Annotated in this window: 53 protein-coding genes, 5 tRNA genes and 1 pseudogene (2 of these 59 only partly in view); 38 read left to right on the top strand and 21 right to left on the bottom strand. The window is 74.6% G+C overall.

Annotated features, from left to right (window positions below; translation table 11 throughout):
* A protein-coding gene (locus ACIQUR_RS20375) for an NUDIX domain-containing protein (RefSeq protein WP_403665955.1) crosses the window boundary here: on the top strand, positions 1-329 show its 3' portion. It extends 202 nt beyond the left edge of the window; 329 of the gene's 531 nt are visible here — the last part of the coding sequence; its start codon lies off the left edge, out of view; the stop codon is at positions 327-329.
* A 90-nt stretch (positions 330-419) separates the two neighbouring features.
* On the opposite strand, the gene ACIQUR_RS20370 is transcribed toward ACIQUR_RS20375, so the two are convergent.
* Complete coding sequence (locus tag ACIQUR_RS20370; protein WP_399947703.1) at positions 420-1,313, bottom strand: 3-hydroxybutyryl-CoA dehydrogenase; 894 nt, start codon at positions 1,311-1,313, stop codon at positions 420-422.
* A gap of 151 nt (positions 1,314-1,464) precedes the next feature.
* Here ACIQUR_RS20370 and ACIQUR_RS20365 point away from each other — a divergent pair, with 151 nt between their 5' ends.
* A complete protein-coding gene (locus ACIQUR_RS20365; RefSeq protein ID WP_403665953.1) occupies positions 1,465-2,730 on the top strand; it encodes a glycoside hydrolase family 10 protein in 1,266 nt (421 codons plus the stop codon).
* 23 nt (positions 2,731-2,753) lie between these two features.
* Here ACIQUR_RS20365 and ACIQUR_RS20360 read toward each other — a convergent pair whose 3' ends face one another.
* Complete coding sequence (locus tag ACIQUR_RS20360) at positions 2,754-2,951, bottom strand: DUF1918 domain-containing protein (protein ID WP_399947700.1); 198 nt, start codon at positions 2,949-2,951, stop codon at positions 2,754-2,756.
* Between the two features lie 223 nt (positions 2,952-3,174).
* On the bottom strand, positions 3,175-4,125 hold the full coding sequence (locus ACIQUR_RS20355; RefSeq protein WP_403665951.1) for a DMT family transporter: 951 nt from the start codon (positions 4,123-4,125) through the stop codon (positions 3,175-3,177).
* On the opposite strand from ACIQUR_RS20355, the gene ACIQUR_RS20350 reads away from it, so the two are divergent.
* The 3 genes from ACIQUR_RS20350 to ACIQUR_RS20340 all read left to right on the top strand — a co-directional run bounded on the left by ACIQUR_RS20350 (position 4,124) and on the right by ACIQUR_RS20340 (position 7,169).
* Positions 4,124-5,545, top strand: coding sequence for a PLP-dependent aminotransferase family protein (locus ACIQUR_RS20350; RefSeq protein ID WP_403665949.1), 1,422 nt, complete (start codon positions 4,124-4,126; stop codon positions 5,543-5,545). The two genes, ACIQUR_RS20355 and ACIQUR_RS20350, sit on opposite strands and share 2 nt — an antisense overlap.
* Before the next feature lie 177 nt (positions 5,546-5,722).
* The gene (locus tag ACIQUR_RS20345) at positions 5,723-6,298 is read left to right on the top strand and encodes a histidine phosphatase family protein (protein ID WP_403665947.1); all 576 of its coding nucleotides are present in this window, start codon (positions 5,723-5,725) and stop codon (positions 6,296-6,298) included.
* Positions 6,299-6,377: 79 nt separating this feature from the next.
* A complete protein-coding gene (locus ACIQUR_RS20340; RefSeq protein ID WP_403665945.1) occupies positions 6,378-7,169 on the top strand; it encodes an N-acetyltransferase in 792 nt (263 codons plus the stop codon).
* Positions 7,170-7,208: 39 nt separating this feature from the next.
* Here the strand turns inward: ACIQUR_RS20340 and ACIQUR_RS20335 are convergent, their stop codons facing one another.
* Positions 7,209-7,754, bottom strand: a complete 546-nt coding sequence (locus tag ACIQUR_RS20335; RefSeq protein ID WP_403665943.1) for a GNAT family N-acetyltransferase — start codon at positions 7,752-7,754, stop codon at positions 7,209-7,211.
* 97 nt (positions 7,755-7,851) lie between these two features.
* Here ACIQUR_RS20335 and ACIQUR_RS20330 point away from each other — a divergent pair, with 97 nt between their 5' ends.
* The 4 genes from ACIQUR_RS20330 to ACIQUR_RS20315 all read left to right on the top strand — a co-directional run bounded on the left by ACIQUR_RS20330 (position 7,852) and on the right by ACIQUR_RS20315 (position 10,302).
* Positions 7,852-8,454 (top strand): TetR/AcrR family transcriptional regulator, encoded by a 603-nt coding sequence (locus ACIQUR_RS20330; RefSeq protein ID WP_403665941.1) that lies wholly within the window; start codon positions 7,852-7,854, stop codon positions 8,452-8,454.
* A gap of 37 nt (positions 8,455-8,491) precedes the next feature.
* A complete protein-coding gene (locus ACIQUR_RS20325; protein ID WP_403665939.1) occupies positions 8,492-8,995 on the top strand; it encodes a DinB family protein in 504 nt (167 codons plus the stop codon).
* A 176-nt stretch (positions 8,996-9,171) separates the two neighbouring features.
* A complete protein-coding gene (locus tag ACIQUR_RS20320; protein ID WP_403665937.1) occupies positions 9,172-9,555 on the top strand; it encodes a hypothetical protein in 384 nt (127 codons plus the stop codon).
* 24 nt (positions 9,556-9,579) lie between these two features.
* Positions 9,580-10,302 carry a DUF72 domain-containing protein gene (locus tag ACIQUR_RS20315; protein WP_403665935.1) on the top strand — a complete coding sequence of 241 codons (723 nt, stop codon included), beginning with the start codon at positions 9,580-9,582 and terminating at the stop codon, positions 10,300-10,302.
* A gap of 12 nt (positions 10,303-10,314) precedes the next feature.
* On the opposite strand, the gene ACIQUR_RS20310 is transcribed toward ACIQUR_RS20315, so the two are convergent.
* Positions 10,315-10,800 carry a hypothetical protein gene (locus tag ACIQUR_RS20310; protein WP_403665933.1) on the bottom strand — a complete coding sequence of 162 codons (486 nt, stop codon included), beginning with the start codon at positions 10,798-10,800 and terminating at the stop codon, positions 10,315-10,317.
* Positions 10,801-10,941: 141 nt separating this feature from the next.
* On the opposite strand from ACIQUR_RS20310, the gene argC reads away from it, so the two are divergent.
* The 5 genes from argC to ACIQUR_RS20285 all read left to right on the top strand — a co-directional run bounded on the left by argC (position 10,942) and on the right by ACIQUR_RS20285 (position 15,945).
* Complete coding sequence (argC, locus tag ACIQUR_RS20305; protein WP_403665931.1) at positions 10,942-11,982, top strand: N-acetyl-gamma-glutamyl-phosphate reductase; 1,041 nt, start codon at positions 10,942-10,944, stop codon at positions 11,980-11,982.
* Between the two features lie 115 nt (positions 11,983-12,097).
* Positions 12,098-13,273 carry a bifunctional glutamate N-acetyltransferase/amino-acid acetyltransferase ArgJ gene (gene argJ / locus ACIQUR_RS20300; protein WP_403665929.1) on the top strand — a complete coding sequence of 392 codons (1,176 nt, stop codon included), beginning with the start codon at positions 12,098-12,100 and terminating at the stop codon, positions 13,271-13,273.
* On the top strand, positions 13,270-14,208 hold the full coding sequence (gene argB / locus ACIQUR_RS20295; RefSeq protein ID WP_403665927.1) for an acetylglutamate kinase: 939 nt from the start codon (positions 13,270-13,272) through the stop codon (positions 14,206-14,208). The genes argJ and argB overlap by 4 nt, the downstream gene beginning before the upstream one ends.
* On the top strand, positions 14,205-15,401 hold the full coding sequence (locus ACIQUR_RS20290) for an acetylornithine transaminase (protein ID WP_403665925.1): 1,197 nt from the start codon (positions 14,205-14,207) through the stop codon (positions 15,399-15,401). Before argB ends, ACIQUR_RS20290 begins: the two co-directional genes overlap by 4 nt.
* Positions 15,402-15,408: 7 nt before the next feature.
* Positions 15,409-15,945, top strand: a complete 537-nt coding sequence (locus tag ACIQUR_RS20285) for an arginine repressor (protein ID WP_403665923.1) — start codon at positions 15,409-15,411, stop codon at positions 15,943-15,945.
* Between the two features lie 67 nt (positions 15,946-16,012).
* Here the strand turns inward: ACIQUR_RS20285 and ACIQUR_RS20280 are convergent, their stop codons facing one another.
* The 3 genes from ACIQUR_RS20280 to ACIQUR_RS20270 are packed head-to-tail and all read right to left on the bottom strand — an operon-like array spanning position 16,013 to position 20,469.
* Positions 16,013-16,726, bottom strand: coding sequence for a L,D-transpeptidase (locus ACIQUR_RS20280; RefSeq protein ID WP_403665921.1), 714 nt, complete (start codon positions 16,724-16,726; stop codon positions 16,013-16,015).
* 41 nt (positions 16,727-16,767) lie between these two features.
* The gene (locus ACIQUR_RS20275) at positions 16,768-17,349 is read right to left on the bottom strand and encodes a pyridoxamine 5'-phosphate oxidase family protein (RefSeq protein WP_403665919.1); all 582 of its coding nucleotides are present in this window, start codon (positions 17,347-17,349) and stop codon (positions 16,768-16,770) included.
* A gap of 51 nt (positions 17,350-17,400) precedes the next feature.
* Positions 17,401-20,469: a hypothetical protein gene (locus ACIQUR_RS20270; protein WP_403665917.1), complete on the bottom strand. Its 3,069-nt coding sequence runs from the start codon at positions 20,467-20,469 to the stop codon at positions 17,401-17,403.
* A gap of 174 nt (positions 20,470-20,643) precedes the next feature.
* Between ACIQUR_RS20270 and argH the strand changes: the two genes are divergently transcribed.
* Positions 20,644-22,074 (top strand): argininosuccinate lyase, encoded by a 1,431-nt coding sequence (gene argH, locus ACIQUR_RS20265; RefSeq protein WP_403665915.1) that lies wholly within the window; start codon positions 20,644-20,646, stop codon positions 22,072-22,074.
* A 159-nt stretch (positions 22,075-22,233) separates the two neighbouring features.
* Positions 22,234-23,160, top strand: coding sequence for a class A beta-lactamase (gene bla / locus ACIQUR_RS20260; protein ID WP_403666269.1), 927 nt, complete (start codon positions 22,234-22,236; stop codon positions 23,158-23,160).
* A 119-nt stretch (positions 23,161-23,279) separates the two neighbouring features.
* Here bla and ACIQUR_RS20255 read toward each other — a convergent pair whose 3' ends face one another.
* Positions 23,280-23,630, bottom strand: coding sequence for a DoxX family protein (locus ACIQUR_RS20255; protein WP_403665913.1), 351 nt, complete (start codon positions 23,628-23,630; stop codon positions 23,280-23,282).
* Positions 23,631-23,726: 96 nt separating this feature from the next.
* Here ACIQUR_RS20255 and ACIQUR_RS20250 point away from each other — a divergent pair, with 96 nt between their 5' ends.
* Positions 23,727-24,161, top strand: a complete 435-nt coding sequence (locus ACIQUR_RS20250) for a winged helix-turn-helix transcriptional regulator (RefSeq protein WP_403665911.1) — start codon at positions 23,727-23,729, stop codon at positions 24,159-24,161.
* Here ACIQUR_RS20250 and ACIQUR_RS20245 read toward each other — a convergent pair whose 3' ends face one another.
* The gene (locus tag ACIQUR_RS20245) at positions 24,162-24,692 is read right to left on the bottom strand and encodes a hypothetical protein (RefSeq protein ID WP_403665909.1); all 531 of its coding nucleotides are present in this window, start codon (positions 24,690-24,692) and stop codon (positions 24,162-24,164) included.
* 82 nt (positions 24,693-24,774) lie between these two features.
* Between ACIQUR_RS20245 and ACIQUR_RS20240 the strand changes: the two genes are divergently transcribed.
* The 3 genes from ACIQUR_RS20240 to ACIQUR_RS20230 all read left to right on the top strand — a co-directional run bounded on the left by ACIQUR_RS20240 (position 24,775) and on the right by ACIQUR_RS20230 (position 28,485).
* Entirely contained in the window at positions 24,775-25,323 is a 549-nt protein-coding gene (locus ACIQUR_RS20240) for a TetR/AcrR family transcriptional regulator (RefSeq protein ID WP_403665907.1), read from the top strand.
* Positions 25,320-26,864, top strand: coding sequence for an MFS transporter (locus tag ACIQUR_RS20235; protein WP_403665905.1), 1,545 nt, complete (start codon positions 25,320-25,322; stop codon positions 26,862-26,864). Before ACIQUR_RS20240 ends, ACIQUR_RS20235 begins: the two co-directional genes overlap by 4 nt.
* A gap of 136 nt (positions 26,865-27,000) precedes the next feature.
* On the top strand, positions 27,001-28,485 hold the full coding sequence (locus tag ACIQUR_RS20230; RefSeq protein WP_403665903.1) for a membrane-associated oxidoreductase: 1,485 nt from the start codon (positions 27,001-27,003) through the stop codon (positions 28,483-28,485).
* Positions 28,486-28,569: 84 nt separating this feature from the next.
* Here ACIQUR_RS20230 and ACIQUR_RS20225 read toward each other — a convergent pair whose 3' ends face one another.
* Positions 28,570-29,271 (bottom strand): lysophospholipid acyltransferase family protein, encoded by a 702-nt coding sequence (locus tag ACIQUR_RS20225; protein WP_403665901.1) that lies wholly within the window; start codon positions 29,269-29,271, stop codon positions 28,570-28,572.
* 222 nt (positions 29,272-29,493) lie between these two features.
* On the opposite strand from ACIQUR_RS20225, the gene ACIQUR_RS20220 reads away from it, so the two are divergent.
* The 3 genes from ACIQUR_RS20220 to ACIQUR_RS20210 all read left to right on the top strand — a co-directional run bounded on the left by ACIQUR_RS20220 (position 29,494) and on the right by ACIQUR_RS20210 (position 32,046).
* Entirely contained in the window at positions 29,494-30,648 is a 1,155-nt protein-coding gene (locus tag ACIQUR_RS20220) for a glycerophosphodiester phosphodiesterase (RefSeq protein ID WP_403665899.1), read from the top strand.
* A 344-nt stretch (positions 30,649-30,992) separates the two neighbouring features.
* Positions 30,993-31,499 (top strand): RNA polymerase sigma factor, encoded by a 507-nt coding sequence (locus ACIQUR_RS20215; protein WP_403665897.1) that lies wholly within the window; start codon positions 30,993-30,995, stop codon positions 31,497-31,499.
* 37 nt (positions 31,500-31,536) lie between these two features.
* Positions 31,537-32,046: a GNAT family N-acetyltransferase gene (locus ACIQUR_RS20210; RefSeq protein WP_403666267.1), complete on the top strand. Its 510-nt coding sequence runs from the start codon at positions 31,537-31,539 to the stop codon at positions 32,044-32,046.
* Positions 32,047-32,085: 39 nt separating this feature from the next.
* Here the strand turns inward: ACIQUR_RS20210 and ACIQUR_RS20205 are convergent, their stop codons facing one another.
* Together ACIQUR_RS20205 and ACIQUR_RS20200 are read right to left on the bottom strand one after the other, a co-directional pair.
* Positions 32,086-32,499 carry a hypothetical protein gene (locus ACIQUR_RS20205; protein ID WP_399947639.1) on the bottom strand — a complete coding sequence of 138 codons (414 nt, stop codon included), beginning with the start codon at positions 32,497-32,499 and terminating at the stop codon, positions 32,086-32,088.
* The gene (locus ACIQUR_RS20200; protein ID WP_403665895.1) at positions 32,492-32,860 is read right to left on the bottom strand and encodes a hypothetical protein; all 369 of its coding nucleotides are present in this window, start codon (positions 32,858-32,860) and stop codon (positions 32,492-32,494) included. Before ACIQUR_RS20200 ends, ACIQUR_RS20205 begins: the two co-directional genes overlap by 8 nt.
* A 65-nt stretch (positions 32,861-32,925) precedes the next feature.
* Here ACIQUR_RS20200 and ACIQUR_RS20195 point away from each other — a divergent pair.
* From ACIQUR_RS20195 to ACIQUR_RS20155, 9 genes and pseudogenes are all read left to right on the top strand, one after another.
* A pseudogene (locus tag ACIQUR_RS20195) lies at positions 32,926-33,066 on the top strand (HAD family hydrolase); the annotation flags it as partial.
* 395 nt (positions 33,067-33,461) lie between these two features.
* Positions 33,462-34,529, top strand: a complete 1,068-nt coding sequence (locus tag ACIQUR_RS20190) for a methionine ABC transporter ATP-binding protein (protein ID WP_403665893.1) — start codon at positions 33,462-33,464, stop codon at positions 34,527-34,529.
* Positions 34,526-35,194 carry a methionine ABC transporter permease gene (locus ACIQUR_RS20185; protein WP_403665891.1) on the top strand — a complete coding sequence of 223 codons (669 nt, stop codon included), beginning with the start codon at positions 34,526-34,528 and terminating at the stop codon, positions 35,192-35,194. The genes ACIQUR_RS20190 and ACIQUR_RS20185 overlap by 4 nt, the downstream gene beginning before the upstream one ends.
* A gap of 77 nt (positions 35,195-35,271) precedes the next feature.
* A complete protein-coding gene (locus ACIQUR_RS20180) occupies positions 35,272-36,135 on the top strand; it encodes a MetQ/NlpA family ABC transporter substrate-binding protein (protein WP_403665889.1) in 864 nt (287 codons plus the stop codon).
* A 188-nt stretch (positions 36,136-36,323) separates the two neighbouring features.
* A complete protein-coding gene (locus tag ACIQUR_RS20175; protein WP_403665887.1) occupies positions 36,324-36,962 on the top strand; it encodes a GNAT family N-acetyltransferase in 639 nt (212 codons plus the stop codon).
* Between the two features lie 88 nt (positions 36,963-37,050).
* Positions 37,051-38,253: a precorrin-6y C5,15-methyltransferase (decarboxylating) subunit CbiE gene (gene cbiE / locus ACIQUR_RS20170; RefSeq protein WP_403665885.1), complete on the top strand. Its 1,203-nt coding sequence runs from the start codon at positions 37,051-37,053 to the stop codon at positions 38,251-38,253.
* A 339-nt stretch (positions 38,254-38,592) separates the two neighbouring features.
* A complete protein-coding gene (cobT, locus tag ACIQUR_RS20165) occupies positions 38,593-42,054 on the top strand; it encodes a nicotinate-nucleotide--dimethylbenzimidazole phosphoribosyltransferase (RefSeq protein WP_403665883.1) in 3,462 nt (1,153 codons plus the stop codon).
* Between the two features lie 542 nt (positions 42,055-42,596).
* Entirely contained in the window at positions 42,597-43,841 is a 1,245-nt protein-coding gene (gene cobA / locus ACIQUR_RS20160) for a uroporphyrinogen-III C-methyltransferase (protein WP_403665881.1), read from the top strand.
* Positions 43,842-43,923: 82 nt separating this feature from the next.
* The gene (locus ACIQUR_RS20155) at positions 43,924-44,742 is read left to right on the top strand and encodes a TrmH family RNA methyltransferase (RefSeq protein WP_403665879.1); all 819 of its coding nucleotides are present in this window, start codon (positions 43,924-43,926) and stop codon (positions 44,740-44,742) included.
* Positions 44,743-44,812: 70 nt separating this feature from the next.
* On the opposite strand, the gene ACIQUR_RS20150 is transcribed toward ACIQUR_RS20155, so the two are convergent.
* The 3 genes from ACIQUR_RS20150 to ACIQUR_RS20140 form a co-directional block, all read right to left on the bottom strand.
* Positions 44,813-47,620 carry a VWA domain-containing protein gene (locus ACIQUR_RS20150; protein WP_403665877.1) on the bottom strand — a complete coding sequence of 936 codons (2,808 nt, stop codon included), beginning with the start codon at positions 47,618-47,620 and terminating at the stop codon, positions 44,813-44,815.
* A 23-nt stretch (positions 47,621-47,643) separates the two neighbouring features.
* The gene (locus tag ACIQUR_RS20145; RefSeq protein WP_403665875.1) at positions 47,644-48,411 is read right to left on the bottom strand and encodes a hypothetical protein; all 768 of its coding nucleotides are present in this window, start codon (positions 48,409-48,411) and stop codon (positions 47,644-47,646) included.
* A 70-nt stretch (positions 48,412-48,481) separates the two neighbouring features.
* Entirely contained in the window at positions 48,482-49,702 is a 1,221-nt protein-coding gene (locus ACIQUR_RS20140) for a protein kinase (RefSeq protein ID WP_403665873.1), read from the bottom strand.
* Positions 49,703-50,293: 591 nt separating this feature from the next.
* Between ACIQUR_RS20140 and ACIQUR_RS20135 the strand changes: the two genes are divergently transcribed.
* From ACIQUR_RS20135 to ACIQUR_RS20125, 3 genes are all read left to right on the top strand, one after another.
* Positions 50,294-50,458: a hypothetical protein gene (locus tag ACIQUR_RS20135; protein WP_399947615.1), complete on the top strand. Its 165-nt coding sequence runs from the start codon at positions 50,294-50,296 to the stop codon at positions 50,456-50,458.
* 265 nt (positions 50,459-50,723) lie between these two features.
* Positions 50,724-51,698, top strand: a complete 975-nt coding sequence (locus ACIQUR_RS20130) for a phosphotransferase family protein (RefSeq protein WP_403665871.1) — start codon at positions 50,724-50,726, stop codon at positions 51,696-51,698.
* Positions 51,699-51,764: 66 nt separating this feature from the next.
* Positions 51,765-52,040, top strand: coding sequence for a zf-TFIIB domain-containing protein (locus ACIQUR_RS20125; RefSeq protein WP_399947611.1), 276 nt, complete (start codon positions 51,765-51,767; stop codon positions 52,038-52,040).
* 122 nt (positions 52,041-52,162) lie between these two features.
* Here the strand turns inward: ACIQUR_RS20125 and ACIQUR_RS20120 are convergent.
* From ACIQUR_RS20120 to ACIQUR_RS20100, 5 genes are all read right to left on the bottom strand, one after another.
* Positions 52,163-52,237, bottom strand: a tRNA-Val gene (locus ACIQUR_RS20120).
* Between the two features lie 61 nt (positions 52,238-52,298).
* Positions 52,299-52,370, bottom strand: a tRNA-Val gene (locus ACIQUR_RS20115).
* A gap of 22 nt (positions 52,371-52,392) precedes the next feature.
* Positions 52,393-52,464: transfer RNA gene (locus ACIQUR_RS20110), tRNA-Val, on the bottom strand.
* Position 52,465: 1 nt separating this feature from the next.
* A tRNA-Cys gene (locus tag ACIQUR_RS20105) sits at positions 52,466-52,539 on the bottom strand.
* 39 nt (positions 52,540-52,578) lie between these two features.
* A tRNA-Gly gene (locus ACIQUR_RS20100) sits at positions 52,579-52,651 on the bottom strand.
* A 226-nt stretch (positions 52,652-52,877) separates the two neighbouring features.
* Here ACIQUR_RS20100 and ACIQUR_RS20095 point away from each other — a divergent pair.
* From ACIQUR_RS20095 to ACIQUR_RS20085, 3 genes are all read left to right on the top strand, one after another.
* Positions 52,878-53,936: a chorismate-binding protein gene (locus tag ACIQUR_RS20095; protein ID WP_403665868.1), complete on the top strand. Its 1,059-nt coding sequence runs from the start codon at positions 52,878-52,880 to the stop codon at positions 53,934-53,936.
* Complete coding sequence (locus ACIQUR_RS20090) at positions 53,933-54,757, top strand: aminotransferase class IV (RefSeq protein WP_403665866.1); 825 nt, start codon at positions 53,933-53,935, stop codon at positions 54,755-54,757. The genes ACIQUR_RS20095 and ACIQUR_RS20090 overlap by 4 nt, the downstream gene beginning before the upstream one ends.
* A 70-nt stretch (positions 54,758-54,827) precedes the next feature.
* A protein-coding gene (locus ACIQUR_RS20085) for a GNAT family N-acetyltransferase (RefSeq protein WP_403665864.1) crosses the window boundary here: on the top strand, positions 54,828-55,140 show its 5' portion. It continues 530 nt past the right edge of the window; 313 of the gene's 843 nt are visible here — the first part of the coding sequence; its start codon is at positions 54,828-54,830; its stop codon lies off the right edge, out of view.

The raw sequence follows: 55,140 nt of genomic DNA, 5'->3' as shown, positions 1-55,140 counted from the left end.
GCTGGGAACTGCCCGCCGGGGTGGTCGAGGACGGCGAGGACATCGAGGCGGCGGCCGCCCGGGAGATGGAGGAGGAGACGGGCTGGCGCCCGGGCCCCCTGCGCCACCTGCTGACCGTCGAGCCCTCCAACGGGCTCTCCGACGCCCGGCACCACCTCTACTGGGCGGAGGAGGCGGAGTACACCGGCCACCCGGAGGACGCCTTCGAGTCCTCGCGCCGGGAGTGGGTGCCGCTCAAGCTGGTGCCGGACATGATCGCCCGGGGCGAGATACCGGCCGCCAACATGGCGGCCGGCCTCCTCCTGCTCCATCACCTGCGGCTGGGCTGACGGGCCCCGCCCCCACCCCCGCCCCCCGTCCGGGTGAACCGGACGCCGGCGGGGGCTGGTCCGTACGGCTGAACCGGCTGTGCGGTCCGGTCAGCCGTACGGGTAGAAGCCGGAGCCCGTCTTGCGGCCGAGGCGGCCGGCGTCGACCATCCGCTGCAGCAGCGGCGGGGCCGCGTACAGGGGCTCCTTGTACTCGGCGTACATCGAGTCGGCGATCGAGACGATGGTGTCCAGGCCGATCAGGTCGGACAGCTTCAGCGGGCCCATGGGGTGGGCGCAGCCCAGCTCCATGCCGTTGTCGATGTCCTCGCGGCTGGCGATGCCCGACTCGAACATCCGGATCGCGGAGAGCAGGTACGGCACCAGCAGCGCGTTGACCACGAAACCGGACCGGTCCTGGGCGCGGACCGCGTGCTTGCCGAGCACGTCCCGCACCAGGGCCTCGGACCGCTTGACGGTCTCGTCGCCGGTGGTGAGCGCCGGGATCAGCTCGACGAGCTTCTGGACCGGGGCCGGGTTGAAGAAGTGGATGCCGATCACCTGGTCGGGCCGCGAGGTCGCGACCGCCAGCTTCACCAGCGGGATGGAGGAGGTGTTGGACGCGAGGATCGCGTCGGGACGGGTGACGACCTGGTCCAGGACCTGGAAGATCTCCGTCTTGACCTGCTCGTTCTCGACGACCGCCTCGATGACGAGGTCACGGTCGGCGAACTCGCCGAGGTCGGTGGTGAACGAGAGGCGGGCCAGGGTGGCGTCCCGCTCCTCCTCGCTGATCTTGCCGCGTTCGGCGGCCTTGGTCAGGGAGTTGTACAGCCGGGTACGTCCGATCTCCAGGGCCCCGCCGGTGGTCTCGGCGACCTTGACCTCGAGACCGCTGCGGGCGCACACCTCGGCGATGCCCGCGCCCATCTGGCCACAGCCCACTACGCCGACGCGTGCGATGTCGGTAGGGAGGTCCGTCACATCGTGCCTTTCGCTGTTCATCCTCGGCGGGTCCCCCGTGGTCAGTGGTTACTGCGTTCCGGCGCCCGCCACGCCCCCCGACGTTACTCCCGCCCCTCCGGGCCTCGGCGGGCCGGGGCGGGCATGCTGTCCGGATACGATCTTCCATTACGGTGTGAAATCGGAGTGTCACATGACGTACATGGCTCGTCGGGGTCTGCTCACCGGTGCCGTGGGGGCGCTGGCCGCCGCCGCGACCGCGGGGACGCCCGCCGCCGCGGCCGCCCGCCCCGGGACCGGGGCCGCCCCCGCCGCGTCCCGCCGTGCGGGCGAGGGGCCCGAGTTCCGGGGGATGTGGCTGGCCACCGTGGCGAACCTGGACTGGCCCTCACGGGCCGGGCTCAGCGCCCAGCAGCAGTACCGGGAACTCGTGGCGTACCTCGACACGGCGGTCAGGCGCCGGCTGAACGCGGTGATCCTCCAGGTGCGGCCCACCGCGGACGCCTTCTGGCCCTCGGAGTACGAGCCCTGGTCGGCCTCCCTGACCGGCACGCAGGGCCGCGACCCCGGCTGGGACCCGCTCGGCACGGCCGTCCTGGAGGCCCGGTCGCGGGGCCTGGAGCTGCACGCCTGGTTCAACCCGTACCGGGTGGCCAACCACACCGACCCCGGGAAGCTGGCCTCCTGGCACCCGGCCCGGGTGCACCCCGAGTGGACGGTGGAGTACGGCGGGCGGCTCTACTACAACCCGGGGCTGCCGGAGGTCCGGGCCTTCGTGCAGGAGGCCATGCTCGACGCCGTGGCGCGCTACCCGCTGGACGCGGTCCACTGGGACGACTACTTCTACCCGTACCCCACCGCGGGCGCGTACTTCGACGACGACGCGGCGTACGCGGCGTACGGCGGCAGCTTCGACTCGCGCGGGGACTGGCGCCGCGACAACGTCGACACGCTGGTCAGGGAGATGAGCGAGGCGGTCGCCCGGGTCCGGCCCGGCACCCGGTTCGGGATCAGCCCGTTCGGGGTGTGGCGCACGAAGGACCGCGACCCGCTCGGCTCGCCCGGCGGGCCGGCCCTGTGCTCGTACGACGACCTGTACGCCGACACCCGGCTGTGGATCCGGCGCGGCTGGCTCGACTACGTGGTGCCGCAGGTCTACTGGCACATCGGCAACGCCGGGGCCGACTACGCCAAGCTGGTGCCCTGGTGGGCCGGTGCGGTCAAGGGCACCAGGACCGACCTGTACATCGGGGAGGCCCTCTACCGCGCCGACGCGCAGAGCCCGACGCCCGCCTGGCGCAAGGAGGGGGAGCTGTCCGCCCACCTCACGCTGGCCGCCCGGTACGCCGAGGTCCGCGGCCACGTCTACTTCTCGGGAAAGCAGGTGACCGCGGACCGTCTCGGGGCCATGGGTCGGGTGGTCCGGGACCACTACCCCACGGCGGTGCCGCCGCGCTGAACCCGGGCCGCCGCCGGGGCGGTTCAGTGATGGGGTTCGGCGGGATGCCGTACCACGCAGTCGGGGCCGGGGGACATCACTGCCTCGTGACCGTCCTCGAACCGGACGCGATAGGGAGGCGTGCCGTTCTCACCCAGCACCTGGGTGATCTCGCCCACCTTGTCGTGCTGACCCACGACTCTGCCGTGCTGGACCAGCTGGTCGCCCTCGGTCGCTCGCATGTGCTGACCTCCCTCGGAGGCGGTCTGGATCGGTGACAGCAGTTTACGGCGGTTTGGGGTGATTGAGCCCGTTCGGGCGTGCCCGCCGCGCCCCCGGCCGCCGCCGGGCCGTGCCCCGGCCGTCGCTCCGCCGCGCCCCGGCCGCCGCCCCGCCGGCCGGGGCCGGATGCCGGGGCCGGATCCGGTGGCCGGGGGTGGCCTGCCGGGGCGTACCGGCCGGTGGTCAGGTGCGCGCCCGCTGGGTCACCGCGATGCACACCAGGACGCCGACGGCGGCCAGCGGGGCGGCGGGGGAGAGGTGTTCGCCGAGCAGGGCCACCGACCACACGAGCGTGAGCAGCGGCTGGGCGAGCTGGAGCTGGCTCGCCCGGGCCGCGCCGATCTCCGCCATGCCGCGGTACCAGACGTACAGCCCGAAGAAGGTCGAGCCGGCCGCCACCCAGACCAGGCCGGCCAGCCCCTTGGCGGTCAGGTGCACCGGCTCGTACGCGAGCCCGATCGCCGCCCCCGCGAGCGACAGCGGCAGGCACAGCACCAGCGCCCAGCCGATCACCTGCCAGCCCGGCATCTCGCGGGCCAGCCGCCCGCCCTCGGTGTACCCGGCGGCGCACACCACGAGGGCGCCGAACAGGCAGGCGTCGCCGGCCGACAGGGTGCCGCCGCTCTCGCGGAGGGTGAAGCCCAGCACGACCACGGCGCCGGCCACCGCCGCGGCCCAGAAGGTCCGCGAGGGGCGGGCGCCGGTGCGCACGGCGGAGAACGCGGCGGTGGTGAGCGGCAGCAGGCCCACCACGACCGCCGCGTGCGAGGTGGTGGAGGTCTGCAGCGCCAGGGTGGTCAGCATCGGGAACCCCACGACCACACCGGCGGCGACCACGGCGAGCCCGGCCCAGTGGGCCCGGGCCGGCAGCGGGACGCGCAGGGCGAGCAGGAAGGCGCCCGCGAGGGCCGCGGCGAGGACGCTGCGGACGGCCACCAGCGACCACGGGCCGAAGCTGTCCAGGCCCCAGACGGTGCCCGGGAAGGTGAGCGAGAAGGCCGTCACCCCGAGGCCGGCGAGCAGGGTGCCGCGGCGGGTGCCGGTGCGCGCCACGGTCCGCGGGATCGGGGCCGGTCGGTGGGAGCCGGCGACCGCTATCGTCCTGGGGTGGGTAGCGCTATTCTGTGCTGTCATGGAACAGCGTAGCAGTGTGGCCGAACTGGCCGCTTCCCTGCGGTCCGAACTGAACCGCTACTCGATTGGTGGAAAGCTGCCGTCGAGTCGGGCGCTGGTCGAGCGGTACCGGGTCAGCCCGGTGACCGTCTCGCGCGCCCTGGCCCAGCTCGCCGCCGAGGGGCTGGTGGTCACCCGGCCCGGTGCCGGGGTGTTCCGGGCCCGGCCGCGCGCGCTGTCCCCGGCGACCGGCGACACCTCCTGGCAGGAGGTCACGCTCAGCGCGGACCTCACCGGGGAGGCGGTACCCCGCTCCGTCGACGCCTCGGGGGTCCTGGTCAGCCTGTCCGCGCCGCCGGCCGGCGTGATCGAGCTGAACGGCGGCTACCTCCACCCCTCGCTGCAGCCGGAGCGCGCCATGGCCGCCGCCCTGGCCCGCGCGGGCCGCCGGCCCGGCGCCTGGAACCGGCCCCCGGTGGAGGGCCTCCCCGAGCTGCGGGACTGGTTCGCCCGCGAGGTGGGCGGCCAGGTCACCGCAGCCGACGTGCTGGTCACGGCCGGCGGCCAGAGCGCCCTCACCACCGCCCTGCGCGCGCTCGCCGCCCCCGGCGCGCCCGTACTGGTCGAGTCCCCCACGTACCCCGGCCTGCTGGCCATCGCCCGGGCCTCGGGCGTCCGCCCGCTGCCCGTTCCCGCGGACGCCGAGGGCGTCCGTCCGGAACTGCTGGAGGCGGCCTTCCAGGCCACCGGGGCGCGGGTGTTCGTCTGCCAGCCGCTGTTCCAGAACCCCACCGGGGCCGTGCTGAGCGCCGAACGGCGCGCCGAGACCCTCCGGATCGCCCGCGCGGCGGGCGCCTTCGTCGTCGAGGACGACTACGCCCGCCACATGGGCCACGAGGACAGCGGCCCGCTGCCCGCGCCCCTGGCCGCCGACGACCCCGACGGGGTGGTCGTGCACGTCCGCTCGCTCACCAAGGCCACCTCGCCCAGCCTGCGGGTGGGCGCGCTGGCGGCCCGCGGGCCGGTCTTCGACCGGCTGCGCGCCATCCAGGTCGTCGACAGCTTCTTCGTCCCGCGGCCGCTCCAGGAGACGGCGCTGGAGCTGGTCGGCGCGCCCGCCTGGCCCCGGCACCTGCGCACGGTGGCCGCCGCCCTGCGCGAGCGCCGGGACGCGCTGGCCGGGGCGCTGGCCCGGGAGGCCCCCGCGCTCACCGTCCCGCACCTGCCCGCGGGCGGCTACCAGTTGTGGACCCGGCTGCCCGACGGCACCGACGAGGCCGGCTTCGTCGGTGCCGCCCTGCGCGCCGGGGTGGCGGTGGCGCCGGGCCGCCCGTACTTCAGCGCCGAGCCCCCGGCGCCGTACGTCCGGCTGGCCTTCGCGGCGGTGGCGGGTCCCGCGGAACTCGCCGAGGCCGCCCGGCGGCTGGCGGGGTGCCTGTAAGGCGCTGCCCTCCGGCGGGGCGGGTGGCCGTGCGTCCCGGTCCGGGCGGTGCGTTCCGGCCACACCGCCGTGTTCCGGCCAGGCCGGGACCGGTACGGGGACGCCGGCCGGCCCCGCCGCGAAGCCGGCGGGGTCCAGACGCTTGACCCGTCGGCACCGGCGCCCCACCATCACCGCATGAACGTTCGGGTCACGCTCGTCGCCGCAGCCCGTAGTTCCTCGCTGCTCGCCGAGCGCTTCGACGACGACCGGCCACTGGACCACAGCGGCTGGCAGGCGGTGGAAATGGCGGCGCACGGCCTGGTGCCCCTCGGCGCCGCGGACCTGCGCTACTGCTCGCCGACCCCGCGCAGCCGCGCCACCGGCGCGGCCCTCGGGTACGCGCCGCTGGCCCAGCCCGCGCTGCGCGAGTGCGACATGGGCCGGTGGCGCGGCCTGACCCTGGCCGAGGTCACCACCCGGGAACCCGCGGCGGTCGCTGCCTGGCTCGCCGACCCGGGCTGCGCCCCGCACGGCGGCGAGTCGCTGCTGGCCTTCATCACCCGGATCGGCTGCTGGCTGGACACCCGGCCGGCCGACGACGGCGGCGCGATCGTGGCGGTGGCCGAGCCCTCCGTCGTACGCGCGGCCCTCGTGTACGCGCTGAAGGCGCCGCCCCTCACCTACTGGAACGTGGACGTGCGCCCGCTGGCCGCGGTCACCCTCACCGGCTGGGCCGGCCGCTGGCACCTCTCGCTCCAGGCGCCGGTCTGAGGAGGGCGGGGCCGAGGCGGCCGCCGGCGCCGGCGAAATCCGCTTGAGCAGGCACGATGTGTCTGTCTAGCGTGCCCGCATGGACGTGAGAGACGATCTGACCACCACCGGCCCGGCCGACGAGGACCTGACCATCACCACGCTCGCCGAGCGGCCCGAACTGCTCGGCGCCCTGTGGGAGATGAAGGACACCTGGCCGGCCTTCGCCGTCGAGGACCCGATCGGCTGGCTGCTCTTCCCCCGGGTCGCCACCGAGCTCCAGGACTACGTGCTGGTCGCCACCGACGCCGGGGGAGCCGTGGTGGCCCGCGCCTTCAGCGTGCCGTTCGCCCTGGACCGCCCCGGCCGCGGCGAACTGCCCGCCCGCGGCTGGGACCAGGTCCTGCTGTGGGCCTTCTCCGACCTGCGGCACGGCGTGGCCCCCGACACGGTCAGCGCGATCGAGGTCAACGTCGAGCGGGGGCACGTCGGTTCCGGCATCTCCGGGCGGATGCTCGCCGCGATGCGCGAGAACGCCCGCTCGCGCGGCTTCCGCGAGGTCGTGGCGCCCGTACGCCCCAACGCCAAGCACCTCGAACCCGAGGCGGACATCCACGAGTACGCCTTCCGCACCCGTCCCGACGGCCTCCCGCACGACCCGTGGCTGCGCGTGCACGTACGGGCCGGCGCGACGGTCGAGAAGGTGGCGCCCGCCTCGATGACGATCACCGGTTCCCTCGACGACTGGCGCACCTGGACCGGCCTGCCCTTCGACACCCGGGGCCCGGTGACCGTCCCGGGCGCGCTGGTCCCGGTCCGCTGCGAGCCCGAGCAGGGCTACGCCGTCTACGTGGAGCCCAACATCTGGGTCCGCCACCGCCTCGACGGCTGACGGCGGGGCCGGTCCGGCGGCTGCCCCGGCGGGAGCGGGTCAGGCCGCCGGCCAGTCGCGGGTCAGGACCGCCCAGATCTCCTCGTCGTGGCGCGTGCCGCGGTACGGGTACCACTCGCGCAGCACGCCGTCGCGGGTCATGCCCAGGCGGCGGGCCGCCGCGATGCTGCGCTCGTTGCACGCGGTGGCCCGCCACTCCACGCGGTGCATCCCGCGCTCCCGGAAGGCCCAGTCGATCAGCACCCGGCAGGCCCGAGTGACCAGGCCCTTGCCCTCCCCGGCCGGCTCCAGCCAGCAGCCGATCTCGGCCACGCCGGACGTGGTGTCGAACGACACGAACATGACCCCGCCGACCAGGGTGTCGCCGAGCCAGATGCCGCAGATGCGGCCCTCGTCCCGGCACTGGCGGTCGGCGTAGCGCTGGAGGGTGGCGGTGGCCGACGCCAGGTCCGTGCTGAACGTGGCCCACGGTATCCACGGGTCGACGTGGTCGCGGGCCCGGTCGATGTGGGCCAGGAACTCCGGCGCCATCCAGGGCTCGAGCGGGCGCAGGGTGGCGTCGTCGGTGAGGGGGATCGCGTACACGGGGCCTCGATTCGGTGCGGGTTCGGTCGTGCGGTGCGGCGGCGCCCGTGAGTACGTAACGAGCGTTCGGTACGTGAGTGTAGGTAGGGTGACCCCCATGCCGCCAGCACGAGGAGACCGCGATGCCCGCCGCGAGGACGTTTCCGAGGCGGTGTGGCGCGTCCTGGCCGGCAAGGGCTTCGGAGGTCTGACGCTGCGCGCGGTCGCCGCCGAGATGGGTGTGTCGACCGGGATGCTGATGCACTACTTCCCGACGAAGCGGGCCCTGGTCGTGCACGCGCTCGACATCCTGGAGCGGCGCAGCGCGGAGCGGCCTCGGCGCGCCAGGCCGGTGGCGGGGCTCGCGGCGCTGCGGGCGGTGCTGCTGGACGTCCTGCCCTTGGGTGCGGACGACACGGCCCGCAACCGCATCTGGGTCAGTTCCTGGGACCTCGCCCTCGCGGACGAGGGCCTGGGCGCGCAGCAGGCGGAACGGTACGTGCGGATGCGGGAGGCGCTGCGTCCGCACCTGGAGGCGGCGCGGGACGGGGGCGAGATCCCGCCGGACGCCGACCCCGCCCGGCTGGCCGCGGCGTGCGTGGCCTTCGTCCACGGGCTGGTGGTCCAGGCCCTGTTCGACCCGGGCCGGTTCACGGCGGACGAGCAGACGAGGGCCGTGGACGACTTCGTACGGATGCTGGGCGCGGTACCGGAAAACTGAACGGCGCGGTCCCCGCCCGCGCTGGCATGATCATCGGATGGACGACCAGCAGCGGGTGGCCCCCTCGACGGTGGCCGACGACCGGACCTCCCTGACCTCCTTCCTGGACTACCAGCGGCAGACGCTGGCCGTGAAGTGCGCCGGCCTGACGGACGCGCAGCTCAGGCTCCGGGCCGTGCCGACCTCCGGGCTCACCCTGCTCGGGCTGGTGCGGCACGCGGCCGAGGTGGAGCGCGGCTGGTTCTCCAACGTCGTGCTGGGCGAGCCGCGGGGCGCGCTGTGGCCGGCTGTGGGCGGCGACTGCGCGGACTTCCTGGTGGCGGACGCCGACGTGGCGGAGGCCTTCGCCCTCTGGCGCGCCGAGTGCGACCGCTCCCGCGCGGCCGTGGCCGGCTTCGCGTCGCTCGACGAGACCGTGACCTTCCGGGGCGAGACGTACTCGCTCCGGTACGTGCTGACCCACATGATCGAGGAGTACGCCCGCCACAACGGCCACGCCGACCTGATCCGCGAGGCCATCGACGGGGCGACGGGCGAGTGACGGCCCGGCCCGTGCCCGCCGCGGCGGGGCCCGTGGCGGCGGGGCGCGTGACCGCGGGGCAGCTCGCGGCGGCGCACCCCGCCGCGGCGGCGCGCGACCGGCGTGCCGGGGAGCCCGCGGGCTTCCGGTAGGGCCGCCGGGAGATTCCCGGCGGCTGCCTGCCGAAGGAGCCCTTCGTGTCACGCACCGTCCATCACATCCGCAGCCGGCGCGCCCTGCGGCTGCCCGCCGACGCCCGGCCCTGGCGCGCCGTGGACCTCGACGTGCCGCGCCACGGCCGCCGCGAGGCGGTTGAGGCCGCCCGCGAGGGGCGCCGCCCCCTGCCGCGGTACGTCCGCGTCCGCGTGGCCGTGTACGCGTACGCCCGCTCCCGCGGCGACCGCGGCCTCACCGTGGAGGCCACCCGGGAGGAGCGCCGGGAACGGGCGCGGCTGAGGGCCGCGACCGGCCGCATCACGCGGCTGCTGTACACCCCCGGCGGCCCGCTGGTGCCGCAACGGGCCGAGCGGGTCGACGTGCCGCCGGCGCGGCACCGCCGGTCCGTGCTCTGGCACGCCTGAGCCCGGACCGCGCACCATGGAGGCATGGCGGTGCTCGTCGGGACGTCCGGGTGGCAGTACCGGGACTGGCGCGGGGTGCTGTATCCGCCGGGCTGTCCCCAGCGGCTGTGGCTGGAGGAGTACGCCCGCAGCTTCCCGACCGTGGAGAGCAACAACGCCTTCTACCGGCTGCCGGAGGAGCACACCTTCGCCGCGTGGCGCGAGCGGACCCCCGACGGCTTCGTGATGGCCGTGAAGGCCAGCCGGTACCTCACGCACATCAGGCGGCTCCGGGACCCGGCCGAGCCGGTGGACCGGCTGATGACGCGCTGCGCGGGACTCGGCGACCGCCTTGGCCCGGTACTGCTGCAGCTGCCCCCGACCCTCCGCGGCGACCCGGCTGCACTCGACGCGTGCCTCGCCTGCTTCCCGGCCGGCGTCCGGGTCGCCGTCGAGCCCCGGCACCCCTCGTGGTGGACGGACGAGGTGCGGGAGGTGCTGGAGTCCCGGTCGGCGGCCCTGTGCTGGGCGGACCGGGACTCGCGCCCGGTGGCACCGCTGTGGCGCACCGCCGACTGGGGCTACCTCCGCCTCCACGAGGGCCGCGCCCGGCCCTGGCCCCGCTACGGGCGCGCCGCACTGCGCTCGTGGGCGGCCCGCCTGGCCGACACGTGGCCGCGTACGGCGGACGTCTACGCGTACTTCAACAACGACCCCGGCGGCGCGGCCGTGGAGAACGCCCGCACCTTCACGGACCTCACCGCCTGACGCCCGCCCGCGTCACGCGCCGGGCAGCTCCGCCTCCCCGACCGCGGCGAGGAGCTGGACCGGGAACTCCGGATCAGCCTGGCCGACCGCGAGGCCGACCCACCGCCCCGTACCCGGCGGCCGCCAGACCTCCAGACCGGCGCAGAGCCCGGACAGGAGCGACAGCGGCTCGGGTGCCCGGTACCCGGGGTCGGACCGGTCGGAGCCGACGTACGGCCAGAGGTCCACGGCCCGGGCGGGCCCCCAGCGGGCGGTGAGCACGGCGGCCAGCGCGGCGCGGGCGTCCTCGACCTCGCGCTCCGCGGCTTCGACGAGCTCCTCGGCCCGGCTCTCCCAGAAGTCCCGGCTCTCGTGGAGCACTTCGCAGTGGTACCCGGGACCGCTCCAGCCCTGAGCCGCCGCCGCCCGGCACTCCTCGGCCGGAAACGCCAGCGCGGCCAGCACGTCGACCCGGGCGAGCCGCCGCGCCGTGGAGGCCCCCGAAGGAAAGAGATCCATACCGCCCAACCTAGCCACGGCCACCGACAGCCGGCCGACGGGCCCCTCGGCCGCCGTGCGGCCCTTCTGCGAGGCCGGAAAAGGGCTTTGCATAAAAGTGCGGGGCTACGTATAGTCATGCCATCGAGGATGGAGGGTCCGATGGTGGTACGTGCAGCGGTGGCTGGGGCGAGTGGGTACGCGGGCGGTGAGCTGCTGCGTCTGCTCCTCGCGCACCCCGAGGTCGAGATCGGGGCGCTCACCGGCGCCTCCAACGCCGGCCAGCGCTTCGGCGGCCTCCAGCCGCACCTGCTGCCGCTGGCCGACCGGGTGCTGGAGCCGACCACCGCCGAGGTGCTCGCCGGGCAGGGCCGACGCCATGACGTCGTCTTCCTCGCGCTCCCGCACGGTCAGTCCGCCGCGGTCGCGGAGCAGCTGGGCGACGACGTGCTGGTCGTGGACATGGGCGCCGACTTCCGGCTCACGGACTCCGCCGACTGGGAGCGTTTCTACGGTTCCCCGCACGCCGGGACCTGGCCGTACGGCCTCCCCGAACTGCCGGGTGCCCGCGCCGCGCTGGAGGGGTCCAAGCGTGTCGCGGTGCCCGGTTGCTACCCCACGGCCGTCTCCCTCGCGCTGTACCCGGCGTACGCGGAGGGCCTGGCCGAGCCCGAGGCGGTGATCGTCGCCGCCACCGGCACCTCCGGCGCGGGCAAGGCGCTCAAGCCCCATCTGCTGGGCTCCGAGATCATGGGCTCGATGAGCCCGTACGGCGTCGGCGGCGGCCACCGGCACACCCCGGAGATGATCCAGAACCTGTCCGCCGTGGCCGGCCGGCGGGTCTCGGTGTCCTTCACCCCGACCCTCGCCCCCATGTCCCGCGGCATCCTCGCCACGTGCAGCGCCAAGGCCGCGCCCGGCACCACCGCCGAGTCGGTGCGGGCCGCCTACGAGAAGGCGTACGCGGACGAGCCCTTCGTCCACCTGCTCCCCGAGGGCCAGTGGCCCGCCACGGCCTCCGTGTACGGCTCCAACGCCGTGCAGATCCAGGTGGCGTACGACGGGGCCGCCGACCGGGTGATCGCCATCAGCGCCATCGACAACCTGACCAAGGGCACCGCGGGCGGCGCGGTGCAGAGCATGAACATCGCCCTGGGGCTTCCCGAGTCCACGGGCCTGTCCACGACCGGAGTCGCTCCGTGAGGTCCCGCACCCGCCCCGGCGAGGTGCCCGGGGCACGCGCTGCGGACGGGCCGCAGACCGACACGACGACCGCGCCGAGGTCCGGCGCCCGCGGAGAAGCGATCAAGGAGAAGCAGTGAGCGTCACGGAAGCGCAGGGATTCTCGGCGGCGGGCATCGCCGCGGGAATCAAGGAGAACGGCAATCCCGACCTGGCCCTGGTCGTCAACCACGGCCCCCGCCTGGCCGCCGCCGGAGTCTTCACCTCCAACCGCGTCAAGGCCGCCCCCGTCCTCTGGTCCGAGCAGGTGCTGCGCGGCGGCGCCGTCAGCGCCGTCGTCCTCAACTCCGGCGGGGCCAACGCCTGCACCGGCCCCCGGGGCTTCCAGGACACCCACGCCACCGCCGAGAAGGCCGCCGAGGCCCTCAACGCCGCCGGCGTCGCGGGCGCCGAGCACAACGCCGGCGAGATCGCGGTCGCCTCCACCGGCCTGATCGGCGTCCTGCTCCCCATGGACAAGCTGCTGCCCGGCGTCGAGACCGCCACCGCCGCCCTCTCCGCGGACGGCGGCGAGGCCGCCGCCGTCGCCATCAAGACCACCGACACCGTGCACAAGACGGCCGTCGTCCGGAAGGACGGCTGGACGGTCGGCGGCATGGCCAAGGGCGCCGGCATGCTCGCCCCGGGCCTGGCCACCATGCTCGTCGTCCTCACCACGGACGCCGACCTGGACAGCGCCGCCCTCGACCGCGCCCTGCGGTCCGCCACCCGCCTCACCTTCGACCGGGTCGACTCCGACGGCTGCATGTCCACCAACGACACCGTCCTGCTGCTCGCCTCCGGCGCGGCCGGCACCGTACCCGCCGAGGACGAGTTCGCCGAGGCCGTCCGCACCGTCTGCGACGACCTGGCCCGGCAGCTCATCGGCGACGCCGAGGGCGCCAGCAAGGACATCCGCATCGAGGTCGTGGGCGCCGCCACCGAGGACGACGCCGTCGAGGTCGGCCGGTCCATCGCCCGCAACAACCTGCTCAAGTGCGCCATCCACGGCGAGGACCCCAATTGGGGCCGCGTCCTCTCCGCGATCGGCACCACCAGGGCCGCCTTCGACCCGGACCGGCTCAACGTCGCCATCAACGGCGTCTGGGTCTGCAAGAACGGCTCGGTCGGCGAGGACCGGGAGCTGGTCAGCATGAAGGACCGCGAGGTGCGGATCACCGCCGACCTCTGCTCGGGCAGCGAGTCCGCCGTCATCTGGGCGAACGACCTGACCGCCGAGTACGTCCACGAGAACAGCGCGTACAGCTCGTGAGCGCCGACGAGGCCGGCCTGCCCGGCACCGGGACCGCGCGCCGGCACACCGCGCTGCCCAAGGCGGAGATCCTCATCGAGGCGCTGCCCTGGCTCACCCGCCACCACGGCAAGACCGTCGTCATCAAGTTCGGCGGCAACGCCATGATCGACGACGAGCTGAAGGCCGCCTTCGCCCAGGACGTGGTCTTCCTGCGGCACGCCGGCCTCAAGCCGGTCGTCGTGCACGGCGGCGGCCCCCAGATCAGCGCCCAGCTCGACCGGCACGGCCTGGTCAGCGAGTTCAAGGCGGGGCTGCGGGTCACCACGCCCGAGGCGATGGACGTCGTCCGCATGGTCCTGGCCGGACAGGTGCAGCGCGAGCTGGTCGGACTCCTCAACCAGCACGGGCCGCTCGCCGTCGGCCTGACCGGCGAGGACGCCCACACCATCACCGCCACCCAGCACCTGCCGGAGATCGACGGCGAGCGCGTGGACATCGGCCGGGTCGGCGAGATCACCGCCATCGACACCGGCGCGATCGAGGCGCTGCTGGAGGACGGCCGGATCCCGGTCGTCTCCTCCATCGCCCGCAGCGCCGACGACGGCCACGTCTACAACGTCAACGCCGACACCGCGGCCGCGGCCCTGGCCGCCGCCCTCGGGGCGGAGACGCTGATGGTCCTCACCGACGTGGAGGGCCTGTACGCGGACTGGCCGAACAGCGACGAGGTGATCAGCCGGCTCACGGTGAGCCAGCTGGAGAAGCTGCTGCCCGAGCTGTCCAGCGGCATGGTCCCGAAGATGGAGGGCTGCCTGCACGCCGTCCGCAACGGCGTGCGCACCGCCCGCGTCATCGACGGGCGGGTCCAGCACTCGATCCTGCTGGAGATCTTCACGGACGAGGGCATCGGCACGATGGTCGTGCCCGACGACAACGGAGGGGGAACGAAATGACCGGCAACCAGGAGCTCGCGCAGCGCTGGAAGAACACGCTGACCGACAACTACGGCACCCCCGCGGTCGCCCTGGTGCGCGGCGAGGGCGCCCAGGTGTGGGACGCCGACGGCCGGCAGTACACCGACTTCGTCGGCGGCATCGCGGTGAACGCCCTGGGCCACGCCCACCCCGCGATCGTCCGGGCGGTGTCCGACCAGGTCGCCACGCTCGGCCACGTCTCCAACCTGTACGCCTCCGAGCCGGTCCTCGCCCTCGGCGAGCGGCTGCTCCAGCACTTCGGCCGGCCGGGCCGGGTCTTCTTCTGCAACTCGGGCGCGGAGGCCGTCGAGGCGGCCTTCAAGATCGGGCGGCTGACCGGCCGTACGCACATGGTCTCCACCCAGGGCGGCTTCCACGGCCGCACCATGGGCGCCCTCGCCCTCACCGGCCAGCCCGCCAAGCAGGGCCCCTTCCTGCCGCTGCCCGGCGACGTCACCCACGTCCCGTACGGCGACGCGGACGCCCTGCGGGCGGCGGTCACCGAGGAGACCGCCCTGGTGGTCATCGAGCCGATCCAGGGCGAGAACGGCGTGGTCGTCCCGCCCGCCGGGTACCTCAAGGCCGCCCGCGAGATCACCCGGGCCACCGGCACCCTCCTCGTCCTCGACGAGGTGCAGACCGGCGTCGGCCGGTGCGGCCAGTGGTTCGAGCACCAGGCCCACGAGGGCGTCGACCCGGACGTCGTCACCCTCGCCAAGGGGCTCGGCGGCGGCCTGCCCATCGGCGCCGTCGCGGCCTTCGGCCCGGCCGCCGACCTGCTGCGGCCCGGCCAGCACGGCACGACCTTCGGCGGCAACCCGGTCGCGTGCGCCGCCGGACTCGCCGTCCTCGACACCATCGCCGCCGACGGCCTGCTCGACCAGGTCAAGGACCGCGGCGAGCGGCTGCGCTCCGGAATCGAAGCCTCCGGTCACCCGCTGGTCTCCCACGTCCGCGGCGCGGGCCTGCTGCTGGGTATCGTGCTGACCGAGCCCCTCGCGCCCCAGGTGCAGCAGGCGGCTCAGGACGCCGGCTTCCTGGTCAACGCGCCCGCCCCCGACGTCGTACGCCTGATGCCCGCGTACGTCGTCACGGAGGCCGAGGTGGACGCGTTCGTCGGGGCGCTGCCCGGCATCCTCGACCACGCACGCGGCGGACGGACCGGAGAATGAGACGACGATGAGCCAGGCGCAGGACAACGAGCACGCGGGACCCTCCGTCCCGCAGACCCGGACCGCCCGCCACCGCCGGATCGTGGACATCCTCAACCGGCAGCCGGTGCGCTCGCAGAGCCAGCTGGCCAAGCTGCTCGCCGACGACGGGCTGAGCGTCACCCAGGCGACGCTCTCCCGCGACCTCGACGAGCTGGGCGCGGTGAAGATCCGCAACACCGGCGGCGAACTCATCTACGCGGTCCCCAGCGAGGGCGGTTTCCGCACCCCGCAGGCGCCGCTGGGCGAGTCCGCCAAGGAGGAGCGCATGCGGCGCCTCTCCGGCGAACTGCTGATCTCCGCCGAGGCGTCCGCCAACCTCGTCGTCCTGCGCACCCCGCCGGGTGCCGCGCAGTTCCTCGCCTCGGCGATCGACCAGGCCGAACTCCACGCGGTGCTCGGCACCATCGCCGGCGACGACACCCTGATGCTCATCAGCCGCGACCCGGCGGGTGGCCAGGCCCTCGCCGACCACCTGCTGAAACTGGCCCAGAAGGAAACCTGATCCGGCCGTCACGGCCGTGCCCCCGGGGGAGACCCCGGGGGCACGCCCGTTTCCGGGGGGCCCGGGCCTAGTACCGGGTGATCGCCAGCGGGCCGGCCGGGGTGCCGATCGCGATGTGCGGGCGCCGGTCCGGGTCGGCCCAGCGCAGGATCCGGCGCATCGCGTCCTCCGGCACCGACACGCATCCGGCCGTCGCCCCGGTGCCGTTCACGTGCAGGAAGATGCCCGCGCCCCGGCCGCGTACGGGCCGGTCGTAGTTGAAGCCGACGACCAGCGCGTACGCGTACTGGCGGCGGTACGTCACCAGGTGCTCGGCCTCGCCCGGCGCGCAGTCGGCGGGCAGCGGCTCCACCCAGCGGTTGTACCGGGCCGAGGCGTTGTCCTGGCACCACCACGAGCGGTCGGTCACCCGGCGGTAGCGGAACTCCGTGCCGGCCGGGGCGCGTTCGATGCCGAAGGCGTACGGCAGGCCGTACAGGCCCGTCGGCGTGGTGCTGGTGCCCTGGACCCGGGCCGACCCCTCGGCCAGCCCGTTCGCGCCGAACCGCGCGGGGGCCTCGCCCTCCTTGAACCACCGCCCCGCCCGCAGGTCCCACCAGGTCACCACCCCCGTGGTGGACCCGGGCGCCGGGGCGACGGCGGTGATCAGCTGGGTGCCCCCGCCGGTGTCGGCCAGCCGGTACGGGAGGGCCGCCGGCATGGTGTCGGTGGGCGTGACGGGCGTACCGGTGGACAGCCCCAGCAGGAGGGCGGCCCCGGCGGCGAGGAGGGCGGTGCGCATGCGGTCGTGACCCCCGGACGGTCAGGGAACGGGACGGTGCGTCAGACGGTACGCGGCGGGAGGGGCAGCGGCAGCGCAGGCAGGCCGTCCAGGCTCTGGCCCACGTACTCCTTCTTCTCGCAGTACGCGGCGAACTCCTCGTCCGTCTTGCGGCCGAAGTACTCGGCGTGCAGCGTGCGCTCCTCGCGGTAGTCCATGAAGGGCACCGCGTAGCCGCAGGTGTCGGAGATGCGCCGGGCGCGCACCAGGATCACGGCACGGGCGGACGGCCCGTCCACCGCGCCGAACAGGCCGATGAGTCCGGGCCAGCGCGGGTCGTCGCGGAAGACGGCCTCGGCCTCGCCGTGGACGCGCACGATGTTCGGCGGGCCGGAGAAGGCGCACCACATGAGCGTGATCCGGCCGTTCTCGCGGACGTGCGCGATGGTCTCGGCGCCGCTGCCGCCGAAGTCGAGGTACGCCAGGGTCTGCTCGTCGATGACGACGAGCGTGCCCGAACGGCCCTTGGGGGAGAGGTTGATGTGGCCGTCCCCGGACAGCGGTGCGGTGGCGGTGAAGAAGACCGGCTGCTCCTCGATGAAGGTGCGCAGCCGGCCGTCTATGCGGTCGTATGTCTTTCCCATGGCCGGATTATCGTCCAACGGGGCTGGCCCGCCCGCCGGTTGCCCTGCTCCTCAGGGGAGCGGATTCCGCCGGCGCGACGCCTCGTCGGCGGACAGGGTGCGCCGGTAACGGAGCGCCAGCTGCCGCAGCTCCGGCTCCCCCGAGGGGTACGAGCGCAGCGTCGCCCGCCAGTTCCAGGACCGCATCACCCGCCCGGCGGTGTCCCGCAGCCCCGGGTCGGCGTCGGGGTCCTCCAGCAGTCCGACCGCGATGCGCACGGCGTCGTAGGCGCCCTGCCGGGCCAGCAGCCGCAGGGCCGCGCTCCGGGTGTGCGGGGCGTGCTCCGGGCGGCAGCGCTCGTACAGGGCGTCCTCCGGTACGGCGCCGGACCGGTCGTACAGCGCGCGCCGCGCCTCCCGGACCACGGCCGGCGACGGGTCGTCCAGCAGTGCCGGCAGGAGGGCGGGCGGTGCCGCGTCCAGCACCACCAGCCCGGCCACGGCGGCGGCCCGTACGGAACCGTCCGCGTGCCCGAGCAACCCGGTCAGCACGGGTGCGTCGGCCCGCTCCCCGCACTCGGCGAGCCCCAGCACCGCCTCGGGTACGGGGCCCTCCGCGACCCGCGACAGGTACGCGGCCCGCGGGTCGCCCCCGTCCTGCCGGAGCAGCCAGCGGGCGCAGGCCCGCACCTGGGCGGACCGGTCCGCGAGGTACCCGGACGCCTCCCCGGCCCGCCCGGCGCCGCGCAGCGCGGTGACCCCGGCGGCGCGTACGTACCCGGACCGCGCCCCCAGCAGCGCCTCCACCGCCGCGCGGTCCGTCCCGCCGGCGGCCATCAGGGCCAGCGAAGCATCGGCCCACAAGGCCCGCACCACCGCGTCGTCCTCCCCGGCGGCCCGCCGCGCCAGCTCGGCGGCGCCGGGCAGACCGGGCGGGGCGCCGGGGCGACGGGGCGGGGTGCCGGCAGGACCGGCGGGGTCGCCGGGCCGACCGGGGGCGGTGCAGGGAGGCCCGGTGGGGGAGCCGGGCAGCGGGAGGAAGGGCCCCGCCGCGGGGGTTCCGGCGCCCCCGGCCGGGTCCGCCTCCCGCAGCAGCTCCAGCTCGACGCGGGCCGTGAACCGACGGGTCTCCGCATCGGCCCCGGCCAGCAGCCCGGCCCGCACCGCGGCCGCCTCCGGCGCCCGCAGGGCCTCCCTGAAGCGGGCCACCGCCCAGTCACCCCGCACCCGGCCGGCCAGCTGCACCACCACCGGGGTCAGCACGCCCAACGTGCCCGCCGGGTCGGCCCGCAGCGCCTCCGCCAGCAGCCTCCTGGCGGCATCCCGCACCGGCGCCGCCCAGTCGGCACACCGCACCGCCACCAGCGGCAGCAGCCCCGGGTCGCCCGCCGCCCGCGCCAGGGCCTCCTCGCGGACCCGCCCCGAGGGATGGCACAGCGCGGTCTCGACGCGCGCCCGGAACAGCTCGGGCCGGCACCCGGCGGCGTACCGCGTGCCGATGTCCAGCGCCGCCCAGGCCGCGGGGTCCTCCAGTTCCAGCACGTGGCCGCGCGGGGCCCCGTCCACCAGGGCCAGGGCGGCGTCGCGTCCGGTGTGCACGTCCCACCGCAGGCGCCGGGCGAGCTCGGCCCGGGCCCACGCACGCACCGCCGGGTCCCGGTGGCCGTCCAGCGCCCGCGCCACCCGCCGGCGGACGACCACGGGCCGCCGGTCCAGGAGTGGCAGCGCCGACCGCCACGCGGCACGTGACCGGTCAGGGGCCGGCAGGGCACCCGGCTCGGGCTCGGTCAGGGCGTCGCCGTGGGCCAGCACGGCGCTGCGCACGGCATCGGCCAGACCCGGTCCGGCATCGGCGAGGAGGGGCACCAGCCGGTCCGGCGTGCCCAGGCGCCGGCGCCGGAGCCCGGCGAGCGCGGCGGCGCGGACCGGCGCGTCGGCCCGCCCGGCGAGCCGCCATAGCAGGGCGGTGTCGGCCGGGTCCGCGCACTCGGTCAGGCCGAGCACCGCCGCCTTCGTCGGGGCTTCGGCGCACAGCTCCCGGTAGTACGCCCGCGGGTCCCCGCCACCCGCGCGTAGCGCCCGCCGGCCGACCGCGCGCAGCTTCGCGGCGCGGTCGGTGAGGAGCGGCTCCAGCTCCGCGTACCGGCCGGCGCGCAGCAGTTCCTCCGCGCCGATCAGCCTTACGGCCAGGGCGGGGGAGGCCAGCAGGTCCTCGGGGGAGGGCAGCGGGGCGTCGGCGGCGTACGCCCGTACCGCGTCCAGGGCCCGGCGGCGCAGCGCCTTGTCGCCGGAGGTGCCGGCCAGGCGCAGCAGCCGGGGCAGCACGTCCGCGACCGGCTGCCGCAGCAGCAGGTCGAGGGCGGGCCGGCGCACGTCGGCCTCGGGGTCGGTGGCCGCGAGGTGCTCCAGGGTGTCGGCGCACAGCACGCCGGAGAGGACCGCGAGCCGGCGGAAGCCCGCCTCCGGCTCGTCCGCCGCCAGCAGCTCCGCCCGCCAGTCGGGCAGCAGCCCGTACCACACGGCCGACCGCACCGCGGCGCGGCGGACGGCGCGGTCGTCGTGGCCGGTCAGCCACACGATCCGCTCGGCCGGTACGCCGCCCAGCCGGTCCACCACCAGTTCCCAGGCCCAGCCCCCGTGCCGCTGCTGCCCCACCAGCAGCGCCAGGTCGGCGAGCGGGCGTACCGCCTCGTCGGGGGCGGCGGCCAGCAGGGCGCGGGCACGCTCCCGGACGGACCCGACGGGGTCGGCGCTGCGGATCAGGACCAGCGGCAGCACCTCCGGCCGGTCCGCGGCGTACGCGAGCGCGTGCTCCCGCACCCGGTCCTCGGCGTGGCAGAGGGCCAGGCAGAGCTCGGCCTCCCCGGGCGGCTCGGTCGAGAAGGCGATCACGCCGTCCGGGCCGGGGGCGGGCGCGGTGCGCCAGTCCGCGGGCTCGTGCAGGTCGAACCAGTGGAAACCGACCAGGATCCGGCCGGACACCTGCCACCGCCGGTCCGTGCCGGAACCGATGTCCCGGTTCAGCTTCAGCCAGGCCTCGGGGCCACCCCTGCCGACGGCGTCCAGGACCGTCCTGCCGTGCAGCAGGCGCTCGGCGGGGGTGAGGAACACGGTGTGTCCGAGGGTGAGGGTGCGCGTCATGGAGGGATCGTAGGGGGGTGCGGAGGGCGGTACCTCCGAATATCCGCGCAGGTCAGCGCGGGGTCTCCGGCTTCATTGACGAAACATACGGAGTCCTGCATAGTTATGCCTGTCGCTGAGACTTCCCCGTGCCACGCCGCCGAGCGGTGCACCAGCCCCTGAGGAGCGAAAGCAGTGAGCAGCAACACCGGTGACGTCCGGCTCTGGGGCGGGCGCTTCGCAGACGGTCCGGCCGAGGCCCTCGCGAAGCTGTCCGCGTCCGTGCACTTCGACTGGCGGCTCGCGCCGTACGACATCGCCGGCTCCCGCGCCCACGCCCGCGTCCTCCACAAGGCCGGCCTGCTGACGGCAGACGAGCTGGAGCGCATGATCGCCGGCCTGGACCTGCTGGAGGCGGACGTCGCCTCCGGCGCCTTCACCGGCACCATCGCCGACGAGGACGTGCACACCGCCCTGGAGCGGGGCCTGCTGGAGCGGCTGGGCCCGGACCTCGGCGGCAAGCTGCGGGCCGGCCGGTCCCGCAACGACCAGGTGGCCACCCTCTTCCGGATGTACCTGCGCGACCACGCGCGGATCATCGGCGGACTGGTCGCGGAGCTCCAGGACGCGCTGGTGGGCCTCGCCGAGGCGCACGCGGACGTGGCGATGCCGGGCCGCACCCACCTCCAGCACGCCCAGCCGGTGCTGTTCGCGCACCACGTGCTGGCGCACGTCCAGTCGCTGTCCCGGGACGCGGAGCGGCTGCGGCAGTGGGACACCCGGACCGCCGTGTCGCCGTACGGCTCGGGCGCGCTCGCGGGCTCCTCCCTCGGCCTGGACCCGGAGGCGGTCGCCGCCGACCTCGGCTTCGAGCGGGGCTCCGCCGGCAACTCCATCGACGGCACGGCCTCCCGCGACTTCGTCGCCGAGTTCGCCTTCATCACCGCGATGATCGGGATCAACCTCTCCCGCATCGCGGAGGAGATCATCATCTGGAACACGAAGGAGTTCTCCTTCGTGACCCTGCACGACGCCTTCTCCACCGGCTCGTCGATCATGCCGCAGAAGAAGAACCCGGACATCGCGGAGCTGGCGCGCGGCAAGTCCGGCCGCCTGATCGGCAACCTGACCGGCCTGCTCGCCACCCTCAAGGCCCTCCCGCTCGCCTACAACCGCGACCTCCAGGAGGACAAGGAGCCGGTCTTCGACTCCTGCGACACCCTTGAGGTCCTGCTGCCGGCCTTCACCGGCATGATGGCAACCCTCACGGTCAACCGGGAGCGGATGGAGGAGCTGGCCCCGGCCGGCTTCTCCCTCGCCACCGACATCGCGGAGTGGCTGGTCCGGCAGGGTGTGCCGTTCCGGGTGGCACACGAGGTCGCGGGCGAGTGCGTGAAGGTCGCCGAGTCCGAGGGCAAGGAGCTGGACGAGCTGACGGACGAGCAGTTCGCGAAGATCTCCGAGCACCTGACGCCCGAGGTCCGCACGGTCCTCGACGTGCCCGGCGCCCTCGCCTCCCGCAACGGCCGCGGCGGCACCGCCCCCTCGGCGGTGGCCGTCCAGCTCACCGAGGTCAAGGCGGACCTGGTCATCCAGCACGCCTGGGCCGCCGCGAAGCGCAAGTAGCCCCACCCCCCGACCCTTTCCCCCTCCCCCCTCGACAGGGCGGTACGGCGGTCCTCCCCGGCGCCGTGCCGCCCTGTCGGCCTTCGGCGCAGGCCGGGAACCGCGCCGCGGCCGTCGCGCGTGGTCCGCTCCGTCATGATCGGCGAGGACGAGGAGACGATGGTGGACGACCACATGCACCCGGCGCGGCGCGCGTTACTGGCCCTCGGTACCGGAACCCTGCTCGCGGCGGGCCTCGCGGGCCCCGCCCGCGCGGCGGACGCCGGCACCCCGGGCGGTGGCCCGGTCCGCGCGCGGCTGCGCGAGCTGGAACGGGAACACTCCGCCCGCCTGGGCGTGTTCGCCCGCAACCTGGCCACGGGGCGGACCGTGGTGCACCGGGCCGACGAGGCGTTCCCCCTCTGTTCGGTCTTCAAGCCCCTGGCCGCCGCGGCGGTCCTGCGCGACCTCGACCGGGACGGCGATGTCCTGGCCCGCCGCGTCCACTACACCGCGGCCGACGTGGCGGAGGCCGGCTACGGCCCGGTCACCGGACTGCCCGGGAACCTGGCCCGCGGCATGACGGTCGGGGCGCTGTGCGCCGCCGCCGTCGGTGAGAGCGACAACACGGCCGGCAACCTGCTGCTGCGCGAGCTGGGCGGCCCCGCGGCCGTCACCCGCTTCTGCCGCTCCCTGGGCGACCGCACCACCCGCCTCGACCGGTGGGAACCCGAACTGAACTCGGCGGAGCCGTGGCGCGCCACCGACACCACCAGCCCGCGCGCGGTCGCCCGTACGTACGCCCGCCTCCTCGCCGGCGACGCGCTGCCGGACCGGGACCGCGCTCTGCTGACCGGCTGGCTGGTCGCCAACACCACCAACACCGAGCGCTTCAAGGCGGGCCTGCCGGCCGACTGGACCCTCGCGGACAAGACCGGCGGGGGTCACGAGTACGGGGTGGCCAACGACGTGGGCGTGGTGTGGCCGCCGGACGGTCCGCCGGTCGTGATGGCGGTCCTGACGACCAGGCCCGGCTCACCGGCCGGCCCCCGGGACAGCCTGCTGGTCGCCCGCACCGCCCGCCTCCTGGCCGGGACCCTGACCTGACCGGCGGCCGGGGTCCCCTCCCGGACCCCGGCCGCCCGGTGCTCCGGCCGTGGACCGTGGCCTTCGCGGTTGCTGCCCACTCGGCACGGCCAAGGCCGCGTCGGACCGGCCGTGCGCGGTCAGAGGGTGGCGGCACGCAGCACGATCAGGGCGACGGAGGCCAGGGTGAGGACCGCCGCCGGAGACGCGCCCTTGCGGTCGCCGGCGCGCAGGTGGAAGGCGACCGCCCCGGCGAAGTAGAGCGTCAGGCCGATCGCGGCGGCGATTCCGACGGGTCCCCACCAGAGTCCGGCCACCACACCGGCCGCGCCCGCGAGCTGAGCGCCGATCAGCAAGGCCATCATGCTCTGCGGCACTCCGAGGGTGGACATCTGCTCGGTGATGTGCCGCGTCCGCAGGGACTTGGCCCCGGCCGACACCAGGAGGAGCGCCGACATGAACACCGTGACGACGGCAAGGGTGACGAGCATGGCTGAAACCTCAATCGTGCGAGATGCGGGTAAGGGGCGTGCGCACCTCGACGACGATAGGCGGCCGTCAGGTACCTCCAGGTAACCTTCGGGGGCATGAGCCTGCGACCCGGAGTTGCCTTCCTCGCCGACTGTCCCGCTCTCCTGGCCATGGAGATCATCGCGAGCAAGTGGTCCATGGTCACGCTCTTCGCGCTGACCGGCGGCCCGTTGCGCCACGGCGAGCTGGTCGAGCTGAGCGGTGGCATTTCGCGCAAGGTGCTGACCCAGACGTTGCGCCGGCTCCAGGCCAACGGGCTCGTCGAGCGGCACGCGTACGCCGAGGCGCCACCGCGCGTGGAGTACGCCCTGACCGATCTCGGGCGGACCCTGGAGGAGCCCATCAGGATGCTCACCGCGTGGGCGCGGGAGAACGGCGAGGCGGTCGTCACCTTCCGGGAAGCGGCCGAGGCGGCCAGGACCGTCGAGGCGGACCGGGCGACCGCGGTGGAGCCCCCTCGTGTCCGACGGCGGGCCGCTCCGCAGCAGTGATCAAGAACCGCAGCCGGATGGCCGGGCCGCCCACTCCGCGAGGGCCGCGAAGTCCTCGTCCGTGAGGCCGATCCGCTCGTCGACGCGCCGCAGCAGCGCCCGGCCGGGGTGGAGCTGCCCGACGTACTCCCGGTCCAGGTCGGTGATGTCGTCGTCGATCCACGCGAACGGACGCCCGGCCGCGTACTCCACGACGTACCGGGTCTTCCAGAAGGTGCCGCGGGGCGCCCGGCCGTGCAGCTGCGGCCAGCGGATGAACGGCAGCTCGGGCAGCCCCAGCCGCGGCGCTATCCAGTCGTTCGCCTCGCCCATCCACGTGGTCGCCCACACCAGCTCGTACCGGTCGGCCAGGGCGAGCAGGCCGGGGCCGTGGTCCGGGTTCAGCCAGACCCGCAGGGGCTTGCCGTCCGTCCAGCCCGTGGGGCGCATCCGGTGCGTGGTGTACCCCGCGGGGCGGCGCGTCGGCTTCGCCGCGTACGGGTTGAGCGGGCCGTCGACGTCGATCAGCAGCAGGGGCTTGTCGGGGTGCATGGCACAGCCTTTCCCAGGTCTGCGGGGGCCCGCCATTCAATAAAATGAGACATGGATGTCTCACATGGGTTATGGTTGTCTCATGGCCATGGATCGTGACCAGGTGCTCCGCGACGCGGCCGCCCTGCTTGCCCGCAAGTCGACCGCGACGATGGACGAGGTGGCGAAGGCCGCCGGCATCGGCCGCGCCACGCTGCACCGGCACTTCGCCGGGCGCGACGCGCTGGTCAGGGCCCTCGAAGAACTCGGCATCCGGGAGTTCGAGCAGGCCTTCGACCGGGCGCGGCTCGACGAGGGCAGCGCGGTCGACGCGCTGCGCCGCCTGGTCGCCGCATCCGAGCCCAACGCCCAGCTGCTGGCCTTCCTCGTCACCGAGAACCAGCTGTTCGAGGGCGACCAGATCAACGAGGGATGGGCCCGGCTCGACGCCCGCGTCTCCGCGCTCTTCCGGCGCGGCCAGGACGAGGGCGACATCCGGATCGACCTCAGCCCCGCCTGGCTGACCGAGGCCCTCTACGGCCTCGTCGGCGCCTGCGCCTGGTCCGTGATGGTCGGCCGGGTCGCCGCCAAGGACTTCCAACACATGGTCACCGAGCTGCTGCTCGGTGGCGTACGACGGAGTGAGAGATGACCAGTACAGAACAGCTGCGAGCAGTGGAAGGTCCGGAGGTGAGGAGCCGCGGCCGCTGGCTCGCGCTCTCCGTGCTCGTGCTGGCCGTGCTGCTGGTGGCGGTCGACGCCACGGTACTCGGTCTCGCGACGCCCTTCCTGAGCGAGGACCTCAAGCCCTCCGGCGCCCAGCTCCTGTGGATCGGCGACGTCTACTCGTTCGTCATCGCCGGTCTGCTGGTCTCCATGGGCAGCCTCGGCGACCGCATCGGCCGCAAGAAGCTGCTGCTGACCGGAGCCGTCGCGTTCGGCGCGGTCTCCGTGCTCAACGCGTACGCCACCAGCCCCGAGATGATGATCGTCGCGCGGGCCCTGCTCGGCGTGGCGGGCGCCACCCTGATGCCCTCCACCCTGGCCCTGATCCGCAACATCTTCCACGACCCGAGGGAGCGCAGCCTCGCCATCGGCATCTGGGGTGCCGCCGCGTCCGCCGGCGCGGCCGTCGGTCCGGTCGTCGGCGGGTTCCTGCTGGAGCACTTCTGGTGGGGCTCGGTCTTCCTGATCAACCTGCCGGTCATGGCCGTCCTCGTGCTCGTCGGCGCCAAGCTGCTCCCCGAGTCGAAGAACGCCGTCGCCGGGCCCTGGGACCTGCCCAGCGTCGCCCTGTCGCTGGTCGGCATCATCGGTCTGGTCTACGCGGTCAAGGAGGTCGCCGGCCACGGCCTGAACGGCCAGGTCCTCGCCGCCGCGCTGATCGGCGCGGGCGCGCTCTGGGCCTTCGTACGCCGCCAGCTGACCCTCCCGGCGCCGCTGCTCGACATGCGGCTCTTCCGCCACCGCGGGTTCTCCGGCGCCGTACTGGCCGACCTGCTCACCGTGTTCGGACTGTCCGGACTGGTCTTCTTCCTGTCCCAGTTCCTCCAGCTGGTGCAGGGGCGCCAGCCGCTGGAGGCCGGACTGGCCGAACTGCCCGCCGCCATCGGCGCCGTGGCCACCGGTCTGATCGCCGGACGGGTGGCCCGCCGGTACTCGGTGCGGTCCGTGGTCACCGCCGGCCTGGCCGGCATCGGCCTCGCGCTCGGCACCCTGACCCTGATCGACGCCCACAGCGGCTACCCGGTGCTGGGTGCGGCGCTGCTGGTCGTCGGCGTCGGCGCCGGCTTCTCCTTCACGGTCACCGCCGACGTGATCCTGTCCAGCGTGCCCAAGGAGCAGGCCGGTTCGGCCTCCGCCGTCTCGGAGACCGCCTACGAGCTGGGCGCCGCCCTCGGCATCGCCCTGCTCGGCTCGATCGTCACCGGCGTCTACCGCGGCTTCCAGGTCCCGGCCGAGGTGCCGGCCGACGTCGCCCAGGCGGCCCACGACTCGCTCGGCGGCGCCGTCGAGGCGGCCAAGACCCTGCCGGACGCCACGGCCGGGGCGGTCACCGCGGCCGCCCAGGACGCCTTCGTGGAGGGCCTGCGGATGGCCTCCGGCGTCGGCGCCGCGGTGCTGCTGGCCACCGCCGTCGCGGCCTGGTTCCTGCTGCGGGGCCAGAAGCTGGCCGACGGCGTCGAGCACTGACGCGAGGGAGAGGACGGCCTCTCCCGCGGAACGCCGCAGCGGAGGGAACCGGTCCGGCTGGGGCTGACGCCCCGCCAGGCCGGTTCCCTCCGGCCGTGGTTGACAGTGTGATCATGGGCCCGGCACGATCCGGCTGGTGGAGATCACCGACCTGACCCCCGCGGAACGCCGCGTCTGGCAGGCGTTCCCGCTCGACGAGCCCGTGGACTTCCGCGAGGGCACCGACGAGGACCCGGCCGCCGGCGCCTCCTGGGGTCCCGAACGGACCATCAGGGCCGAGGTCCTGCGGTCCCTGCTCCTCACGGCCCCGGCCCAGGAGGGCGCCGCCGCCGGCCTCAACCTCCACGGCGCCCGGATCACCGGCACCCTGCGCCTGAAGTACGCGGTGATCGAACATCCCGTACGCCTGCGCTCGTGCCACTTCGAGGCGGAGCCCGACCTCTACGCGGCCCGGATGCGGGCCCTGGTCCTCACCGACTCCGTCCTCCCCGGCCTGGAGGCCTCCAACCTCGACCTGGAGGTGTACCTCCGGCTCTCCTGCTGCCGCGTCACCGGCCAGCTCAAGCTCTCCGGGGCGCGCATCGGCGGCGGGATCTTCCTCAACGACGCGGTGATCGGCACCCCCGGAGCCTCCCTCAGGGGCGACGAGTCCCAGCCCACCAGCCTGCTGCTCAACCACACGACCGTCGGCACCGACATCCGGGCCAAGCGCCTCACGGTGCACGGCCGGTTCCTGCTCAACGGCACCACCGTGACCGGCCGGGTGCTCCTCGACGGCGGTTCGTTCTCCAACCCCGGCGGCAGCGCCATCCACGCCGAGACCCTGTCCGTCGGCACCGACCTGTCCGCCAAGGACATCCGGGCCGAGGGCCGGGTCGACCTCAAGGGCGCCCGGATACCCGGCCAGCTCGACCTGCACCGCGCCGTCCTGTCCAACCCGGGCGACCAGGCCCTGCGGATCAGCAGCGCCGACGTCGGCGAGCTGTGGCTGCGCGGTGCCGAGCCCATCCGGGGCATCGTCAACCTGCGCCGCTCCCAGTTCGACATGCTCCACGCCCCGCCCAGCACCTGGCCCGAGCGCGTCCGCCTCGACGGCCTGACCTACCGCACGCTGGCACCGCACCATCCTCCCGAGGAGCGGCTGCCGCTCCTCGAGCGCGACGACGCGGGCTACCTGCCGTACGCCTACGAGCAGCTCGCCGCCGCGTACCGCACGGCGGGGGACGAGGCGGCCGCCCGTACCGTCCAGCTCGCCAAGCTCCGCCGCCACCGCCACACGCTGCCCCGGTTCGCCCGCCTGTGGGGCCACCTCCAGGACGCCACCGTCGGGTACGGGTTCCGGCCGATGCGGGCGGCCGGCTGGCTGGCCGCACTGCTGCTCGTCGGCTCGCTGGCCTTCGCCGTCCGCACCCCGCCGCCGCTCAAGCCGGGTGAGGCCCCCGAGTTCAACCCGGCGTTCTACACCCTGGACCTGCTGCTGCCCATCATCGGCTTCGGGCAGGAGGCGGCCTTCGCGCCCCGCGGGTGGCAGCAGTGGCTCTCGTACCTGCTGATCGTCACCGGCTGGACCCTCGCCACCACCATCGCCGCGGGCATCACGCGGTCGCTGAGCCGCCAGTGAACGCGAGGAGGGCCGGACCCCCACGGGGGTCCGGCCCTCCTCGACGGAGTCGGCGGATTCGGCGGTTTCGACGGACGCCGCGGGTCAGGCCGCCTTCGCCTTGGTCGCGTACATGTCCACGTACTCCTGGCCCGAGAGGCGCATGACCTCGGACATCACCGAGTCGGTGACGGCGCGCAGCACGTAGCGGTCCCGGTCCATGCCCTCGTACCGGGAGAACTCCATCGGCTCGCCGAACCGGACGGTGACCTTGCCCGGGCGCGGCAGGCCCGCGCCGCCGGGCTGGAGCTTGTCGGTGCCGATCATCGCGAACGGGACGACCGGCGCGCCGGTCATCAGGGTCAGCCGGGCGATGCCCGTGCGGCCGCGGTACAGACGGCCGTCGGGGGAGCGGGTGCCCTCGGGGTAGATGCCGAAGATCCGGCCCTCCTCCAGGATGCGGCGGCCCGTCATCAGGGCGGCGACACCGCCGTTCGCGCCGTCGCGGTCGACCGGGATCATGCCGACGCCGGTGAAGAACCAGGCCATCAGGCGGCCCTTGAGGCCCTTGCCCGTGACGTACTCGTCCTTGCCGATGAAGCACACCTGCCGCTCGCAGACCAGCGGGAGGATCATCGAGTCGATGAACGTGAGGTGGTTGCCCGCGAGGATGACCGGGCCGGTGCCCGGAATGTTCTCCACGCCCTCCACCTGCGGGCGGAACATCAGGCGCAGGAGCGGTCGAAGAGATCCCCTGATCAGCGCGAAACGGGACAACAGAGCCCTCCGGCGTCGTGAGCGGTTCATGCACGGCACGAAGTCAGTGCAGGTGAGGACCATACTCGCGGCTCCGCGCTGATCGCACATCGGGTTCACAGATCGGATACGCAGTGTTGACGCGTGTTTCCGCCATGTTCCGGCCGGGATCGCCCCGATGTAAGGGGCCGCTGCCTACCATCGCCGCACCGATTCGGGCCTTGGGTCCCGGAGATCCCGGGGCGCAGGGCCCCCACGAGGTGAGGAGCACTCATGACGCAGGGAGGGACGGCGCGCCGCAGCGTGCTGGGCGCGGCGGTGCTCGCCGCCGGGGGGACCGCCGTGGGCCTGGCGCCCGGTACGGCCGCGGCCGCGGAGGCGGCGGCCGGGCACGGGGGCGAGGGCGGCTACCGGCGGCTGCCGGTGCCCACGGTCATCGGTCACCGGGGGGCCAGCGGCTACCGCCCCGAGCACACCCTCGGCTCGTACCAGCTGGCCCTGGACCTGGGCGCGCACGTGATCGAGCAGGACCTGGTCCCCACCAGGGACGGGCACCTGGTGTGCCGGCACGAGAACGAGATCGGCGGCACCACCGACGTCGCGGACCACCCGGAGTTCGCCGGCCGCCACACCACCAAGACCGTCGACGGCGTGGCCGTCACCGGCTGGTTCACCGAGGACTTCACGCTCGCCGAGCTGAAGACGCTGCGGGCCAAGGAGCGCATCCCGGCCGTCCGCCAGCGGAACACCCCGTACGACGGCCGCTGGGCCGTGCCCACCTTCGAGGAGGTGCTGCGCTGGGCCCGCCGCGAGGGCCGCCGCCGGGGCCGTGAGGTCTGGCTGCACGTCGAGACCAAGCACCCCAGCCACTTCCGCGGCCTCGGCCTCGGCCTGGAGGAGCCGCTCGCGCGGCTGCTGCGCCGGTACGGGTGCGACCGCCGCGACTCCGCGGTGTTCCTGCAGTCCTTCGAGCCCTCCAGCATCCAGCGGCTGGGCCGCCTGGTGGACTCGCCGCGCGTGGTGCTGCTGTCCTCGGCCGCATCCCGGCCGTGGGACTTCGAGCAGGCCGGGGACCCGCGCACGGTGGCGGACCTGGTCACGCCCGAGGGGCTGAAGTGGATCGCCGGGTTCGCCCAGGGCATCGGCCCCACCCTCGACCTGGTCATCCCGCGCGACGCCGCCGGCCGGCTGGGCACGCCGACCACGCTGGTGCGGGACGCGCACGCGCGCGGCCTGGTGCTGCACCCCTACACGGCGCGCAACGAGAACCAGTTCCTGCCGGCGGACTTCCGCCGGGGCACCGACCCCGCCGCGTACGGCGACGTCTTCGGCGCGCTGCGCACGTACTTCGCGCAGGGCATCGACGGCATCTTCACCGACCAGCCGGACACCGCCCTGCTGGCCGCGGCGGACTTCACCGGCCGCTAGGCTCTGTCTTTCGGATCAGGCCGGGCTCGCGGGGCCTGGCACGCGCGCTCGCCGCGTTGTCGTCGGTCGCCAACGTCCCCCAGCTACCGCTGGGGGTACCCCCACCGCGTTGACTCCCTCCTCCGCCTTGCGATCGCACGCACCAGGCCCCGCTCCCTGATCCGGCCTGATCCGAAAGACAGGGCCTAGACCGGCCTCCCGCACCGGGCACGGCCGTCCGGCGGAACGTTCCGCCGGGTTCCGCCCCCGGGCCGCGCCCCGTCAACCGCGGGGCGGAACCTCTCGTACGGGTGAGCCATGGCCGGGGGCGAAACCGCCGGCCACGGCCCGTCCGTCCCCCGGGCATGGACCTGGTAACCGAACTCGGCCCCCTGCTCTCCGCGGAGGCGGCCGCCGAGGCCCCCGCCGCCGGGGTCGACCCCGCAGACCTGGAACAGGCGGTCTGGCTGCGCCTGCTGGAGCGCGACACCGCCGCCGGCCGCACCCCCGAGGCGGCCCGCTGGCTGCGCCGGGCCGTCCGGGCCGAGGCGCGCGCGGCCCGCCGCCGGGCCCTGCGCGAGGTGCCGTACGCGGCCCTCGCCCCCGGCGGCGAGAGCTCGCCGGAGCGGGCCGCCCTGGACGGGGAGGAGCAGCGGGTGCTCCGGTCGGCCGTCGCCCGTCTGCCGGGAAGGTGCCCGGAGCTGTTACGGGCGCTTCTGTCGCCCAGGGACCTCACCTACCGCGAAATCGCAGGCGAGTTGGGTATCTCACAAGGAAGTCTTGGGCCCGTTCGTTCCCGTTGCCTGGGATGTCTGCGCAGAATGCTGGCGGCAGAGGTTGCGGCTCCTGAACTCCGGGGAATGGAGCGGTAGACCGATGGGCTACCAGGTGAGCGGGAGGCATGCGCACATGGGCATGAGCGTGACCATCTCTGCGGCGGACGCGGACGATGCCGAGCAGATCTTCAGACTCCAGTACCTGTGCTTCCAGAGCGAGGCGGAGCTCTACGGCAACTACCGCATCCAGCCGCTCGTCCAGTCCCTCGACTCGGTCAGGGCCGAGCTCGCCGCGGACTGCGTGCTGGTGGCCCGGCTCGGCGACGAGGTGGTCGGCATGGTCCGCGGCGCCGCGGCCGAGGAGGGCACCGGCCGGATCGGCAAGCTCTGCGTCCACCCCCGCCTGCGGGGCCACGGCCTGGGCGCGCGACTGCTGAGCGCCGTCGAGGACGCGCTGGCCGGCCGGTCCGGCACGGTGAAGTACCAGCTGTTCACCGGTCACCGCAGCGAGGGCAACCTCCGGCTGTACCGCCGTGCCGGGTACGTACCGGTCGGCGACCGCACCGGCGAGGACGGCGTACGCCTGATCGTCCTGGAGAAGGAGGCCGTGAAGGAGCCCGGGAGCTACGCGGTCAGCGCCTGAGCCCCGGACCCGCCGCTCCGGTGGGCGCGCGCCCCGTGCTCAGCGCCGGGCGCGCAGCCAGAGCATCCCGGTGACCGGCAGGACCACCGGGATGAACAGGTAGCCCATCCCGAAGTCCGACCACACGGTCGCGTCGGGGAAGGCGGCCGGGTCCACCAGCGTCCACGCGCCGACCACCAGGACGCCGGCCAGCTCGGCGGCGCAGCACACGAGCGCCGCCCTGCGGGCCTTCTCGCCGCCCCGGACCAGGGAGTAGGTGATGAAGGCGTAGACGAGCGCGGCCACGGCGGAGAGCGAGTAGGCCAGCGGGGCCCGGTCGAACTCGGTGGAGATCTGGTAGACCGACCGCGACAGCGCGCCCACCACCATCACCCCGTACAGCCAGACCAGCAGCAGCCCGGGGCCGGAGACCAGCCGCCGGCGTCCGTTCGTGACCTCGGCGGTCTCAGGCACCGGTGCCTCCCCAGATGTCGGTGAGCCGTACTTCGAGGACGGCGAGGACCACCGCGCCCGCGGCGACCGTCACCGAGCCCCACTTGGTCCGCTCGGACAGCGACAGGAACCCGGCGGCGGGGACGGCGGCGAAGGCGCCGACCAGGTACGCCACGAAGATCACGCCGCCTTCGTCGGGCCGGGCGCCCTGGAACAGCCGTACCGCGCCGATGACCAGCTGGGCCAGGGCGAGCACGGTCACCACCGCCATGCCGATGAAGTGCCAGTCCTTGGTCGGCTGGTCCTTGTACGCGGCGTGGCCGCACCACACGGCCAGGGCCAGCGCGGCCACGCCGAGGGTGAGGGTGAGGGCGTCGAGCATGCAGCGAGGGTATTACGGGCCGGAAGACCCGGTGCGCCGGGCCCCCGGGCGACGGAACCCCGGTCGAGGACGCCCCGGCGGGGCGGGCGGCCGGCACGCGGACCGTGGCCTTGGCCACAACGGACCCCGCGCCGGAGCTCGTCGCGGACCGGCTGGTGGGGGACCTTCCGGCCGTGTCCGTGCAGGTCACGCCGGGTGGTCTGGAGAGCGGGACGGAGGGCTGGGAGTGCCCGATCCCGTCCGTTATGCGGCCGATTTTTGTCCGCTATCCGGACAACTGTGATCGGTCCGGGGACTTGTCTGCTTTACTGATGCCCATGACCACGACGAGCAGCCGCGCCCTTGCGACCGAGGCGATGATGACGCCCGGTGCTCGTTGTCTGTGTCGAATGTGCGCCTTCTGAGGGCCCCTTTCCTGAGCCTCGCGCCCCGAAGCGAGACCCGGCCGAGCCCGTCCGCACGCTGAACCCAGCACGGACCGGCTCCTGCCCCGCGCACGCGCTGCCCATCGGTTCGTCCCGGTTCAGCCCGTTTCGCGCCCCAGATGTTTGCCCCGTGCCCGGCACGCCCGCGCCGCGCACTCGACAGCGACGGAATTCCTGTGATCACCACATCGGGCCTCACGAAGGTCTACCAGTCCCGTGGCCGCGAGGTCACCGCCCTGGACGGCGTCGACCTGCACGTCCGCGAGGGCGAGGTCTACGGAGTCATCGGCCAGAGCGGCGCCGGCAAGTCCTCCCTGATCCGCTGCGTGAACCTGCTGGAGCGCCCCACCTCCGGCACCGTCACCGTGGACGGGACGGACCTCACCGCCCTCGCCGGCGGCACCCGCCGCGCCGGCAAGGAGCTCCGCGAGGCGCGCAGCCGCATCGGCATGGTCTTCCAGCACTTCAACCTGCTGTCCTCCCGCACGGTCGCCGCCAACATCGAGCTGCCCCTGGAGATCCTGGGCGTCTCCGGCCGCGAGCGCTCCCGCAAGGCGCTGGAACTCCTCGACCTCGTCGGCCTGGCCGACAAGGCCAAGGCCTACCCCGGCCAGCTGTCCGGCGGCCAGAAGCAGCGCGTCGGCATCGCCCGCGCCCTGGCCGGCGACCCCAAGGTGCTCCTCTCCGACGAGGCGACCAGCGCCCTGGACCCCGAGACCACCCGCTCGATCCTCCAGCTCCTGCGCGACCTGAACCGGCAGCTCGGCCTGACCGTCCTGCTGATCACGCACGAGATGGACGTGGTCAAGAGCATCTGCGACTCCGCCGCCCTGATGAAGCGCGGCCGGATCGTCGAGTCCGGCACCGTCTCCGAACTGCTGGCCACCCCCGGCTCGGAGCTCGCCGCGGAGCTGTTCCCGGTCAGCGGCTCCGCCACCGGCGCCGACCGCACCGTCGTGGACGTCACCTTCCACGGCGAGGCCGCCACGCAGCCGGTGATCTCGCAGCTCTCCCGTACGTACAACATCGACATCTCGATCCTCGGCGCGGCGATGGACACCGTCGCCGGCAGGCAGATCGGCCGCATGCGGATCGAGCTGCCCGGCCGCTACGAGGACAACGTCGTGCCCGTCGGCTTCCTGCGCGAGCGGGGCCTGCAGGTGGACATCGTGGACGAGGACGCCGGCGCGGACGCCGACGTCCGGACCGCCGGCCGCGCGCTGGTCGAGGAAGGTGCCAAGTGAGCTGGTCGGAGATGCAGCCCCTGCTGACCCAGGGAACCTACGACACCCTCTACATGGTGCTGTGGTCCACCCTGGTCACCGTCGCGGGCGGCCTGCCGCTGGGCATCCTCCTCGTCCTCACCGACAAGGGCGGACTCCTCCAGAACCGGATCCTCAACAAGATCATCGGCGTGATCGTGAACATCGGCCGCTCGCTGCCGTTCATCATCCTGCTGATCTTCCTGATCCCGGTGACCACCTTCGTCGTCGGCACCTTCATCGGCCCCACCGCGATGATCGTGCCGCTGGCCATCGGCGCCATCCCCTTCTTCGCCCGCCTGGTCGAGACCGCGATCCGCGAGGTCGACCACGGACTGGTCGAGGCCGTCCAGTCCATGGGCGGCGGCGTCCCCACGCTGATCTGGAAGGTGTTCCTCCCGCAGGCCCTGCCCTCCCTGGTCGCCGGCGTCACCACCACCGTGATCACCCTGGTCGGCTACTCCGCCATGGCCGGCGCGGTCGGCGGCGAGGGCCTGGGCTCCAAGGCCATCACGTACGGCTTCCAGCGCTTCGAGACCGGCTTCATGATCGCCACCGTCGTGGTCCTGATCGCCATCGTCACCGTCATCCAGCTCGTCGGCGACGGCGTGGTACGCCTCCTCGCCCGCCGCGGCCGGACCGCCTGACCCACAGACCTCCCCCCCTCAGCCCGCACTCGTCGTGCTCGGGCGCAGTCAGCACCACCAAGAAAGAGGCACTCTTCGTGCGCAAGAACATCAAGCTCACCGCCGCCGCTGCCGCCACCGCCGCGATCGCCCTCGGCCTCACCGCCTGCGGCACCTCCTCCGACCCGGCCTCCGCCAAGGCCAACGGCGGCAAGGAGGCCGCGGCCAAGCCCCTCGTCGTGGCGGCCTCCCCGAGCCCGCACGCCGACATCCTGAACTTCGTCAAGGACAACCTGGCGAAGAAGGCCGGTCTCGACCTGGAGGTGAAGGAGTTCACGGACTACGTCCTGCCCAACACCGCCACCCAGCAGGGCCAGGTCGACGCCAACTACTTCCAGCACAAGCCGTACCTGGACGACTTCAACGCCAAGAACGGCACGACCATCGTCCCGGTCGTCAACGTGCACCTGGAGCCCCTCGGCCTCTACTCCAAGAAGCTCAAGGGCATCAAGGACATCAAGGCCGGCCAGACCATCGCCGTCCCCAACGACACCACCAACGAGGGCCGCGCCCTCCAGCTGCTCGCCGCCAACGGCCTGATCACGCTGAAGGACGGCGTCGGCACCTCCGCCAAGCTCTCCGACATCACCGACAAGAAGGGCCTGGAGTTCAAGGAGCTGGAGGCCGCCACGGTCCCGCGCGCCCTGAACGACGTCGACGCCGCGGTCATCAACGGCAACTACGCCCTGGAGGCCGACCTCAAGCCCGCGAAGGACGCCCTGGTCCTGGAGAAGTCCGAGGGCAACCCGTACGCCAACTTCCTCGCGGTGAAGAAGGGCAACGAGAACGACCCGCGCGTCCAGAAGCTCGCCAAGCTCCTGAACTCCCCCGAGGTCAAGAAGTTCATCGAGGACAAGTACGACGGCTCGGTCACCCCGGCCTTCGGCACCCCCCAGGCCTGATCCGACGGTCCCTCAGGGGCCCCGCGCAGCCGTCCGGCGCGCGGGGCCCTTCGGGTGTCCGCAACGCGGACACCCGCCCATGCACTTCTCCCGGCCGATGCTGCATGCTGTGCCAAGGAGTCCCCCCAACTGGCCGCCTACGACACGGAAACGGCCCGGAAACCGGTCCCACTGGCATGGAGCTGCGCATGACTACCACCTTCCCGGACGTCTCGATCAGCACCGACCGGCTGGTGATGCGCCCCTTCGAGGAAGCCGACGTCATGGCGTTCACCGAGATGATGAACGACGAGCTCGTCACGGCCTGGACCTCGGCCCCCCACCCCTACACCGCCGAGGACGCCCGCGCCCGCACCCTCCAGCACGCGCCCGCCGAGCGCGCCGAAGGCCGCGGCATCCTCTTCGCCGTCACCGAGTTCCTCACCCAGCGCCTGGTCGGCTACGTCCACCTGCGGAACACGAACTGGCGCACCCGCAGCACCGAGGTCGGCTACGTCACCGCCCCCTGGGCCCGCGGCGAGGGCTACGCCTGCGAGTCCGTCCTCGCCGTGGCCCAGTGGCTCTTCAGCGACCAGAAGTTCGAACGCCTCGAACTGCGCACCGCCGCCGACAACACCGCCTCCCAGCAGGTCGCCCAGCGCATCGGTTGCATCAGCGAAGGCGTGCTCCGCAACGCGGGGATAGTGCGCACCCAGACGCAGGACGGCGGCTGGGCCGAGGTCCGCACCGACCTCATCGTCTGGAGCCTGCTCCCCGAGGACCTCGACGGCGTCGACGACCGGATGGTCGACGCGGGCGGATACGCCGGTTACACCGACTGGAACTGAGCCGATGACCAGGTAGTCTCACGATGCCCGCGCCGGTTGGTACGGACCGGCAGCCGCCGGGGGTGAGGACCTAAGGAGACTGACGACGATGGCCGACCGGGTCACGGTGATCGGCTGGGACGGCTCGCCCCTCACCAGGGCCGCCAGATCCGCGCTCTCCGCCGCCACCCTCGTGGCCGGAGCCGCCCACCACCTGGCGCTCCCCGAGATCCCGGAGTCCGCCGAGCGCGTCCGCCTCGGCAGCATCGGCCTCGCCGCCGGCCGCATCGCCGGCCACCGCGGCACCGCCGTCGTCCTCGCCGACGGCGACCCCGGCTTCTTCGGGGTGGTGCGCACCCTCCGCGCCCCCGAGCACGGCCTGGAGGTCGAGGTGGTCCCGGCCGTCTCCTCCGTCGCCGCCGCCTTCGCCCGCGCCGGGATGCCCTGGGACGACGCCCGGGTGGTCGTCGCCCACCCCCGTACGCTCCGCCGCGCCGTGAACGTCTGCCGCGCCCACCCCAAGGTCGCCGTCCTCACCTCGCCGGGCGCCGGACCCGCCGAACTCGCCCTGCTCCTCGACGGCGTCCACCGCACCTTCGTCATCTGCGAGGAGCTCGGCACCGCCAACGAGCAGGTCACCGTCCTCACCTCGGACAAGGCCGCCGACCACAGCTGGCGCGACCCCAACGTCGTGATCGTCATCGGCGGCGCGGGCAGCGTCGACGGCCACGACGGCGGGTGGCTCGCCGGAACCGTCGGCTCCGCCCGCGACCGCGGCTGGGCCCGCCCCGAACCCGACGCCACCGAGGGCAGCGGCGCCCAGCTGCGCGCCGCCCAGCTCGCCCGGCTCGGCCCCCGCACCGGCGACCTCGTCTGGGACATCGGCACCGGCGGCGGCGCCCTCGCCGTCGACTGCGCCGCCTTCGGCGCCGCCGTCATCGCCATCGACGCCGACCCACGCGCTTGCGAACGCGTAACAGCCGCCGCCCGGGCGCGGGGCGTACAGGTCCAGACCGTCCAGGGCCGCGCGCCGCACGTCCTCGAAGCCCTGCCCGAACCCGACGTGGTGCGGGTCGGCGGGGGAGGGCCCGAGGTGGTCGCCGCCTGCGCCGACCGCCGCCCCGAACGCATCGTCACCCACGCCGCCACCCGCGACGAGGCCGAGCGCCTCGGCCGCACGCTGGCCGAAGGCGGGTACGCGGTCGAGTGCGTGCTCCTCCAGTCCCTCGGGCTGGACACCCGCACCTGGGAGGAACACGAGCGGTCCGTGGTGTTCCTGCTCGCGGCCGAACGCGTGGACCGCGCCCCGTGATCCTGACGCCACGCCACGGGGGGTAGGCTGGCCGATCGTTGTACCGCACTGGGCCGTGTGGCGGAATCGTCCACCAATGTCCGGAGAAGGCGCCCCGCTTGGGCGCCTTTTGTGGTACGGCGAGGCCGGAGGGGACGCGCGACGTGGCGCAGTCCACAGCGGGCCGTGGCGGCAAGGGCTGTCACGGCGGCGAACGGACGCGACAATGCTTCAGTAGTCGGCGGGCGTTCGTGCCGCGCGGCGCACCCGCTCGTTCTTCATGACGGGCGCCGGGGTGTGCCGCGATCGGGCGCCCGGTGAGCTGATCGCAGAAGCACAACCGATGGGCGAGGGGTACGCATGACTGACACCGGCCAGGTTCCGGGCGAGGGTTTCCCGGAGAACGCGGGCATGGTGGATCAGCAGGGCGGTATCCCCGCTGCCGACCAGCACACCCCCGTGCCCGGTGCCTACGCCTTCGTCGACCCCGCCGACAACGGCGCCGAGGACGACGACATCCTGCTGATGCCGAGCGCGCAGGGCGCCTGGAGCGACCCGCAGATCGTGCCGCCGAACCCCTTCGTCCAGGAGCCCGCCGAGACGGGCACCTTCGAGACCGGCGTGTTCGAGACCGGCACCTTCGACACCGGCGCCGTCGCCTACGAGGCGGGCGCGCACGAGGCCGCGGGCCGCGACTCCGGCCACGTCGACCTCGGCGGCGTACGCGTCCCCCCGGCGGCCGCACCCGCCGCCCAGGCCGCAGGCCGCCGGCCGCTGCACATGGGCCCGCCCGTGCCGGACGCCACCGGAGGTCTCGTACGCTCCCTCGCCGACCGGGGCCCCGCCGCGCCGGCCGAGGCTCCGGCGGCCGCCGTGCCGCCCGTCCCGCCCGTGGCCGTCCAGCCCACGCCCGTACCGGTGCGGCAGCCCGGACCGCCCACCACGGGCCCCGAGTACCTCGACGTCCCGCGCACCGAGTCCGTGGTGCTGCCCGGCCCGCAGCTCGGCGAGATCCCGCCGCAGGCCGGCGCGCCGTGGGGCGACGGTGCCGCGCAGGTGACCCCGGTGGCCGAGCCCGCGCAGGGCCCGGTGGCCGCGCCGCAGCCGGTGGCGACCGCCCCCGACGCATCCCCGGCCCCTGCAGAAACGGTCGTCCCGGTGGCCGCGGCCGCCGCGCCGGAGCAGCCGGCCGAGCCCGTCGCGCCGGCCGATGCCGACGCGCCCGCCGGGGCTCCGGTTTCCCCGGTTTCCCCGGAGGCCGTACCGGCCGAGGCCGCCGCGGCCCCGGAAGGCGCCGTTCCGGCCGAGGTCGCCGCGGAGGTGGCGGCCGGTGCGCCCGCCGCCGACCCGGTCGCCGCGGCCGGGGTCCCCGCCGAGCCCGTCGCCGTGCCGGCCGCCGAGCCCGTCGCGGCGGAGCCGGTGGCCGCGGAGCCGGTGGCCGCAGCGCAGCCGGTGGCCGAGGCCGCCGTACCGCAGGCCGCCGAGCCGGTGGTCCCGGCCGAGCCGGTCGCCGTCGAGACCGCCGTCGTGGCGGAGCAGGGCGGCGCCGAGCCCGCTCCCGAGGCCGCGCCCGCGGAAGCGGTTCCCGCGGAGGCCGTCACGGCGGAGCCGGCGGCCGAGGTGCCCGCCGCGCCCGAGCCCGTGGTACCGCAGCCGGCGGCCGCCGAGCCGGTGGGCGTGCAGCCCGTGGCCCTGCAGCCGGTGGCCCCCGAAGCCGTGGCGGCGTCCGCCGACGCGCCGGCGCCCGTCGCCGCCCCCGAACCGGTGCTGGCCGACGTCCTGGTCTCCGGCGCCGTGCCGGCCGCCGTGCAGGCCCCGGCCGCCGCGGCCCCCGTACCGGTGGAGGCGGTCGTACCCGCCGAGGCGCAGCCCGAGCCGGTCGCCGAGCAGCCCGCGGCCCCCGAGGCCCTGGAGCCGGCCGAGGCCGCTCCCACCGAGGCGGCCCCCACGGCCTCCGCCGCGGACGGGCAGGCGGAGCAGCCCGCCGCCGACACCGCCGTCGAGCCCGCGGCCGAGACCGAGCCCGCGGCCGAGACCGAGGCCGGGGTCGAGTCCGAGACCGCAGCCGAGGCCGACTCCGTGGACCGGCCCGCCCCGGCCCCCGGCTACGCCGACGCCGAACGCGAGGCCGTCCTGCGCGTGATGCGCGAGCGCCGCGACATCCGCAACGGCTTCCGCACCGACCCGATCCCGCACGAGGTGCTCCTGCGCGTCCTGGAGGCGGCCCACACCGCCCCCAGCGTCGGCCACTCCCAGCCCTGGGACTTCGTCGTGATCCGCTCCGCCGACACCCGGCGGACCATGCACGAGATGGCGACCCGGCAGCGCGAGGCCTACGCCAAGTCGCTGCCCAAGGGCCGGGCCAAGCAGTTCAAGGAAATGAAGATCGAGGCCATCCTCGACACCCCGGTCAACATCGTCGTCACGGCCGACCCGACCCGCGGCGGCCGCCACACCCTCGGCCGCCACACGCAGCCGCAGATGGCCCCGTACTCCTCCGCGCTCGCCGTGGAGAACCTCTGGCTCGCCGCCCGCGCCGAGGGCCTGGGCGTCGGCTGGGTCAGCTTCTTCGACGAGCGCGAGATGGTTCGCGCGCTGGGGCTCCCGGAGCACCTGGAGGTCGTCGCGTACCTGTGCGTCGGGTACGTCGACGAGTTCCCGGACGAGCCCGAGCTGATGCAGGCCGGCTGGTCCAAGCGCCGCCCACTGTCCTGGGTGGTCCACGAGGAGACGTACGGGCGCCGCGCCCTGCCCGGCGAGGAGCCGCACGACCTGCTCTCCGAGACCGTCGGCAACATCCGCCCGCTGGACGCCAAGGCGCTCGGCGAGGCGTGGGAGCGCCAGAAGCGGATGACGAAGCCCGCGGGCGCCCTCGGCATGCTGGAGATCATCTCCGCGCAGCTGTCCGGGCTGTCCCGGATGTGCCCGCCGCCGATCCCGGAGCCGGCCGCCGTCGCGATCTTCGCGGGCGACCACGGCGTGCACGCCCAGGGCGTCACCCCCTGGCCGCAGGAGGTGACCTCGCAGATGGTCGCCAACTTCCTGGGCGGCGGCGCGGTCTGCAACGCCTTCGCCAACCAGGTCGGCGCCGAGGTGTGCGTCGTGGACGTCGGCGTCGCCGGCGACCTCCCGGCCACCCCCGGCCTGCTGCCCCGCAAGGTCCGCCCCGGCACCGCCGACATGACCGCCGGTCCCGCGATGTCCCGCGAGGAGGCCGTCGCGGCCGTCGAGGTCGGCATCGAGACCGCCCGCGACCTGGTCGCGGCGGGCAACAAGGCGCTGCTGACCGGTGAGATGGGCATCGCCAACACCACCGTGTCGGCCGCCCTGATCTCGGTCTTCACGGGCGTCGACCCGGCCGAGGTGACCGGGCGCGGCACGGGCATCAACGACGAGACCCACGCCCGCAAGGTCGACGTGGTCCGCCGCGCGCTCGAGCTGCACCAGCCGGATCCGTCCGACCCGATCGGCGTGCTCGCGGCGATCGGCGGCCTGGAGCACGCGGCGATGGTCGGCCTGGTGCTGGGCGGCGCGTCGCTGCGTACGCCGGTGATCCTGGACGGCGTCAGCGCGGGTGCCGCGGCGCTGGTGGCCCGTGCCATCGCCCCCGAGTCGCTGGCCGCGTGCATCGCCGGCCACCGCAGCGCCGAGCCGGGGCACGTGGCCGCCCTGAACAAGCTGGGGCTGCGCCCGCTGGTCGACCTGGACCTCCGCCTGGGCGAGGGCACGGGTGCCCTGCTGGCCCTCCCGCTGGTCCAGAGCGCGGCCCGCGCGATGCACGAGGTGGCCACCTTCGACTCGGCGGGCGTCACGGAAAAGTAGCCCCGCCGACTTCCGCTGCCGTGGGGGGTGCGGGCCGGTGCCGCTGCGCGGAGCCGTTTCCCCACCCCGCCCCTTCCCGAACCCGGGCTCCGCCCCGGACCCCGCGCCTCAAACGCCGGCGAGGCTGGCAGTAGCCCCGGGGGCCTATCCAGCCCCTCCGGCGTTTGAGGAGCTGGGGGTCCCCCCAGCGGTAGCTGGGGGAGGGTGCGGGGGCGGAGCCCCCGCAAGGGGTCCGGGCGCAGCCAGGGGAACGGAGGAAGGGCGGGTAGGGGACTCGCCCCGCAGGGCAACGACCCGCACCCGGCACGGGACCCGCACCCGGCATCGGACCGGCACCCGGCACGGGACCCGCACCCGGCACGGGACCGGCACCCCACCGCCCCCGGCAGGCCCCGGCAAGGGACCCGCCCCGCACCCCGCAGGGGACCCGCGCCGTATCGTGGACCCCGCACCACCGACCGGCAAACCCGCACGTCACCGACACGCCGCTCCAGCGCAGCAGCGGCGAAACAGGCCCCACCGCCACTCAGGAGCGCACCGTCATGGCCGAAACCCCCGCCTACCCCGTTGGGCTGCGCCTCACCGGCCGCCGCGTCGTCGTGATCGGCGGCGGCCAGGTCGCCCAGCGCCGGCTGCCCGCGCTGGTCGCGGCCGGCGCGGACGTCGTGCTGATCTCCCCGTCCGCCACGCCCTCCGTGGACGTCATGGCGGAGACGGGCGAGATCCGCTGGGAGCGCCGCCGGTACGAGGAGGGCGACCTGGCCGGTGCCTGGTACGCGCTGATCGCGACCCGCGACCGCGAGGCCAACGACCGCGCCTCCGCCGAGGCCGAGCGCGAGCGGGTCTGGTGCGTCCGCAGCGACGACGCCGAGGCGGCCACCGCCTGGACCCCCGCCACCGGCCGCACCGACGGCGTCACCGTCGCGGTGCTCACCGGCAACGACCCCCGCCGGTCGGCCGCGGTCCGGGACGCCATCGTCGAGGGCCTGCGCAACGGCTCGCTGGCCGCCCCCGCCCACCGCGGCCCGGCCAGGAACCCCGGCGTGGCGCTGGTCGGCGGCGGCCCCGGCGACCCGGACCTCATCACCGTGCGCGGCCGCCGGCTGCTCGCCGAGGCCGACGTCGTCATCGCCGACCGCCTCGGCCCCCGCGACCTGCTGGACGAGCTGCCGCCGCACGTCCAGGTGATCGACGCCGCGAAGATCCCGTACGGGCGCTTCATGGCCCAGGAGGCCATCAACAACGCCCTCGTCGAGCACGCCAAGGCCGGCAAGGCCGTGGTCCGGCTCAAGGGCGGGGACCCGTACGTCTTCGGCCGCGGCATGGAGGAGGCGCAGGCGCTGGCCGAGGCCGGCATCCCCTGCACGGTGGTGCCCGGCATCTCCAGCTCCATCTCCGTGCCGTCCGCGGCCGGCATCCCCGTCACGCACCGGGGCGTGGCCCACGAGTTCACCGTGGTCAGCGGCCACGTGGCGCCCGAGGACCCGCGCTCGCTGGTCGACTGGGCCTCCCTGGCCCGCCTCACCGGCACCCTCGTGATCCTGATGGGCGTCGACAAGATCGGCGCGATCGCCGCGACCCTGGTCGCCCACGGGAAGTCGCCGGAGACCCCGGTCGCCGTCGTCCAGGAGGGCACCACGGCCGCCCAGCGCCGGGTCGACGCCACGCTCGCCACGGTCGGCGAGACCGTGGTCGCCCGGGAGGTCCGGCCGCCCGCCGTCATCGTGATCGGCGACGTGGTCAACGTGGGCATCCCGCCGATCGCGGGCGAGCCGGCCACCGACTGACCGCGCCCGACCGAGTAACCGCGGGTAACAGATCTCGTACCCGGCCGTTGGCACCACACCCAGGACAAGGCAGTATCACCCTGTGGCTGATCTCATCACCGTCGAAGACCCCGACGACCCGCGCCTGCGCGACTACACGGGCCTGACCGACGTCGAACTGCGGCGCAAGCGGGAGCCCGCCGAGGGCCTGTTCATCGCCGAGGGCGAGAAGGTCATCAGACGGGCCAAGAGCGCCGGGTACGAGATGCGGTCGATGCTGCTCTCGGCCAAGTGGGTGGACGTCATGCGCGACGTCATCGACGAGCTCCCGGCCCCGGTCTACGCGGTCAGCCCCGAGCTCGCCGAGCGGGTCACCGGCTACCACGTGCACCGGGGGGCGCTGGCGTCCATGCAGCGCAAGCCGCTGCCCACCGCCGACGAACTGCTGGCCACCGCCCGCCGGGTGGTGATCATGGAGTCGGTCAACGACCACACCAACATCGGCGCGATCTTCCGCAGCGCGGCCGCCCTCGGCATGGACGCGGTGCTGCTCTCCCCGGACTGCGCGGACCCGCTCTACCGGCGGTCCGTCAAGGTCTCGATGGGCGCGGTCTTCTCGGTGCCGTACGCCCGCCTGGAGTCCTGGCCCAAGGGCCTGGAGACGGTGCGGGAGGCCGGGTTCAAGCTGCTCGCGCTCACCCCGCACGAGAAGGCCTCGGCCATCGACGAGGCGGCCCCGCACACGCTGGACCGGGTGGCGCTGATGCTGGGCGCCGAGGGGGACGGCCTGTCCACCCAGGCCCTGGTCGCGGCCGACGAGTGGGTCCGCATCCCGATGGCCCACGGCGTGGACTCGCTCAACGTGGGCGCGGCGGCCGCCGTGGCCTTCTACGCGGTGGCCACGGGCCGCCCGACGGGCTGAGCGGGTACGGGGCGGCGGGACGCCCTCCGGGGGCCGTCCCGCCACTTCGCCACCCGAAGGCGACGGCACCTCAGAAGGCCACGGCGCCCGACCTCACCTGCGCGAAGGCGTTCATCGCCCGGATGCCGGCGGGCGGCTGGCCGGAATCCGAGTAGGCGACGGCCTCGCCCAGGCCCTCCGCCAGCGCCTTGAACTTCTCCAGGGTCACGCGGTCGTTCGAGAGCTCCTCCGCGGGGGCGGCCGCCGCCACGTCCCGCAGCACCCGGATGTGCCGGTCGATCCGCCGCCCGGCGGCCACCCGGTCGTTCGCGTACAGGTCGTCGAGCGCGCGGTACGTGACCTCGCTGGTCCGCAGCCCCACCGCGTGCACGACCACGGTCTCCTCGGCCAGCGCCGCGCCCTCGCCCAGGGCGATCCCGCGGCTCCGGCTCTCCCGGGCGAGCGTGTCGGCGTACTGCACGGTCGCCGTGCCGAGCCCGTCCCCGGCCTGCCACCCTTCGGGCACCTGGACCTCCAGCACCACCCAGTACGTCTCGCCGTACGCCAGGTCGGGCGCGAAGATCCGGATCCCCTTCTCGTCGGTGATCAGGTCCGGCAGCACCTCGGTGCCGTACACCTCGCGGGCGGTCCGGGCGGCCACGGCGGCGTCCTCGAACACCCGGGCCCGCTCCCGCGGGTCGGTCACCAGGTCGTGCCCGTAGAGGTGCCACGGCACGACCCCGGGGCCGAGGTCGATGCGGAGCTGGATGTCGATGGCGGCGAGGTGGTCGCGCCGCTCCAGGTCGTCCAGCAGCCCGCCGGCGACCTGCCCGGGGCGGGCGACGAAGGTCGCGCTCCCGCCGGCGGTGCCCGCCAGCGCGGACAGCTCCGTCATCCGGGCGGTCGCGCCGAAGCCGAAGCAGGAGAGGGTCAGGTCGCCGCGGAGCCGCGCGGCCACGTTCCGGCGGATGGCCGTCCAGTTCCGCTCGCCGGAGTTCGGGTCGCCGTCCGAGAGCAGATACAGCCGGTTGACCGTACGGGCGGGGCTCGCCCGGCGGCCGGTCTCCGCGATCCCGTACTGCACGCCGAGGTTGATGTCGGTGCCGCCGCCGGCCGTCATGCCGGTCACCAGCTCGGCGAACCGCTCGGCCGGCAGATCCGCCTTGCGGGTGCCGGGGAGGAGGGTGGCCACCTCGGTGGCGAAGGTGACGATGCCCAGCGAGTCGGCGGGGCGGAGCCGCCGGTGCACCTCCCGGAGGGCGGCCTTCACCATGTCGAGCTTGGCCCCCGCCATGGAGCCGCTGACGTCGACCACGAAGACGAGGTTGACCGGGAGCGGTTCGCCGCCGGACGCCCCCTGGGCCGCGCCGGCCCCCGCCTTGAGGGCGAGCTCGACGAAGTGGGTGCCGGCCGCGCGGGCCCCGGACCCGGCGGGCACGGCGGCGATCCCGTGGCTCAGGGCGACGGCCTCGCCGGGGGGCGGGCCGGGCACCTGGCCGGCGCGGGGCGCGACGAAGTCGTCGAACCGGATCTGGTCCTGCCCGACCATCACCCCGTTCTCGATCAGCTCGGGCACCCCCAACTGGGCCCGCGTGCCGTAGGCGGTGCTGCGACGGATGAACAGCCCGTCGCGGGGGAGCGGCGACTCCGGGTCCCGGCCGGGCTCACTCCGGGCGGGCGGCACGGACGCCCGGTTGCCGGCGTCGCGGTAGATGCTGCGGGCGGAGCGCGTGGCGAGGTCCTCACGCTCGCCGGCCCGGTACGCGACCAGCCCCGCGGACCCCTCGGCGTGCCCGGTGAACGCCTGGTTGTAGTACGTCGGCCCCTCGTCCGGGGAACCGGCCCCCGGAGATCCGCGCAGCCTCCGTGAGGTCTCCTCGGCGACTTCCGAGGAGACCTCCTGGGAGGCCGCCGCCGGCGGGTGCGCGGCGGCACGGTCCAGTTCCGCCCTTTCGCGGTCGTGCTGGAGAGCCGTCTGCTCCAGCAGTCGCTCCACCCGCGCCTCCAGGTCCCGCTGCCGCTCGGCGCCCAGCTCCAGCGCCTCCCGCCGCGCGCGCTCCGCCCGCATCGCCCTCCCCTCCGCGTACCCGGTTCCCGCCCGCGTCTCCTCCCGCACCGGACCGGACTCGCCCGCCTCCCCGGCCGACGCCTCGTCCCCCTTGGCCCGCACCCCGCGCCCCGGCTCCGCCGGAACCCGCACCCGACCCGTCGAGTGGACCACCACCCCCCGCTCCAGCCACCGCCAGAGCGGGCTCCCGCGGCGGGGGGCCGGCCGTCCCTCCGCACCGGCCGCCCCCTCCCCGAAGGCATCGGCGTGGACGATCACGGTCACGCCCGGATCCCGGGGGTGGCGGTCCAGTTCCCGGGCGACGAACTCCCCGTACGTCGCCCGGTCGTGGACGACCTCGACCCCGGACGCCCCCAGGTACACCGCGTACCGGGCGCAGGCGCGCTCGCGCCTCGTCCGCTCCGCGGCCGGCAGCTCTCCGCCACCGCCGAACGGGTCGGCGACCAGCATCACCACCCGGCCGCCCGTCCAGTCGTCGCGGGCGGCCCAGGACGTCTCGGCGCCGTCCCGGCACAGCCGCAGCGAGGCACCCAGCGCGAGCAGCCCCTCCACCAGCTCGGGGCCCCCGCCGAGCAGGTCCTCCCGCAGCGTGCGGCCCTCCAGCACCGGCCGGACCAGCACCCCGGCCTGCGGGTGGCGGTCGAGTAACACGTCCACCAGTTCCGGTACCCGGACCGTCCGCGTGGCCAGTCGCAGCCCGCGCCGCCGTGCCGCCCAGCGGGTCCCGGACTCCGCCGCCGCGAAGGACGCCAGGTCGTCCCCGCCCGCCGTCCTCGGTACGTAGAACACGGTCGGGGCGCCCTGCCCGGCCTCCCAGAGCTCGTCCGTCATGCGCGTTTCCTCCGCCATCGATGTCAGCGCCCGGCCGGGCGGCCCTGCCGGACCGGCAGCGGGAAGCGGTCGTCCAGCTCGGTGTTGGTGCGGACGCCGACCCGGAACATCCCCTCGGCCCGCAGCCGGCGCAGCCACACGTCCAGCTCCGCGTCCCGCCCTTCGGCGGACGCGGCCAGCGCCTGCGCCCGGCCCAGGTCCGCCGGGTCGTGGCCGACCAGCAGGACCCGGATCTTGAGGGCGGTGGCGTGCGGGTTGCCCGGCTCCAGCTTCAGGGCCTCGTCCACGTACCCCAGGGCCGCCGCCGCGTTGCCGCCGGCCAGTGCGATCCGTGCCTTCCAGTACCAGAACTCCTCGGACTCCCGGTCCGTGCCCGAGCCCTCCAGCGCCCGCTCGGCGGCCGCGGGCTCCCCCTGGCCGAGCAGCCGCGCCACCCGTGCCAGGCTCCGCTCCTCCGGGTCGGCCCCGGCGGCGGTCCCGGGGCGCGGGGCCACGAACCGGCCCACCACCAGCAGCGCCGCCAGCAGGAAGAGCAGCAGCACGCCCACCATGACCATGAACTTCGTCGCCCCCCTGCCCTCCGCGAGCGTGGCGAAGAGGCCGAGGACCGCGATGGCGAAGGTGAGGGTGATCACGGCCGCGAACAGGACGGTGGCCTGCCAGGCCGGCAGCGTCCGGAACAGCTTCTGCCGGATCAGGTTCTGGATGAAGTTGCGGTAGATCAGGAACAGTCCGCCGAGGGCGACGCCCCCGACACCGGCGATCGCGCCGAGCACCTGGAAGTCCAACATGCCACGGACTGTAGGACCTTGGGCCATGGCGACGCAGGGATACGGCGGGAGATCCCCCGTACCGGGACGGCTAGAAGTGCTGCGCCGCCGCGATGCCGAGCGCCACGATCAGCGTGACCACCACGAACACGATCAGCCGCTGCCGCAGCAGCCGCCGGTCGGGTCCGGCGGGCCGCCGTCCTCCCGTGGTGCTCCGCGGCGCCGGCCGGCCGCCGGTCCGCGAGCCGGTACGGGGACCCGTGCGGCCGGTGTCCCGCCCGGTGTCGCGGCCGGCGCCCGGCCGTGCCTGCTCCGCGCCGCGCGCGGGGTTCCGGGTGCCGCTGGTGGCGCCGCCCTGGGGACGCGGGGCGGGCGTGCCCGCGGTTCGGCGCTCGGTGCGCTGGCGCGCGTACTGCTCCGCCAGCCGGCCGCTGGGCCGCTCCGGCTCCGTCCGCGGGGCCGGCGTACGCGCCTCGGGCAGCCCCTGGGCCTCCCGGGCGGCGATCTCCTTGAGCCGCATGGACAGCTGGAGGGTGGTCGGCCGCTCCTCGGGGTCCTTCGCCAGGCAGGCCCGTACCAGCGGCGCGAGCGAGTCCGGTACGCCGTACAGCTGCGGCTCCTCGTGCACGACCCGGTACAGCATCACCTCGGAGCTGCCGTGCCCGAAGGGCGAGTCGGCCGTCGCCGCGTACGCGAGGGTCGCCCCCAGCGAGAACACGTCGGTGGCCGGCGTCACGGCGGCCCCGCGCACCTGCTCGGGGGCGAGGAAGCCGGGCGAGCCGACCGCCGTGCCCACATGGGTGAGGGTGCTCGCGCCGGTGGCCCAGGCGATGCCGAAGTCGATGATCCGGGGGCCCTTGGGGGAGAGCAGGATGTTCGAGGGCTTCAGGTCGCGGTGCACCACGCCGGCCTCGTGCACCGCCACCAGGCCCTCGGAGAGCGCCGCGCCGATGGCCGCGATCTGCGCCGCGGACAGCGGGCCGCCCTCGTTGACCTTGTCGTGCAGGGAGGGGCCGGGTACGTACTGGGTGGCGAACCAGGGGCGCTCGGCCTCCAGGTCGGCGGCCACCAGGCGGGCGGTGCAGCCGCCCCGGATGCGGCGGGCGGCGGACACCTCGCGGGCGAACCGGGAGCGGAACTCCTGGTCCTCGGCCAGATCCGGCCGGATCACCTTCAGGGCGACGCGCTGGCCGCGCCGGTCGGAACCGAGGTAGACCACGCCCATGCCGCCGGCACCGAGCCGCCGGTGCAGCCTGAACGAGCCGACGACACGCGGGTCCTCGCGCCGGAGCCGCATCATCGCCATGTCCACCCCGCTGCCCGGTCGTCCTGTTGACGTGCCACAGCTTACGGACGATCCGCCATGTGTGCTCAGAGGCCGCGCCCTCGTCCCGGGATTCGATTGTCAGTACGGCGAGGGACACTTGAGGGTTGGTCAGATCGCTTCGCTCGAACACCGGTTCGCGTGGGGGAGTGGATCAAAATCCGCCGCGGCAAAGGGGATTGGGCCGCGCGGTGGTGCCGGCCGCCGCTTCCGGGGCGCACCGGCGCGACGCCGCGCGCGCGGACCGGCGCCCGCCCGGGCGAGCCGGCGGTCCGGGCGGCGGGGTGCCCGCCACCGCGACGGAAGTGACCGAAGTCACGCGGTCGCGGGGTGTAACCGGCCGGAATCCGGGATCCCCTCCGGGAGGACCCCGACTCCGGGAGGACGGTCTCCACCCAGGGGAGTACACGCGGGGGACCCCCGTCATCCTCCCGGAGGCCCGGGAATGGGTACGGAGGCATGAGGACTCGGGACGTCCGCGCTCCTAGTGTTGAGGACAAGCGGCGGGTGGAGCACTCGTCCCCCGAGGTCAGACACCCGCCGCTGCCAGACCAGGGAGAGAGGACCGAGGAGCGGGACATGGCGATCATCCGCACGCAGGGACGCAAGCCGTCCGGGACGCGCCACCCGCTGGTGGCCGCGGCCATGGTCCTCCCCCTCGCCGCCCTCCTCGTCGTCGTCTTCGGCGGCTGGGAATCGGTGGTGACACAGGCGTCGTCCGTGGGCGCGTTGCTGGGGCGCTGAGCGGCGCCCCGGGTCCGGGAGAGCGGCCCGGACCGGGACATCGCCCATCAACCCCGTGGGGACGGGGGTGCGGCGGACGGCTGTACGAGGGTGTCGGCGGTGACGGCTGGGGAGCCGTCGCCGCCGGCACCCTCGTGACGTCCCGGCCCCCGGGCGTCCTCCGCCCGGAGGGCGTTGGCCGCGGCACCGCGCCGGGACGCGCGTACGGGGCGCGGGAACACGTACGATCCGAGCGGCGACCGGGACCGTACGACTGGGGGCATCCGTGAACGCGCGCTTCGCGGCGGAGCTGGCCGCGCTCGTCGGCGGGGACGTCCCGCGGGGCCGGCCCGGCGTGCCCCGCCAGCACACCCTCCTCGCGGACCGGCCCGACGGCACCGTGGTCCGCACCGGCGGCGTCGTCGTCAAGGCCCACGCCCCCGGCACCGACCAGGCCGCCCTCGCCGTACGGGTCCGGCTGGCCGCCGCCCCCGCCCTCACCGGCATCCTGCTGCCCCCGCTGCCCGCCTTCGCCCGGGACGGGCAGCCCGCCCTGACCACCGTGCTGCGCGGCCGGGCCGTGTCCGCCTGGCCGCACGGCACCCCGGTGGACCCCGCGGCCCCCGAGGCCGCCCCCTGGGAGGACGCGGCCCGGCTGCTGGCCCGGCTGCACACCCTCCCGGCCGCCGCCCTGCCCGAGCCGCTGCCCCCGATGCGCGGCCCCGCCAAGGTGGCCCGCGCCCTGTCCCGGATGGCCGGAGCGGGCCCGCATCCCGACGCCGCCGCGGTCCTCGCGGCCGCCGCCCGGCTCCCCGCCTGGGCCCGCGGCGAGACCCCCGCGCCCCCCTCCGCCACCGTCTGCCACGGCGACCTGCACCTGGGCCAGCTGGTCCGGCACCCCGGCCCAGACGGCCCCTGGCTGCTCATCGACGTGGACGACCTCGGGCTCGGCCACCCCGGCTGGGACCTGGCCCGCCCCGCGGCCTGGTACGCCGCCGGTCTCCTCGACCCCGGCGTGTGGACCCGGTTCCTCGGCGCCTACCAGGACGCCGGCGGCCCCGCCGCCGGCCCCCGGGGCGCGGACCCCTGGCCCGAACTCGACGTCCCCGCCCGGGCGCTGACGGTCCAGACCGCCGCCCTCGCCATCGCCAAGTCCGTCGCGGAGCGGCGCGGACTGGACGAGGTGGAGCGCATGATGGCCGACAGTTGTTCCCGAATCGCCACACTCCCGCCGGACTTGGAGTCCGTCCTTCCGTCGTAGGGTGAGCGTCACGTCACCGGGCAGCATTCCGGGGACGACGTCCGACGGCGAGGAGTTGAGCCGATCATGCAGTGCCCGAAGTGTCACGCGATGATGCACACGTACAACCGCAGCGGGGTCCAGATCGAGCAGTGCAGCGGGTGCCGGGGCATATTCCTGGACTACGGCGAGCTGGAGGCCCTGACCCGCCTGGAGTCCCAGTACGGCCAGGTCCCGCCGCCGCCCGCGCCGCCCGCCTACCCGGCCGGCCAGGCGCCCGCCTGGGGAGCCCCGCAGCACCACGGGCACGGCCACGGACACCACCACCGCGGCGGCTTCGGCCGGATGCTGTTCTCCTCCTGACCCGCGGCCCCCGACGCCACTGCGGTCCCGGCCCGTCGTACGGGCGGCCGGGGACCGCGGTCCGTCCGCGGGCGCACACGGCCGAAAGCCCCGGCCGATCTGATCGGCCGGGGCTTTCCGGGTGGTGCGCGATACTGGGATTGAACCAGTGACCTCTTCCGTGTCAGGGAAGCGCTCTCCCGCTGAGCTAATCGCGCGGGACGATCCTTGCGGACCTGTGTGACCGTCGTCCGAAGACCGCAGGTCAGGCGTGCTGCGTGCGCGATACTGGGATTGAACCAGTGACCTCTTCCGTGTCAGGGAAGCGCTCTCCCGCTGAGCTAATCGCGCGGGACGATCCTCGCGGATCGAGTGGACGATACTGGGATTGAACCAGTGACCTCTTCCGTGTCAGGGAAGCGCTCTCCCGCTGAGCTAATCGTCCTTGGAGGTGGAGACGGGATTTGAACCCGTGTAGACGGCTTTGCAGGCCGTTGCCTCGCCTCTCGGCCACTCCACCACGGAGCCGCAGGGGTTCTCGGGAAGATCCCCCACTTCGAGCGGACGACGAGATTCGAACTCGCGACCCTCACCTTGGCAAGGTGATGCTCTACCAACTGAGCCACGTCCGCAGGTCGCCGGTGTTGCTTCCGGGGTTTTTTCCTTCGCTCCCCGGCGACGTGTTGAACTCTAGCGGATTCCCGGGCCAGCTCAAAAACGCGTTTCCGCAGCGTGCTGCGGCCGTTCACCGGAGCCCACCCGCACGGCCAGCTCAGCGGGGGTCCGGCCCGCCGCTCACCGGCGTCCCCGCCCCGCACCCACCGACGTCCCCACCCCACCCGTCCTAGACTCACAGCCGTGCAGCACCTGCCTCCCATGGCCCGCTTCGGCGGCCTCATCGCGACCGACCTCCGTGACGTCACGGGCGACCCCTCCGCGCTGGACTCGGCCGGCTTCTGGGCCGTGGCGGCCGACTTCGAGGGCCGCCTCGTGTGCGCGCGCTTCGGAGACATACGCCCCGACCCCGTCCCCGCACCCGTCCCGGGCGCCTGGCGGGGGCCCGAGCCGTCGTCCTGGACCTCCTCCCTGGACCGCGAGGCCTACGTGGCCGGCGTACGGGCCATCCGCGCCCACATCGCGCGCGGCGAGGTCTACCAGGCCAACCTCTGCCGCGTGCTGTCCGCACCGCTCCCCGGGGCCGACGGCGCCGACGTGGACGCCCTCACCGCCCTGCTGGCCCGGGGCAACCCGGCCCCCTACGCAGGAACGATTCGGCTCCCCGCGCACGGCGTGGAGATCGCCACCGCCTCGCCCGAGCTCTTCCTGCGCCGCACCGGCCGCACCGTGGAGTCCGGACCGATCAAGGGCACCGGCCGCACCGCCGAGGACCTCCTCCCCAAGGACCACGCCGAGAACGTGATGATCGTGGACCTGGTCCGCAACGACCTCGGCCGCGTCTGCGCCACCGGTTCCGTGACCGTCCCCGAGCTGTGCGCCGTGGAGGAGCACCCGGGACTGGTCCACCTGGTCTCCACCGTCCGCGGCGAGCTGGCCGACGGCGCGGGCTGGCCCGAGCTGCTGGCGGCCACCTTCCCGCCCGGCTCCGTCACCGGCGCCCCCAAGTCCTCCGCCCTGCGGATCATCGAGGCCCTGGAGACCGCGCCGCGCGGCCCGTACTGCGGAGGCATCGGCTGGGTCGACGCCGACCGCGGCACCGGCGAGCTCGCCGTCGGCATCCGGACCTTCTGGATCGACCGGGAGGCCCCCGGCGGCCCCCGGCTCCGCTTCGGCACCGGCGCCGGCATCACCTGGGGCTCCGACCCCGAGCGCGAGTGGGCCGAGACCGAACTGAAGGCCGCCCGGCTGCTCGCGGTAGCGTCGGGTACGTACCAGGCGAGTGAAGGGACCGTACGGTGAGGATCTGGCTCGACGGGCAGCTGCGGGACGCCGAGAACGCCCGGGTTTCCGTCTTCGACCACGGGCTGACCGTGGGGGACGGCGTCTTCGAGACGCTCAAGGCCGTGGACGGGGAGGCCTTCGCGCTCACCCGCCACCTGGACCGGCTGACCCGCAGCGCGCGCGGCCTCGGCCTGCCCGACCCGGACCTCGACGAGGTGCGCCGCGCCTGCGCCGCCGTCCTGGAGGCCAACCCGATGCCGCTCGGCCGGCTGCGCATCACCTACACCGGCGGACTGTCGCCCCTCGGCTCCGACCGCGGCGAGACCGGCCCCACGCTGGTCGTGGCCCTCGGCGAGACCACCCGGCGCCCCGACACCACCGCCGTGATCACCGTCCCGTGGGTGCGCAACGAGCGCAGCGCCCTCGCGGGCCTGAAGACCACCTCGTACGCGGAGAACGTGGTCGCCCTGGCCAAGGCACACGAGGCGGGTGCCTCCGAGGCGCTCTTCGCCAACACCGTGGGGCAGCTCTGCGAGGGCACCGGCTCCAACGTGTTCGTGGTCCTGGACGGCGAGCTGCACACCCCGCCGGTCCCCTCGGGCTGCCTCGCCGGGATCACCCGCGCCCTGGCCGTCGAGTGGACCGGGGCGCACGAGACCGACCTGCCGTTCGACGTGCTGGAGCGCGCCGACGAGATCTTCCTGACCTCGACGCTGCGCGACGTGCAGGGCGTCCACCGGGTCGACGGCCGCGAGCTGGCCGCCGCCCCCGGCCCCGTCACGGCCAAGGCCATGCGCATCTTCGACGAGCGGGCGGCCCAGGACACCGACCCCGCGTAGCGGGGGAGTCCGGGACCGGGCCCTCACGCACCGGTGACGGGCGGGCCCGCCGGCGGGTACAACAGGCGTGATGACCACGACCCTGCGGCCGGCCGGGCCGCTCCAGAGCACCGCGGAAGGGGCGCGTTCGCGCCCGTACGAGGTCCGCGTCAACAGCCGCGTCGTCGGGAAGGTGGAGCTGGCCGCCGATCCGGCCGCCGGCCCCGCCGTGGGCCTGATCCGCGGGCTGTGGATCGACCGCCCGGACCGGCGGCGCGGCCGCGGCACGGTCGCGGCGCTCGCCGCCGAGGAGGTGCTGCGCGGCTGGGGCTGCCGCCGGATCGACGTCGCGGTCCCCGGCGACGCCGCCGAGGCGCGCCGGATGGCCGGGGCCCTCGGCTACA

It is taken from the genome of Streptomyces sp. NPDC101132 (assembly GCF_044759225.1).
In the GTDB taxonomy this organism is placed as follows: domain Bacteria; phylum Actinomycetota; class Actinomycetes; order Streptomycetales; family Streptomycetaceae; genus Streptomyces.
The sequence above is the reverse complement of the archived record's forward strand: the minus strand, read 5'-3'. Positions and strand labels throughout refer to the sequence as shown.

Coding starts and splice junctions, on each gene's coding strand:
- ACIQUR_RS20370 (WP_399947703.1), bottom strand. CDS start 1,313: ATGAACAGCGAAAGGCACGATGTGACGGACCTCCCTACCGACATCGCA.
- ACIQUR_RS20355 (WP_403665951.1), bottom strand. CDS start 4,125: ATGACAGCACAGAATAGCGCTACCCACCCCAGGACGATAGCGGTCGCC.
- ACIQUR_RS20245 (WP_403665909.1), bottom strand. CDS start 24,692: ATGCACCCCGACAAGCCCCTGCTGCTGATCGACGTCGACGGCCCGCTC.
- ACIQUR_RS20330 (WP_403665941.1), top strand. CDS start 7,852: ATGCCGCCAGCACGAGGAGACCGCGATGCCCGCCGCGAGGACGTTTCC.
- ACIQUR_RS20290 (WP_403665925.1), top strand. CDS start 14,205: ATGACCGGCAACCAGGAGCTCGCGCAGCGCTGGAAGAACACGCTGACC.
- ACIQUR_RS20215 (WP_403665897.1), top strand. CDS start 30,993: ATGGACCTGGTAACCGAACTCGGCCCCCTGCTCTCCGCGGAGGCGGCC.
- ACIQUR_RS20250 (WP_403665911.1), top strand. CDS start 23,727: ATGAGCCTGCGACCCGGAGTTGCCTTCCTCGCCGACTGTCCCGCTCTC.
- ACIQUR_RS20310 (WP_403665933.1), bottom strand. CDS start 10,800: ATGGATCTCTTTCCTTCGGGGGCCTCCACGGCGCGGCGGCTCGCCCGG.
- ACIQUR_RS20135 (WP_399947615.1), top strand. CDS start 50,294: ATGGCGATCATCCGCACGCAGGGACGCAAGCCGTCCGGGACGCGCCAC.
- ACIQUR_RS20285 (WP_403665923.1), top strand. CDS start 15,409: ATGAGCCAGGCGCAGGACAACGAGCACGCGGGACCCTCCGTCCCGCAG.
- ACIQUR_RS20150 (WP_403665877.1), bottom strand. CDS start 47,620: ATGACGGACGAGCTCTGGGAGGCCGGGCAGGGCGCCCCGACCGTGTTC.
- ACIQUR_RS20315 (WP_403665935.1), top strand. CDS start 9,580: ATGGCGGTGCTCGTCGGGACGTCCGGGTGGCAGTACCGGGACTGGCGC.
- argC (WP_403665931.1), top strand. CDS start 10,942: ATGGTGGTACGTGCAGCGGTGGCTGGGGCGAGTGGGTACGCGGGCGGT.
- ACIQUR_RS20235 (WP_403665905.1), top strand. CDS start 25,320: ATGACCAGTACAGAACAGCTGCGAGCAGTGGAAGGTCCGGAGGTGAGG.
- ACIQUR_RS20200 (WP_403665895.1), bottom strand. CDS start 32,860: ATGCTCGACGCCCTCACCCTCACCCTCGGCGTGGCCGCGCTGGCCCTG.
- cbiE (WP_403665885.1), top strand. CDS start 37,051: ATGGCCGACCGGGTCACGGTGATCGGCTGGGACGGCTCGCCCCTCACC.
- ACIQUR_RS20255 (WP_403665913.1), bottom strand. CDS start 23,630: ATGCTCGTCACCCTTGCCGTCGTCACGGTGTTCATGTCGGCGCTCCTC.
- cobA (WP_403665881.1), top strand. CDS start 42,597: ATGGCCGAAACCCCCGCCTACCCCGTTGGGCTGCGCCTCACCGGCCGC.
- bla (WP_403666269.1), top strand. CDS start 22,234: ATGGTGGACGACCACATGCACCCGGCGCGGCGCGCGTTACTGGCCCTC.
- ACIQUR_RS20350 (WP_403665949.1), top strand. CDS start 4,124: ATGGAACAGCGTAGCAGTGTGGCCGAACTGGCCGCTTCCCTGCGGTCC.
- ACIQUR_RS20270 (WP_403665917.1), bottom strand. CDS start 20,469: ATGACGCGCACCCTCACCCTCGGACACACCGTGTTCCTCACCCCCGCC.
- ACIQUR_RS20175 (WP_403665887.1), top strand. CDS start 36,324: ATGACTACCACCTTCCCGGACGTCTCGATCAGCACCGACCGGCTGGTG.
- ACIQUR_RS20210 (WP_403666267.1), top strand. CDS start 31,537: ATGGGCATGAGCGTGACCATCTCTGCGGCGGACGCGGACGATGCCGAG.
- ACIQUR_RS20145 (WP_403665875.1), bottom strand. CDS start 48,411: ATGTTGGACTTCCAGGTGCTCGGCGCGATCGCCGGTGTCGGGGGCGTC.
- ACIQUR_RS20280 (WP_403665921.1), bottom strand. CDS start 16,726: ATGCGCACCGCCCTCCTCGCCGCCGGGGCCGCCCTCCTGCTGGGGCTG.
- ACIQUR_RS20325 (WP_403665939.1), top strand. CDS start 8,492: ATGGACGACCAGCAGCGGGTGGCCCCCTCGACGGTGGCCGACGACCGG.
- ACIQUR_RS20340 (WP_403665945.1), top strand. CDS start 6,378: ATGGACGTGAGAGACGATCTGACCACCACCGGCCCGGCCGACGAGGAC.
- ACIQUR_RS20360 (WP_399947700.1), bottom strand. CDS start 2,951: ATGCGAGCGACCGAGGGCGACCAGCTGGTCCAGCACGGCAGAGTCGTG.
- ACIQUR_RS20125 (WP_399947611.1), top strand. CDS start 51,765: ATGCAGTGCCCGAAGTGTCACGCGATGATGCACACGTACAACCGCAGC.
- ACIQUR_RS20365 (WP_403665953.1), top strand. CDS start 1,465: ATGACGTACATGGCTCGTCGGGGTCTGCTCACCGGTGCCGTGGGGGCG.
- ACIQUR_RS20225 (WP_403665901.1), bottom strand. CDS start 29,271: ATGAACCGCTCACGACGCCGGAGGGCTCTGTTGTCCCGTTTCGCGCTG.
- cobT (WP_403665883.1), top strand. CDS start 38,593: ATGACTGACACCGGCCAGGTTCCGGGCGAGGGTTTCCCGGAGAACGCG.
- ACIQUR_RS20345 (WP_403665947.1), top strand. CDS start 5,723: ATGAACGTTCGGGTCACGCTCGTCGCCGCAGCCCGTAGTTCCTCGCTG.
- ACIQUR_RS20275 (WP_403665919.1), bottom strand. CDS start 17,349: ATGGGAAAGACATACGACCGCATAGACGGCCGGCTGCGCACCTTCATC.
- ACIQUR_RS20220 (WP_403665899.1), top strand. CDS start 29,494: ATGACGCAGGGAGGGACGGCGCGCCGCAGCGTGCTGGGCGCGGCGGTG.
- ACIQUR_RS20240 (WP_403665907.1), top strand. CDS start 24,775: ATGGCCATGGATCGTGACCAGGTGCTCCGCGACGCGGCCGCCCTGCTT.